This window comes from Allobosea sp. 05L423 (genome assembly GCF_056397745.1).
This window is the reverse complement of sequence record NZ_JBFTOA010000009.1, coordinates 112045-167575: the sequence shown is the minus strand read 5'-3', so window position 1 is coordinate 167575 and position 55531 is coordinate 112045. Positions and strand designations below refer to the sequence as shown.

Annotated in this window: 52 protein-coding genes and 5 pseudogenes (1 of these 57 cut by a window edge); 24 read left to right on the top strand and 33 right to left on the bottom strand. The window is 64.9% G+C overall.

What is annotated here, in order from left to right; genetic code table 11:
• The 4 genes and pseudogenes from AC1DNE_RS19825 to pcaQ form a co-directional block, all read right to left on the bottom strand.
• A protein-coding gene (locus AC1DNE_RS19825) for an arylsulfatase (protein WP_476766740.1) crosses the window boundary here: on the bottom strand, positions 1–785 show its beginning. It extends 1600 nt beyond the left edge of the window; 785 of the gene's 2385 nt are visible here — the first part of the coding sequence; it begins with the start codon at positions 783–785; its stop codon lies beyond the left edge, outside the window.
• Positions 769–1334, bottom strand: a pseudogene (locus AC1DNE_RS19820) (formylglycine-generating enzyme family protein). The gene AC1DNE_RS19825 and the pseudogene AC1DNE_RS19820 overlap by 17 nt, the downstream one beginning before the upstream one ends.
• Positions 1335–1857: 523 nt before the next feature.
• Positions 1858–2590: pseudogene (locus tag AC1DNE_RS19815) on the bottom strand (IS3 family transposase); the annotation flags it as partial.
• Between the two features lie 84 nt (positions 2591–2674).
• On the bottom strand, positions 2675–3631 hold the full coding sequence (gene pcaQ / locus AC1DNE_RS19810; RefSeq protein ID WP_441472680.1) for a pca operon transcription factor PcaQ: 957 nt from the start codon (positions 3629–3631) through the stop codon (positions 2675–2677).
• 190 nt (positions 3632–3821) lie between these two features.
• On the opposite strand from pcaQ, the gene pcaC reads away from it, so the two are divergent.
• The 3 genes from pcaC to pcaG all read left to right on the top strand — a co-directional run bounded on the left by pcaC (position 3822) and on the right by pcaG (position 5717).
• Positions 3822–4217: a 4-carboxymuconolactone decarboxylase gene (gene pcaC, locus AC1DNE_RS19805; RefSeq protein WP_441472681.1), complete on the top strand. Its 396-nt coding sequence runs from the start codon at positions 3822–3824 to the stop codon at positions 4215–4217.
• A 130-nt stretch (positions 4218–4347) separates the two neighbouring features.
• Positions 4348–5091, top strand: coding sequence for a protocatechuate 3,4-dioxygenase subunit beta (pcaH, locus tag AC1DNE_RS19800; RefSeq protein ID WP_441472682.1), 744 nt, complete (start codon positions 4348–4350; stop codon positions 5089–5091).
• Positions 5091–5717 (top strand): protocatechuate 3,4-dioxygenase subunit alpha, encoded by a 627-nt coding sequence (pcaG, locus tag AC1DNE_RS19795; RefSeq protein WP_441472683.1) that lies wholly within the window; start codon positions 5091–5093, stop codon positions 5715–5717. The genes pcaH and pcaG overlap by 1 nt, the downstream gene beginning before the upstream one ends.
• Positions 5718–5873: 156 nt before the next feature.
• Here pcaG and AC1DNE_RS19790 read toward each other — a convergent pair whose 3' ends face one another.
• Entirely contained in the window at positions 5874–6380 is a 507-nt protein-coding gene (locus AC1DNE_RS19790; protein ID WP_441472684.1) for a MarR family winged helix-turn-helix transcriptional regulator, read from the bottom strand.
• Between the two features lie 156 nt (positions 6381–6536).
• Here AC1DNE_RS19790 and AC1DNE_RS19785 point away from each other — a divergent pair, with 156 nt between their 5' ends.
• Entirely contained in the window at positions 6537–7412 is an 876-nt protein-coding gene (locus AC1DNE_RS19785; RefSeq protein ID WP_441472685.1) for a fumarylacetoacetate hydrolase family protein, read from the top strand.
• A 17-nt stretch (positions 7413–7429) separates the two neighbouring features.
• Here AC1DNE_RS19785 and AC1DNE_RS19780 read toward each other — a convergent pair whose 3' ends face one another.
• On the bottom strand, positions 7430–8422 hold the full coding sequence (locus tag AC1DNE_RS19780) for an ABC transporter substrate-binding protein (RefSeq protein WP_441472686.1): 993 nt from the start codon (positions 8420–8422) through the stop codon (positions 7430–7432).
• Positions 8423–8450: 28 nt separating this feature from the next.
• Entirely contained in the window at positions 8451–9488 is a 1038-nt protein-coding gene (locus AC1DNE_RS19775; protein WP_476766741.1) for a Gfo/Idh/MocA family protein, read from the bottom strand.
• A gap of 236 nt (positions 9489–9724) precedes the next feature.
• Here AC1DNE_RS19775 and AC1DNE_RS19770 point away from each other — a divergent pair, with 236 nt between their 5' ends.
• The 7 genes from AC1DNE_RS19770 to AC1DNE_RS19740 all read left to right on the top strand — a co-directional run bounded on the left by AC1DNE_RS19770 (position 9725) and on the right by AC1DNE_RS19740 (position 16510).
• A complete protein-coding gene (locus tag AC1DNE_RS19770; RefSeq protein ID WP_441472688.1) occupies positions 9725–10777 on the top strand; it encodes a cupin domain-containing protein in 1053 nt (350 codons plus the stop codon).
• A 34-nt stretch (positions 10778–10811) separates the two neighbouring features.
• Entirely contained in the window at positions 10812–12077 is a 1266-nt protein-coding gene (locus AC1DNE_RS19765) for a flavin-dependent oxidoreductase (RefSeq protein WP_441472689.1), read from the top strand.
• A gap of 46 nt (positions 12078–12123) precedes the next feature.
• Positions 12124–12849 carry a hypothetical protein gene (locus AC1DNE_RS19760; protein ID WP_441472690.1) on the top strand — a complete coding sequence of 242 codons (726 nt, stop codon included), beginning with the start codon at positions 12124–12126 and terminating at the stop codon, positions 12847–12849.
• A gap of 104 nt (positions 12850–12953) precedes the next feature.
• Positions 12954–13877 (top strand): Bug family tripartite tricarboxylate transporter substrate binding protein, encoded by a 924-nt coding sequence (locus AC1DNE_RS19755; RefSeq protein ID WP_441472691.1) that lies wholly within the window; start codon positions 12954–12956, stop codon positions 13875–13877.
• Positions 13878–13938: 61 nt separating this feature from the next.
• Complete coding sequence (locus tag AC1DNE_RS19750) at positions 13939–14382, top strand: tripartite tricarboxylate transporter TctB family protein (RefSeq protein WP_441472692.1); 444 nt, start codon at positions 13939–13941, stop codon at positions 14380–14382.
• A gap of 11 nt (positions 14383–14393) precedes the next feature.
• On the top strand, positions 14394–15893 hold the full coding sequence (locus AC1DNE_RS19745; protein ID WP_441472693.1) for a tripartite tricarboxylate transporter permease: 1500 nt from the start codon (positions 14394–14396) through the stop codon (positions 15891–15893).
• Between the two features lie 278 nt (positions 15894–16171).
• On the top strand, positions 16172–16510 hold the full coding sequence (locus AC1DNE_RS19740; protein WP_476766742.1) for a hypothetical protein: 339 nt from the start codon (positions 16172–16174) through the stop codon (positions 16508–16510).
• A gap of 139 nt (positions 16511–16649) precedes the next feature.
• On the opposite strand, the gene AC1DNE_RS19735 is transcribed toward AC1DNE_RS19740, so the two are convergent.
• The gene (locus tag AC1DNE_RS19735; protein WP_476766743.1) at positions 16650–17252 is read right to left on the bottom strand and encodes a GlcG/HbpS family heme-binding protein; all 603 of its coding nucleotides are present in this window, start codon (positions 17250–17252) and stop codon (positions 16650–16652) included.
• A 50-nt stretch (positions 17253–17302) separates the two neighbouring features.
• Between AC1DNE_RS19735 and AC1DNE_RS19730 the strand changes: the two genes are divergently transcribed.
• Positions 17303–18208 (top strand): LysR substrate-binding domain-containing protein, encoded by a 906-nt coding sequence (locus AC1DNE_RS19730; RefSeq protein ID WP_441472696.1) that lies wholly within the window; start codon positions 17303–17305, stop codon positions 18206–18208.
• A gap of 150 nt (positions 18209–18358) precedes the next feature.
• On the opposite strand, the gene AC1DNE_RS19725 is transcribed toward AC1DNE_RS19730, so the two are convergent.
• The 8 genes from AC1DNE_RS19725 to AC1DNE_RS19690 form a co-directional block, all read right to left on the bottom strand.
• The gene (locus AC1DNE_RS19725) at positions 18359–19249 is read right to left on the bottom strand and encodes a type 2 periplasmic-binding domain-containing protein (RefSeq protein ID WP_441472697.1); all 891 of its coding nucleotides are present in this window, start codon (positions 19247–19249) and stop codon (positions 18359–18361) included.
• Between the two features lie 79 nt (positions 19250–19328).
• Positions 19329–20414: an ABC transporter ATP-binding protein gene (locus AC1DNE_RS19720; RefSeq protein WP_441472698.1), complete on the bottom strand. Its 1086-nt coding sequence runs from the start codon at positions 20412–20414 to the stop codon at positions 19329–19331.
• The gene (locus AC1DNE_RS19715; RefSeq protein WP_476841161.1) at positions 20407–22164 is read right to left on the bottom strand and encodes an ABC transporter permease; all 1758 of its coding nucleotides are present in this window, start codon (positions 22162–22164) and stop codon (positions 20407–20409) included. Before AC1DNE_RS19715 ends, AC1DNE_RS19720 begins: the two co-directional genes overlap by 8 nt.
• A gap of 28 nt (positions 22165–22192) precedes the next feature.
• The gene (locus tag AC1DNE_RS19710; protein WP_476766744.1) at positions 22193–23254 is read right to left on the bottom strand and encodes an ABC transporter substrate-binding protein; all 1062 of its coding nucleotides are present in this window, start codon (positions 23252–23254) and stop codon (positions 22193–22195) included.
• Between the two features lie 101 nt (positions 23255–23355).
• Positions 23356–24054, bottom strand: a complete 699-nt coding sequence (locus AC1DNE_RS19705; RefSeq protein WP_476766745.1) for a 4-carboxy-4-hydroxy-2-oxoadipate aldolase/oxaloacetate decarboxylase — start codon at positions 24052–24054, stop codon at positions 23356–23358.
• Complete coding sequence (locus tag AC1DNE_RS19700) at positions 24051–24773, bottom strand: PIG-L deacetylase family protein (RefSeq protein ID WP_476766746.1); 723 nt, start codon at positions 24771–24773, stop codon at positions 24051–24053. The genes AC1DNE_RS19705 and AC1DNE_RS19700 overlap by 4 nt, the downstream gene beginning before the upstream one ends.
• The gene (locus tag AC1DNE_RS19695; protein ID WP_476766747.1) at positions 24770–26026 is read right to left on the bottom strand and encodes a CaiB/BaiF CoA transferase family protein; all 1257 of its coding nucleotides are present in this window, start codon (positions 26024–26026) and stop codon (positions 24770–24772) included. The genes AC1DNE_RS19700 and AC1DNE_RS19695 overlap by 4 nt, the downstream gene beginning before the upstream one ends.
• Positions 26026–26982, bottom strand: coding sequence for a hydroxymethylglutaryl-CoA lyase (locus AC1DNE_RS19690; protein WP_476766748.1), 957 nt, complete (start codon positions 26980–26982; stop codon positions 26026–26028). The genes AC1DNE_RS19695 and AC1DNE_RS19690 overlap by 1 nt, the downstream gene beginning before the upstream one ends.
• Positions 26983–27138: 156 nt before the next feature.
• On the opposite strand from AC1DNE_RS19690, the gene AC1DNE_RS19685 reads away from it, so the two are divergent.
• The gene (locus tag AC1DNE_RS19685; protein WP_476766749.1) at positions 27139–28071 is read left to right on the top strand and encodes a LysR substrate-binding domain-containing protein; all 933 of its coding nucleotides are present in this window, start codon (positions 27139–27141) and stop codon (positions 28069–28071) included.
• A gap of 107 nt (positions 28072–28178) precedes the next feature.
• On the opposite strand, the gene xylA is transcribed toward AC1DNE_RS19685, so the two are convergent.
• From xylA to AC1DNE_RS19635, 10 genes and pseudogenes are all read right to left on the bottom strand, one after another.
• Positions 28179–29486, bottom strand: coding sequence for a xylose isomerase (xylA, locus tag AC1DNE_RS19680; RefSeq protein ID WP_476766750.1), 1308 nt, complete (start codon positions 29484–29486; stop codon positions 28179–28181).
• Positions 29483–30949 (bottom strand): xylulokinase, encoded by a 1467-nt coding sequence (gene xylB / locus AC1DNE_RS19675; protein WP_441472707.1) that lies wholly within the window; start codon positions 30947–30949, stop codon positions 29483–29485. The genes xylA and xylB overlap by 4 nt, the downstream gene beginning before the upstream one ends.
• Entirely contained in the window at positions 30949–32130 is a 1182-nt protein-coding gene (locus tag AC1DNE_RS19670) for a Gfo/Idh/MocA family protein (protein ID WP_441472708.1), read from the bottom strand. The genes xylB and AC1DNE_RS19670 overlap by 1 nt, the downstream gene beginning before the upstream one ends.
• Positions 32130–33185, bottom strand: coding sequence for a sugar phosphate isomerase/epimerase family protein (locus AC1DNE_RS19665; RefSeq protein ID WP_441472709.1), 1056 nt, complete (start codon positions 33183–33185; stop codon positions 32130–32132). Before AC1DNE_RS19665 ends, AC1DNE_RS19670 begins: the two co-directional genes overlap by 1 nt.
• A 91-nt stretch (positions 33186–33276) precedes the next feature.
• Positions 33277–33465, bottom strand: a pseudogene (locus tag AC1DNE_RS19660) (gfo/Idh/MocA family oxidoreductase); the annotation flags it as partial.
• A 1-nt stretch (position 33466) separates the two neighbouring features.
• Positions 33467–33742, bottom strand: a pseudogene (locus AC1DNE_RS19655) (ATP-binding cassette domain-containing protein); the annotation flags it as partial.
• A gap of 98 nt (positions 33743–33840) precedes the next feature.
• On the bottom strand, positions 33841–34878 hold the full coding sequence (locus AC1DNE_RS19650) for a LacI family DNA-binding transcriptional regulator (RefSeq protein ID WP_441472710.1): 1038 nt from the start codon (positions 34876–34878) through the stop codon (positions 33841–33843).
• Positions 34879–35236: 358 nt separating this feature from the next.
• Entirely contained in the window at positions 35237–35422 is a 186-nt protein-coding gene (locus tag AC1DNE_RS19645) for a hypothetical protein (protein WP_441472711.1), read from the bottom strand.
• A gap of 8 nt (positions 35423–35430) precedes the next feature.
• A complete protein-coding gene (locus AC1DNE_RS19640; RefSeq protein ID WP_441472712.1) occupies positions 35431–37188 on the bottom strand; it encodes a PHA/PHB synthase family protein in 1758 nt (585 codons plus the stop codon).
• Positions 37178–37792, bottom strand: coding sequence for a TetR family transcriptional regulator (locus tag AC1DNE_RS19635; RefSeq protein ID WP_441472713.1), 615 nt, complete (start codon positions 37790–37792; stop codon positions 37178–37180). Before AC1DNE_RS19635 ends, AC1DNE_RS19640 begins: the two co-directional genes overlap by 11 nt.
• 243 nt (positions 37793–38035) lie before the next feature.
• On the opposite strand from AC1DNE_RS19635, the gene AC1DNE_RS19630 reads away from it, so the two are divergent.
• Positions 38036–38248 (top strand): hypothetical protein, encoded by a 213-nt coding sequence (locus AC1DNE_RS19630; protein WP_441472714.1) that lies wholly within the window; start codon positions 38036–38038, stop codon positions 38246–38248.
• Positions 38249–38395: 147 nt separating this feature from the next.
• Here the strand turns inward: AC1DNE_RS19630 and hydA are convergent, their stop codons facing one another.
• The 6 genes from hydA to AC1DNE_RS19600 form a co-directional block, all read right to left on the bottom strand.
• A complete protein-coding gene (hydA, locus tag AC1DNE_RS19625) occupies positions 38396–39877 on the bottom strand; it encodes a dihydropyrimidinase (RefSeq protein WP_441472715.1) in 1482 nt (493 codons plus the stop codon).
• A gap of 15 nt (positions 39878–39892) precedes the next feature.
• Positions 39893–40552: an aspartate/glutamate racemase family protein gene (locus AC1DNE_RS19620; protein WP_441472716.1), complete on the bottom strand. Its 660-nt coding sequence runs from the start codon at positions 40550–40552 to the stop codon at positions 39893–39895.
• A 54-nt stretch (positions 40553–40606) separates the two neighbouring features.
• Positions 40607–41908, bottom strand: a complete 1302-nt coding sequence (locus AC1DNE_RS19615) for a Zn-dependent hydrolase (protein WP_441472717.1) — start codon at positions 41906–41908, stop codon at positions 40607–40609.
• A gap of 199 nt (positions 41909–42107) precedes the next feature.
• On the bottom strand, positions 42108–43013 hold the full coding sequence (locus AC1DNE_RS19610) for a LysR family transcriptional regulator (RefSeq protein WP_441472718.1): 906 nt from the start codon (positions 43011–43013) through the stop codon (positions 42108–42110).
• 45 nt (positions 43014–43058) lie between these two features.
• Positions 43059–43664 carry an amidohydrolase family protein gene (locus tag AC1DNE_RS19605; RefSeq protein WP_441472719.1) on the bottom strand — a complete coding sequence of 202 codons (606 nt, stop codon included), beginning with the start codon at positions 43662–43664 and terminating at the stop codon, positions 43059–43061.
• A 158-nt stretch (positions 43665–43822) separates the two neighbouring features.
• Positions 43823–44611, bottom strand: coding sequence for a polysaccharide deacetylase family protein (locus tag AC1DNE_RS19600; protein WP_476766752.1), 789 nt, complete (start codon positions 44609–44611; stop codon positions 43823–43825).
• Between AC1DNE_RS19600 and AC1DNE_RS19595 the strand changes: the two are divergent.
• Positions 44605–44778, top strand: a pseudogene (locus AC1DNE_RS19595) (amino acid ABC transporter substrate-binding protein); the annotation flags it as partial. The gene AC1DNE_RS19600 and the pseudogene AC1DNE_RS19595 overlap by 7 nt on opposite strands.
• 88 nt (positions 44779–44866) lie before the next feature.
• On the opposite strand, the gene AC1DNE_RS19590 reads toward AC1DNE_RS19595, so the two are convergent.
• Positions 44867–45406 (bottom strand): MarR family winged helix-turn-helix transcriptional regulator, encoded by a 540-nt coding sequence (locus AC1DNE_RS19590; protein ID WP_476766753.1) that lies wholly within the window; start codon positions 45404–45406, stop codon positions 44867–44869.
• 225 nt (positions 45407–45631) lie between these two features.
• Between AC1DNE_RS19590 and AC1DNE_RS19585 the strand changes: the two genes are divergently transcribed.
• The 9 genes from AC1DNE_RS19585 (at position 45632) to AC1DNE_RS19545 (ending at position 55420) form a co-directional block, all read left to right on the top strand.
• Positions 45632–46657, top strand: coding sequence for an ABC transporter substrate-binding protein (locus AC1DNE_RS19585; RefSeq protein WP_476766754.1), 1026 nt, complete (start codon positions 45632–45634; stop codon positions 46655–46657).
• A gap of 28 nt (positions 46658–46685) precedes the next feature.
• Positions 46686–47765: an ABC transporter ATP-binding protein gene (locus AC1DNE_RS19580; protein WP_476766755.1), complete on the top strand. Its 1080-nt coding sequence runs from the start codon at positions 46686–46688 to the stop codon at positions 47763–47765.
• Positions 47762–48613, top strand: coding sequence for an ABC transporter permease (locus AC1DNE_RS19575; protein WP_476766756.1), 852 nt, complete (start codon positions 47762–47764; stop codon positions 48611–48613). The genes AC1DNE_RS19580 and AC1DNE_RS19575 overlap by 4 nt, the downstream gene beginning before the upstream one ends.
• A complete protein-coding gene (locus tag AC1DNE_RS19570; protein ID WP_476766757.1) occupies positions 48610–49407 on the top strand; it encodes an ABC transporter permease in 798 nt (265 codons plus the stop codon). Before AC1DNE_RS19575 ends, AC1DNE_RS19570 begins: the two co-directional genes overlap by 4 nt.
• A gap of 166 nt (positions 49408–49573) precedes the next feature.
• Positions 49574–50407, top strand: a complete 834-nt coding sequence (locus AC1DNE_RS19565; RefSeq protein WP_476766758.1) for a polysaccharide deacetylase family protein — start codon at positions 49574–49576, stop codon at positions 50405–50407.
• A complete protein-coding gene (locus AC1DNE_RS19560; RefSeq protein WP_476766759.1) occupies positions 50404–51165 on the top strand; it encodes an SDR family NAD(P)-dependent oxidoreductase in 762 nt (253 codons plus the stop codon). The genes AC1DNE_RS19565 and AC1DNE_RS19560 overlap by 4 nt, the downstream gene beginning before the upstream one ends.
• A 169-nt stretch (positions 51166–51334) precedes the next feature.
• Positions 51335–52087 carry an SDR family NAD(P)-dependent oxidoreductase gene (locus AC1DNE_RS19555; protein ID WP_476766760.1) on the top strand — a complete coding sequence of 251 codons (753 nt, stop codon included), beginning with the start codon at positions 51335–51337 and terminating at the stop codon, positions 52085–52087.
• A gap of 8 nt (positions 52088–52095) precedes the next feature.
• Positions 52096–53529 carry an amidase gene (locus AC1DNE_RS19550; RefSeq protein ID WP_476766761.1) on the top strand — a complete coding sequence of 478 codons (1434 nt, stop codon included), beginning with the start codon at positions 52096–52098 and terminating at the stop codon, positions 53527–53529.
• Positions 53530–53887: 358 nt separating this feature from the next.
• Positions 53888–55420, top strand: a complete 1533-nt coding sequence (locus AC1DNE_RS19545; protein WP_476766762.1) for a CYTH and CHAD domain-containing protein — start codon at positions 53888–53890, stop codon at positions 55418–55420.
• The last annotated feature ends 111 nt before the right edge of the window (positions 55421–55531 follow it).

Below are 55531 nucleotides of genomic sequence, written 5' to 3'. Positions count from 1 at the left end.
GCCCAATACATGAAGAAGGGCCGATCCGGCGTCAGCGCGTGGACCTGCTTCATCCATGAGACAGCCTTGTCGGTCATGTCTTCCGTGAAGTGATATTCCTTCTTCCCTTCGGACGGATTCAGCCGGACCGTGTTTTCGACGACCGCAGGCTCCCATTGCGAGGATTCTCCGGCAAGGAAGCCGTAGAAGTAATCGAAGCCGATCCCCTGACCTGCCGGCCAGTTGGTATAGGGGCCGACCGCCGTGGTCTCGTTGGCGGGCGTGTTGTGCCATTTTCCGAAAGCGCTCGTCGCGTAGCCATAATAGCCGAGGACCTTCGCCGCGGTTGCCGATGTGCGCGGAATCCGGCCGGAATAGCCATCCCAGTCGTTCGCCAGTTCGGCGATCTGGCCGTAGCCGACGCGATGGTGATTGCGCCCGGTCAGCAGCGCCGCTCGGGTGGGTGAGCACATCGCTGCATTGTGGAAGCGGTTGTAGCTGATCCCGTCTCCGGCAACCCGGCTCAGCGTGCGTGTATCGATCACGCCGCCGAAGGTGCTCGGAAGCGCCGGACCGACGTCGTCTAGCATGATCACGACGATGTTCGGCGCGTTGGCCGGGAGATGCGACTTCGCCGGCAGGGGGCTGTAGGTCGATTCTGCGATCGTCGGCCCGGCCTTGCTCCCCGAGGGTGTTGGCGGAAACGGCAGCGATTCCTGGGCGACCACGGGCGATCCCAGCATCAGCAGCGTCGTGCTGACGCCCAACCAGCGCGCTCTGAATGGGTGACTAGGCGGCCGTTTCATTCGCTTCTCCGTTCCGGACAACACATCTGAACCCGACATGGCTGGTCGACGTATCGATCGCCTCGGCATGTCCTGCTGCGGGTCGATAGCGGCGGCAGTCGTTCGGAGCGCACAGATGCGATCCGCCCTTCAAAACCTTCCGCGGGATTTTTATGTTGGGGAGACAGGGATCGTAGCTGGCAGACTCCAGCCCTCCGCGAGGGTTCCTGGGTATGCAGCAGGCTTTCGTCGCCCCCGCCTCGTGCTTCGGGACGAACCAGTCGTCCGTCCACTCCCAAGCATCGCCGATCATGCCGTAGAGACCGTATCCGTTGGGCGGAAAGGCTCTGACGGGCGACGTGCGGGCGTATGCGCATAGTCCCGCTGGTCGGGCACGAACTCGGCAAATGTGCGATGCCCGATCGCCGCCACGAACTCGGCAAACTGTGCGTTGGTGACAGGGGTCTCGTCGATGAAGAAGCCCTCGACGCTGACACGATGGGCCGGCTTTTCTTCGGGGCAGCGATGATCCGAGCCCATCCAGAAGATTCCGGCTCGCACGAAGATCATGCCATCTCGCGCACGCTCCGATGACACATCCGTCTGAGCCGTCTCTGCCTGCATAGCCAGCCTTCCCGTCAACCTACATCAAGAACGCCAGCACACTCGTGAGCAGACCGGACGACGCCGTCACTGCCCGGATAGAGCTGCGGCCTCGGCTGGGCGCGCATCGGTCGCTGCAGACACGATCGCGGCCCGATCGGCAGGCGAATTCCGTTGCGCGCATTTCATGCATGGGCAGCCCGCCCGTCTTGCCATTTCACGCCAGTCGCAACCGGCTACGCTCCGCCTCCGCCGGTCGCGAATCCCCCCGACGTTCGGCCCTGTGAAAAGCGTCGATCCGGTGATCGCGGCGAGGTCCGATGGCTGATATCCCTTTGACGCGCGGCCAGTTCCTGCTGCCCTTCGTCAGCATCCTCGACGATATCGGCGCTCCGACGGAGACGCTTCTGGAGAGGTCGCGGCTGCCATCGTCCCTGGCCGAAAAGAGCGATCTCTGCCTGCCGCTCCTGCCGGCGCTGCGCTTCGTCGAGGCCGCCGAGAGAAGCCGGGGGATCGAGGATAAACGCACATGTCCCGGCACGCCGCGCAGGATGAAGAGGTCCGAGAGGACGTCGATGACATCGCTCGACCTGAGCCTGCGATCGATGCGGAACGCCAGGCATTCCCGGGTGAACTCGTCGATCACGCCTGCGAAAACGCGAAGCGCTTGTCGCGAGCATGCGAAACTTCCGGCCATTGTGCGTGCGATCCTCGACAAAGTCGGACGACCAGACATGCATTGGCCGCGGCCGCACACAGGATCCGTCGTTCAGCCAGAGGCGCCCCTTCTTCGGCTGCTTCTGAGGCGCTTTGAGCCCTTCTCGCCGCCAGATCCGCTCGACGCGCTTGACGTTCACCGCCCAGCCCGCCGCGTGCAGCAGGGCTGCGACCCGCTGATAGCCGTAGCGCCCCTATGAGGTGGCGAGCGCGACGAGCAGCCTCCGCGAGGATAGGTTTCTCAAGCGTCAGGTCCGAGACGGGCTTGCGCAGCCGCTCGTTCTCCTTCTCGAGGTCCTTCAATCGCTTCAACTGGTCGCTCTTCAGGCTGCCGTACTCCTTGCGCTAGCGGTCGTCAGTATGGCCCGGGTCGCTTGTGCTATCGGGCACCCCCGGGACAACAGCCTATCGACCTGCCCAAGCTTCGCGACGATCGCTTCCGGCTTGTGCTTCCTCTGCGCCGTCGCGGCATCTGGTCCTGTCCTGGAAAACCATCGAGGCCACATGCCATTCTTGGGGCATCCGGAGCCGCGAGAAGGGCGGATGTCGTGCCGAAAAAAACGGCGGTGCATTGAGCGAGCCTGGGCCACTCAACGGGGCAAGCCAATCCTTGCCCGCTCTGCGACGACGTCTCGCAACGCTGCCATGACAGACTGGGCCGGAAAGGAAGGCTCCGTATCCGTGCGGATCGTCAATCCTACGGGTCCGTTCGTGTCGTCGGTATCGACTGGCAGGACCGCGAGGGTTCCGCTTGCGGCATCCTCCGCAACAACGCCCTCGGAAATGACCCAGATCGCATCTGTCCCGAGAAGGTAATTGCGGGCGAAGGCGTCGGAGACGGTCTCGATGACGCCGCCCGAAGGGTTGATCGTGCGGGCAATGAAATAGCGTTCGACGATCGGGTGAATGACGGAGCCCGGGGGAGGGACTAGCAGCTGGTAATGTCCGACATTCGCGATGTCGAACTGCTCATCTGCCAGCAACGGATGCCCGGGGCGAACCGCCAAGGCAATGCGCTCTGAATAGAGATACTCGAATGCCAGGCCACGCATCGCTTCGGGGGAGGCCATTCGCCCGACCACGAGGTCGATGTCGCCGAGACGCAGTTGCGAGATCAGGACATCGTTCGATCCCGTGACGATGCGAAGCCTCAGGTTTGGGAGATGTCGCGACAGCTTCGCCAATGCTGCAGGCAGAATCCGTGCAGACACGGTCGGCAGCGCGCCGAGCGTGAACGCGGCTTGCTCTCCGCCGGCACCCTGGGCGACGGTCCGGATGCCTTGCTTCAATGCAACCAGGCTCGACGTTGCGTAGCGCAGGAAGATGTCGCCGATTGGCGTGAGCACCATCGAACGGCGTTTCGGCTCGAACAAGGCGGCGCCAAGAGCATCTTCCAGTTCATGGATCGTTTTCGAGACGGCCGGCTGGCTCAAGCCCAGAACGGAGGCCGCCTTCACGGCGCTTTTCAGGCGGGCGACCTCGATAAAGCAGGAAAGGTGGCGAAGCTTGACGCGCCCATCGAGCTGAAGCGATCGACTCTGGCTCATTACAATAACCTATGGGTTATCCAAGGATTTAAAAATGCCATTTAACATAATCAATCAAATGACGCATGATACTGAGACTGTCCAAACGCAATCAGCTTCGGGCTCGTCGATGATCGTGGCCGCGTCCCGCCGATTGCGTTGCCGGCACGTTCGCTGAAGCTTGTTTCCGAGCATTTGAAGGAGCACGTCCATGCCTGACGGGCCAAACAGGTTTGCCAAGGGCATGGCGACCCGTCGATCTGTTCTCGGCGATCGATATGTCGATGCTGCGGTGGCAGGCACGGATGCGTTTACAGCCGATTTTCAGGCTCTGATCACCGAAGCTGCGTGGGGCACCGTTTGGTCGCGCGACACGATCAGCAAGCGCGAACGTTCGATGCTGACGATCGCCTTGCTGGCCGCCCTCGGCCATCACGACGAGGTCGCGATGCATGTCAGGGCGACACGCAATACCGGCGCCAGCGTTGAGGACATCAAGGAAGCGCTGCTGCATGTCGCGATCTATGCCGGCGTGCCGGCAGCCAACCATGCTTTCAAGATCGCAAGGGCGACGCTCGCCGAGATGGCCGAAGAAGCTGCGAGATGAACCGCGCCGGGTCTTGCCTTCGGGCTCGAAACGGCGGTCCCTGAATTGAGCAGGATCAAGATAAGCGAGCGGGAATTGTCGCAGGATGACGACGTGCTGCGGCAGCAGCTCATAGGGAGGGGGCGCTCGGATGCGCAATGAGAATTCGACCTATCAGGGAGGTTCCTTCTACCAAAGGGACCGCAGTTGGCATCCGCCGGCTTTCACCCCGGAATACAAGACCTCGGTGTTGCGGTCGCCCAAGCATGCTCTGCTCTCGCTCGGCAATACCCTCTCCGAGATGACCGGGCCGGTCTTCGGTCACAATATGCTTGGGCCGCTCGATAACGACCTGATCCTCAACTACGTCCAGACTGGTGAGCCGATCGGGCCTCGCATCATCGTGCACGGCCAGGTTCTGGATGAAGATGCGCGTCCCGTGCGCGGCGCGCTGGTCGAGTTCTGGCAGGCCAATGCCGGCGGCCGCTACCGCCATAAGAAGGAAAGCTACCTAGCCGCGATCGATCAGAATTTCGGGGGATGCGGGCGCACGATTACGGATGACGAAGGGCGCTATTGGCTCCGAACCATCAAGCCCGGCCCTTATCCCTGGCCGAACGGCGTCAACGACTGGCGCCCCGCACATATCCACTTCTCGATCTTCGGCCACGCCTTTGCCCAGCGCCTTATCACCCAAATGTACTTCGAAGGCGACCCGATGATCTGGCAGTGCCCAATCGTGATGGGGATTCCGAGCCGGGAAGCCGTCGAACAGCTGGTTGCGGCGCTTGACCGGCAGGCGACGCTGCCGATGGATACCATGGCTTACAAGTTCGACATCGTTCTGCGCGGACGGCGCTCGACGCTGTTCGAGAACCGGATGGAGGGCAACTGATGGTTCAGCCGTTTCGCCGCCTGAAGGAAAGCCCCTCGCAGACCGCCGGCCCTTACGTTCAGATCGGAGCGACTCCGAATTTTTGCGGTATTGAAGGGGTCTTCCCGCACGATCTCGGCTCGCAGCAACTTTCGCCCAAAGCGAGGGGGCAGCGTATCGTCGTCACCGGGCGCGTGCTCGATGGATCGGGGACTCCGGTCAAGGATGCCCTCATCGAGATTTGGCAGGCCGATGCGCAGGGTATTTATGCTGGGCCTGGGGAGCGCAGAGGTGAAGCCGATCCCGAATTTCCCGGCTGGTTTCGCCAGCCCGTCGATGGCGCGACGGGCGTTTATCGCTTCGAGACGATCAAGCCCGGCATCGTGCCCTATTTCGATGGCCGCCCGATGGCGCCGCACATCACCTTCTGGATCGTAGCGCGCGGCATCAATATCGGTCTGCATACCCGGCTCTATTTCGGCGACGAGGACGAGGCTAACGCCGCCGACCCGATCCTCGCACGCATCGAGCATCGTTTCCGGGTGCCGACATTGATTGCGACTCTCGATGATGCAGATGCCGTCCCGACTTACAGGTTCGATATTTGCCTTCAGGGAGAGAACGAGACCGTTTTCTTCGACATCTGAGCCGGCCGCCATTGCCCGGTGCCTCAGCGAGCAGAGATGGAATGAGCGAGGCGGAGGGCAGGCCACCTTGCTCCACACGCTCTGGCAAGCACGGCAGCGCTCCCTAGGAGGGATTTGCCATGGCCCTGCGCACCATGGGGCGCGCTGATGCTCGTGCTATCGTGCCTGCGTCGGCGGCTCTGGCCGCCGCATGACGGAGCTGTAGAGCTCGTCGTCGAGTGGCGCTCGGCTATAGACGTTGTTCACGCGCACGACCTGGCTGAGCATCTCCAGGAACTTCTCCCGCTCCTCATGGGGGAGGGGCGCCAGGATGCGCTTCTCGCAGCGGTCTATGAGGGGAATGACCTTCTTGAGGGTCGCCTTGCCTTCCGGGGTGGCATTGAGCAGCTGTTTGCGCCGGTCGGTTTCGGAGCGTTGACGGGTAATGAGGCCCTTCTCTTCCAGCCGGTCCAATACCTTGACGAGCGTGGTCCGGTCGAATGCGATCATGCTCGATAGCGTCGCCTGATCGATGCCGGGCACTTCGGCGATGATGTCGAGGGCAGCGTACTGCACCGTGGTCAAGCCCAGCTCCTTCGTCTCCTCCAGAAAGATGGCGACCGCGATCTGGTTGAGGCGCCGGATCAGGTGCCCCGCCCGGGAGTAGAAGACTTCAAGCGACATGTTTGCCTCAGCCCCATCGGCTCGGTGGGCAATCCTTGCCCCGTTTGCATCTCAACCGATAGCAGACGCAGTTCGGGCCGGGCAATGATATTTAGGTCGTGTACATATAATTCGTATGCATATACAATTTCATTGCGCCAAGGACCCTCCGTGCCTATGGCGGTGGAGGAAACGAACATGAAAATCTGCCGTTTCAATGAGGGGCGCATCGGCCTGGTGAGGGACGATGCCATCCATGACATCACCGCCGAGGCAGCGGCCCTGATGGCTCAGGTCGAGGGTGTAGGCGACCCGCTCATCCGCTGCCTGGATGCGCTTGCAAGGGAGATCGCGCCCAAGGCCGACCAGTTTCCCGTGCTGCGGCTCCAGGATGTCGCGCTTCGCGCGCCGGTTGCCGTGCCCGGCAAGATTGTGGCCGCTCCCGTGAACTACCAGGCCCATATCTTCGAGATGCAGGCATCGAACATCTCGCCTGGTCACAACATCCCCGATATCGCGCGCGCCGGGCTCTTCCTGAAGGCGACGTCTTCGCTGGTGGGGGCGGGCGATGGCATTGCCATACGCTTCCCCCAGCGCCGGACCGATCATGAGATCGAGCTTGTCGTGATCATCGGCGCAACGGCCTCAAATGTCACAGAAGAGCGGGCGCTGGATCATGTTGCCGGCTATTGCATGGGGCTCGACATCACGCTGCGCGGAACGGAGGACCGCAGTTTCCGCAAATCCATCGACAGCTACTCGGTTCTGGGCCCCTGGCTGACGACGCGTGACGAGATTGCCGATCCAGATGCCTTGACCATCACCCTTCAGAACAACGGCGACCATCGCCAGACGGCGGAAACGTCGGATCTCCTGTTCGGCGTCCGTCGGTTGATCGCCTTCGCATCGAGCTTCTATACGCTGTACCCGGGCGATGTCCTCTATACCGGTACCCCCCAGGGCGTCGGTCCGATCGTCCCCGGAGACCGCTTGCTCGCCAGCTGCCCGGAGCTCGGGACCATGAGCGTGGCTGTTCGCGCCTTTGCTGCTTGAGCGCGGCGCGCCGCGTGTCAGATGCGGTAGGCCTCTGCCGTTGCAGGATGAAACAATTCCTCGACTGTCACGCGGCGCGCCGAAAGTCCCTGGCGGTGATGGTGGTCCAGGAAATTCTCGAGCACGTGCCGGTTCGCCGCGACGCCATAGGACCAGAAATCGCTGCCGAGAAGATCGCGCGCCGCTTGCAACTGCTCTTCGACGAAGGGCAGGGTGATTTTGGTGGCCGAAGTGTCTGAAAGCTGGCCAAGGGCCACTGCCTTCGACTGTTCAAACGCCTTGAGGCAGGCGGCCGGCAGCCAATCGTGATGCTCCACGATATCGCGGCGGATTCCGAGCAGGTGCATGATCGGAAAGATTCGGGTGCGGCGATAGAAATCCGACGCAGCGGCGACGGGATCGGCGAACAGCCGGGCGACATTCGGGTGGCCGCGGTCGAAGCAGGATGGTGCGCGCGGGCCGATGAAGGCATCGATCTCGCCGGCTTCGAGCATCGCATTGAGCGATTTGCCCTCTGGCGCGGCATCGATTCTGATCTCGGGCGGCAGCTCGATCTTGATCTTCTCCGGACGGCCCGACGTTTCGATGCCACCGCGTATCCAGTGGATGTCGGCCGGCTTCACGCCGTAGTCGTCCTCCAGCAAGGCACGCGCCCAAACGCAGGCCGAGAGCTGGTATTCCGGCAGCCCGATCCTGCGCCCTTTCAGATCCTCGGGCGCGGCGATGCCGCGGTCGGTGCGGATGTAGATCGAGGTATGACGAAAGGCGCGCGACAGGAACGCCGGCACGGCGACATAGGGACTCTCGCCCCGTGAAACTTTCACGACATAGCTCGAAAACGACATCTCGCTGATGTCGAACTCGGCATGTCGGAAGGCCCGAAAGAAGATCTCTTCTGGCGACAGCGTCATGAAGACGGGGTCTACCCCATCGATCTGCACGCGGCCGTCGATCAGGGGCCGATTTCGGTCGTAATCTCCGATCGCGACGGAGAGTCTGAGTTTTGCCATAACGTTCCTCCGGGATTTTGTGCGCTGGTCAGGCGAGCGGGCGGGCAAGCCGGTAGGCGTCGTCGATGAGCTTGACCGAGCGCCAGCAGTCTCGCACCGAGACCAGCGGTGGTTTGCCCGCTTGCCAACGCGCAAGTGCGTCCTCGAGGGCCGTGTAGGAGGGGTTGCGCGGGGGCATGCCGTCCAAGCTCTCCTCGGAATCGCCCAGCACGAGCCGCATCGCTCCGTCCTTCGACATCAGCAGCGCGTTGCGGCCGCAGATTTTCCACTCGCCATCAGCGCCATCGAGAAAGCGGTCGCGGCTGGGAAGCGCCGACGCGCCTTCCGCCGTGCGGCGCGGATAGGCGTTTCCGGTTTCAAGCGTACCGAGGATGCCGCTCGTCGAGCGGAACGTCACCGAGGCATAATCCTCGACCTTCTCGCCAAGGGCGCGGTTGCTGAGCTGGGCGGATTCGATCTCAAACTCTTCGCCGAGCAGGTCGAGAAAGACATCGAACCCGTGAGTCGCGAGGTTTCGCAGGCAGCCGCCGCCCGATTGAGCCGGGTCGAGCATCCATGACGAGTTCCACCGTCGGTAGCGCTCGGACGAAAAGCGGTTCATGCGCACATAGACGTGGGAGAGCGGGCCGAACGCGCCGGCATCCAGCAATGCGCGTGCTTTCGAGTGAAACGGCGCGAAACGCTGGACCATGGGAACGGTGGCGAAAACGCCATTGGCCTCGGTCTTGTCCGCGATGCGCTCGACTTCGATGGCATTGAGGCCCATTGGCTTTTCCATGAGGAACGGAATCCGCTCCTCGGCGAGAAACAGGGCCACCGCGGCCATGTCGCAATGGCGTCCCAGCGCGAGCACGAAGTCCGGCCGCGTCTCCGCGATCATCGCCTTGTAGTCGGCGAATACGGGGGCGCCTCCGATCTCGCCGGCGCGATGTGCGGCGATTGACTGATCGGCATCCTGGACGCCGACAATGCTCACGCCTGGCATCGCCGCGAACTGGCGCAGATAGGCCGGGTCGTAGATGGCGTGCCAATGGCTCACCCCAATGGCAGCAATGCGAGTTGTCATCCGTTCCTCCATATGCGCCGATTTGCGCTTATTAATGGGATGTGTACCAATCACTTTTCATCAGCGCAAGCCCATGGATTTTCCGCTATGGGTTATTTTGCCTTTTGATTTCAGCGTATTGGGACGAAATTGGCACGCGGACACAGGACTCTTGACATATAGGATGTATGCTGATGATCTGTGAGCAACATCAAGAGTCGACGAGCGGCCTGGTTCAGATTTTGGAGGATCTTCGGATGGCACATGAAGCTGAAGCGAAGCGCGACGCACGAGAGACGGCGATCGGTGACGCGGCCGATCTCGTCGCGACGCTCGAAGCGTCGAATGTTCAGCCGCTTTGGGACCGCTACAAGCGGCTGAACACGCGCGAGCCGCAATATTACGAGCCGATGATCTGGCACTGGGAGATGATGGAGAAGTTTGCCGACCGCGCGGCGAACGAGATCAGCATGGAGGAGGCCGAGCGCCGCGCCCTGCTGCTGACGCATCCCGCATTTCCCGGCACGGTTTTCACCACTCCCACGCTCGCCGGCGGCGTGCAGATTCTCGAACCCGGCGAGGCCGCTCCGGCCCATCGCCACACGCTTGCTGCGCTCAGGCTCGCGATGATCGGCGACGAGGCGGTGACCGTCGTCGACGGCAAGCCGTGCCCGATGAAGCCCGGCGACCTGATCCTGACGCCGGCCTGGAGCTGGCACGAGCATCATCACAACGGCAAGAACCGCGCGGTCTGGTTCGACGGTCTCGATTACCCGCTCGCGCGCCAGCTCGGCACTGTATTCTTCGAGGTCGGCCCCGGCCCGGTGCCGGAGCGCGGTCTTGCCCATATGGATGACGGCTCGCTCGCCGAAGGCGGCATCCTGCCCGAAGGTGACGGCAAATGCGTGCCGTATTCGCCGCTCTACCGCTATGCGTGGGAGCGGGTCTCCAAGGCGCTTGACGCAATGACGCCCTTTGCCGACGGCTCGCGCAAGATCCGCTATCTCAATCCAGTCGATGGCGGCCCGGTGATGCCAACGATCGACTGCTTCGCCCAGCGTCTTGAGCCCGGCCGCAAGACGACGGCCATGCGCACCACGGCCACGGCGATCGTCGTGGTCATCGAGGGCGAGGGCGAGAGCAAAATCGGCGACAAGACGTTCCACTGGAAGCAGCACGACTGCTTCACCCTGCCGCGCTGGCTCTGGATCGAGCATCTCGCGACGCAGGGCCCGGCCACCTTGTTCCTGATGACGGATCGTGAACTCACCTCGCGCATCGGCCATCTGCGCGAGGAAACGCGTGACTGAGCCCTTGGGCCGGCGCTGCCAAGGAGATGGATGCATGACCGACACCACGCCTGAAGTCCTGATCATCGGCGCCGGCATCGGCGGGCTGACCTTTGCGCTCGCGCTGCACAGAGCCGGCATCTCATGCCGGCTCTATGAGGCGGCGCCGGAGTTCAAGCCGCTGGGCGTCGGGCTCAATCTGCTCCCGCATGCGATCCGCGATCTGGCGGAGCTCGGCCTGCTCGATCAGCTCCTGGCCAAAGGCATCGCGACGCGCGAATACTGCTTTTACACCAAGCATGGCCAGCTCGTTTACGAAGAGCCGCGCGGCCGGCAGGCCGGCTACGACGTCCCGCAGGTGTCGATCCATCGAGCCGATCTGCATGACGTTCTCGTGGGCGCCGTCCGCGAACGGCTTGGGGACGATGCGATCGTGATGGGCCGCAAATGCGTCGCGGTCGACCAGGATGACGACAGCGCCATCATCAGCTTTCTGGACGGATCCACGGGCCAGCCGCTGCCGCCGGTGCGGGCTCCGATCGCGGTGGCCTGCGATGGCGTTCACTCGGCCGCTCGCAAGCAGTTTCACCCGGAGGAAGCAAAACCACGCTACCAGGGCACGACGCAATATCGCGGCGCAACCCGGTGGACGCCGTTCAAGACTGGCGCCAGCATGGCCTATGTCGGCACTTACGAAACCGGAAAGCTGATCACCTATCCGGTGCGCGACAATATCGACGGCAAGGGCGGCCAGCTGATCAACTGGGTCATCGAGGTCGCCCGTGACGACGAGCCGACCCGTGACTGGAACCGCCAGAGCCGGGCCGAGGAGTTCATCGACGGCTTCGAGCATGCGACGTTCGACTGGCTCGACATTCCCGCGATGCTGCGTGGTGCCGACGTCATCCTCGAGTATCCGATGCTCGATCAGGACCCGCTGTCATTCTGGACTGTGGGCCGGATCACGCTGCTCGGGGATGCAGCGCATCCGATGATGCCGCGTGGTTCCAATGGCGCCGCTCAAGCGATCATCGATGCCAACACGCTCGCAGAACTCCTGGAGAAGCGTTCCGACCGGCTGGAAGCCCTGAAGGAATACGAAGCGATCCGCCTCGGAGCCACGTCGAAGGTCGTGCTCGCCAATCGCGAGGTCGCGCCCGACGCAATCCTGCGCGTCATCGAGGAGCGCACGGGCGGCAAGCGGTTCGATAGAATCGAGGACGTGATTTCACATGACGAACTGGTCGCGTGGCAGGAGCGCTATCGCAAGGTCGCAGGATTCAGCACCGAGGATATGAAGAAGCCGCGGCAGCTGGTTTAGACGCGCAAGGCGCGACAAGACGCCGGCGAGTTGGAGGAACGATCCCATGTCCTGGTTGGGCAATGCCGCCGTGGCGATCTGGTGCGACCTGGAGCCGGGCACGGAGGCCGCACATGACGTCTGGCATTCGCAGGAACATGTCCCGGAACGTCTCGGAGTACCGGGCTTCCTGCGTGCGCGGCGTGGAATTTCCGCTGCCGCGGGCTCTGGCCAGCGCTTCGTGCTCTACGAGATCGACACGCTGCAGACCCTGACGTCCCCCGCCTATCTCCAGTGCCTCAACAATCCGTCCGCCTGGACGACGCGCACCATGCCGACCGTGCGCAAGCTCAGCCGCACCGCCTGTCGCGTGTCGGCGAGCCTCGGTACAGGCGCGGGGAGCTTCCTGCTCACAGGCAGATTTGCGGGGCGGGAAGGGATAGAGGCGGACATTGCTCGGCTCGCCGAACGGCTGCCTGCCATCGCCAGCCTGCCCGGCATTTCAGGAGCACATCTGCTCGCATGCGAGGCTGCCGGCACGCGCATGGATACCGCCGAGCAAAGGCTGCGGCGGGGGGCGGATGATCAAGCCGATTGGATCCTGGTCGTTGAGGCCTATGATCGCGCGGCCCTGGACATGGTGCAGGCGGGGGAGACCCGCGCAGCAGCACCGCACGCTGGAGAAGCCGGCAGCAAAGCTGCCTTCAGCCGCTTCGAGATCAGCTTCGTCATGGTGCCCGGCGATCTGCCGGTCAGCGAGGTAATCAAGGAGGCGGCCGTAAGTCACGCCTGAACGGTTCGCCTGCAGTTCAAGAATCGGCAAAAGCCGCCAATCCTCGGGAGGGTATAATGAAGATCAATCGACGCGCTGCGCTTATCGCGGCCGGATGCGCACTCATGCCAGGCTGGGCTGCCAGCCAGTCGTTTCCGTCTCGTCCCATAATCGTCATCGTGCCGTTTCCGCCGGGCGGCATTGCAGATCAGACGATCCGGCTCGCGGCCGAGAGGGTATCGCTCAGCATTGGCCAGCCCGTGATCGTCGACAACAAGCCGGGCGGGGGCGGGCAGGTGGGGGCGGCGGCCGTCAAGTCAGCGGCGCACGACGGCCATACGCTGTTCCTCGCCAATGTCGGCACCCACGCGATCAACGCTTCGCTGTACAAGAAGCTGTCATATGATCCGGTCGCGGACTTCACGCCGGTGGTCCAGATGTTCTCCTTCCCGCACCTTCTCGCGGTGCCGGTCAACAGCCCCTACAAATCCGTCGCGGACCTTGTGGCGAAGGCCAAGGCGGATCCCGGCAAGGTGACCTTCGCGTCTCAGGGCGTCGGCTCGGGAGGACATCTGCTCGGCGAGATGTTCAAGTCCGGGAACAAGATCGACATCGTGCACGTGCCTTACAGGGGAACGGCGCAAGCCATGCCGGATCTGGTAGCCGGCCGTGTCACCTTTATGTTCGACGGGATTCCGGGAGCCGGGCCGCAGGTTCTGGACGGCAAGCTGCGCGCGCTCGCCATCACCGATTTCAAGCGCTCTCCCTTGATGCCCGACGTGCCCACCGTGGCGGAAGCGGGCTATCCGGGCTTGGAACTCAATGCCTGGTTCGGTCTGGTCGCGCCGACGGGAACACCCGAGCCGGTTGTGGCCAGGCTCAGGGAAGAGTTCTCCAAGGCGATGAACGATCCGTCCGTCTCCGAGAAGATCGGCAAGTTCGGCGTGAACATCGAAACCGGTACGCCGAGCGAGTTTGCGGCCTTCATGGCGGCGGAAACCAAACGCCTCGGCGTGATCGTCAGGGAATCCGGCGCGCAGGCCGAGTAGCCGCGACGCGGGTCCGGGGAGATTCGGGCACGTCTCGCAGCAAGCTCTTGGAGTGTGAAACATGCGGATAGCAATCACGCAAAGCTGCGTCGCCGGCCTGCTTTTCGCGTTGTTCGGCGTGGCAGGGCTTTGGTTCATTCGTGATCTCGGCGTCGGCTCGGCGCTGCGCATGGGGCCAGGGTATCTGCCCAAGCTCATGTGTTGGCTCCTGATCGCATCCGGGGCGATTATCGCGGCAAACGGCCTTGTCAGGGGCAGCCCCACAATCGGGCGCCTTCAGCTTCGGCCGGCTGCCTGCATCGTCGGCAGCATCGTCGCCTTCGCCCTGCTGATCGATCGCGCGGGCCTCGTTTCTGCGACTTTCGCGGGTGTCACCATCGGCGCGCTGGGCGGGCACGAGTTCCGTCTGCGCGAGGCACTGCTTCTGTCCACCGGTCTGGCGGCGTTGTTTTCGCTCGTGTTCGTCTACGTGCTCGGTCTGCCAATCAAGATCTTCCCGTTCTGAAGGGCGTGGCGATGGAAATCTTCGATAATCTGGTGCTTGGGCTCGGCGTCGCGATGACGCTGGAGAACCTCCTGTTCTGCTTCATCGGAGCGCTGCTCGGCACGTTGATCGGCGTACTGCCTGGCATCGGTCCGGTCGCGACCATGGCGATGCTCCTGCCCATTACCTTCTACCTGTCGCCGACCGCCGCCCTGATCATGCTGGCGGGAATCTATTACGGCGCGCAGTACGGCGGATCGACCACGGCCATCCTGGTGAATATTCCGGGAGAGGCGACCTCCGTCGTCACTGCGCTCGATGGCCATGCGATGGCGCGCAACGGGAGGGCCGGCGCGGCGTTGGCGGTCGCGGCGCTCGGTTCCTTCTTTGCCGGCACGGTGTCGACGCTGCTGATCGCTATCGCCAGTCCGCCGCTGGCGCGGGTCGCCCTGGAGTTCGGGCCGGCCGAGTACTTTTCGCTGATGATCCTGGGCCTTGTCGGCGCTGTCGTCCTTGCCCAGGGCTCTATCCTCAACGCCATCGCGATGACGATCCTCGGATTGCTGCTCGGACTGGTCGGCACTGACCTCAATACCGGCGACCCCCGCATGACTTTCGGCGTGCCGGAGCTCATGGACGGCATCGGCTTCATGCCGATTGCGATGGGCATGTTCGCTGTCGCCGAGATCATCATCAATCTCGAAAAGAAGCAGAGTGCGACGCCGAGCAGCGTCATTGGCAGCCTGATGCCGACGAAGGAGGAGTTCCGGGCCTCTGTCGGGCCGGTTCTCCGGGGCACGGCGCTCGGTTCGGCGCTCGGCGTGCTTCCCGGTGGCGGAGCGCTGCTCGCTTCCTTTGCTGCCTACTCGCTTGAAAAGAAACTGGCCAAGGACCCTTCACGTTTTGGCAAGGGGGCGATCGAGGGGGTGGCGTCGCCCGAATCGGCGAATAACGCCGGAGCGCAGACGTCCTTCATCCCGATGTTGACGCTGGGGATTCCGTCCAATCCGGTCATGGCGATGATGCTCGGCGCGCTGATGATCCACGGCATCGCGCCGGGGCCTGGAGTGATGACGAGCCAGCCCGCGCTGTTTTGGGGCCTCATCGCCTCGATGTGGGTCGGCAATCTGATGTTGCTCGTCATCAATCTGCCGCTGGTCGGCATTTGGGTCAGGCTGGTGAGGGTGCCCTACCGGCTGCTCTTTCCATCGATCCTGCTGCTCTGCGCGGTCGGCGTCTACGGCGTGAACAATTCGGCCTTCGAGGCGGGCTTGACCGCGCTGTTCGGCATCCTCGGTTACGTCTTCCACAAGCTCGGCTGCGAGCCGGCACCGCTGTTGCTTGGCTTCATCCTCGGACCGATGATGGAGGAGAACCTGCGGCGCGCGCTCATCCTCTCGGCAGGCGATCCCGTCGTGTTCCTCACCCAGCCGATCAGCCTGGTGCTCCTGCTGATTGCGGCGGTCCTGCTCGCCCTTGTGATCCTGCCAAACTTCCGGACAGGCCGGGAGAAGGTGTTCCAGGACGCCTGACAGTCCTGGCTGCGGCCTGTGCAGGCCAGTCGAGCGCTCGATGTTCCCCGTCTGCCGCGATGTGCAACGATCTCTCTGGGCGTGTGGCGGCTCCGCGACATGCCCCTGCCATCGTGACGGTTACCGATCGTCCGCGCCGGCTCCCCTGCATAGGCGAGCACTGCGGTTCGGCGGGCATGACATGCTGATCGGAGGGCCGCTCGTAGCCGGCTGCTGGCGGCTTGGTCGCCGGTGTCCATCGCTGCGTTCGCAGCGCGGGCCTCTCCGGCGGAACTGTCGTGATTGAGGCTGCGGGCAGCGACATCGATGTCGCTACCCCAGTCGATTCCGACACGACATGCAGGATCCCCGTGCTACGAACCGCTCGGCTCATGCGGGCGTCCGGTGTTCGCATCATGTCGGTGATACCGGATGCCAGCCGTTCCACCGGCGAAGGCATGTTGCCGACTTCGGGCATTCCGGGATGCCCGACGCCGTCGAGCATGACGAGGATGCTCGTCACCTATCGGCATCGAGGCGGGGCCGTCGATGCGCCGGCGAAAATCCCGGAGGTGTTCGAAGATGACGGGCAGCCCTTTCCATTTGAGGAAGGCGGCCAGGGGCCGGCGCTTCGATGACCGCGCCGGCCGGGTGCGAGATTACCCCGCAGACGATGACAAGGAGCCGTTGACTGCGCACTTTGTCGATGTCGTCCGCTGCTCTGGCCGTAATGGATCGCGCGAGATCGGGGCGGAGGTGCGGGGCCCCGTCGAATGGTTATTTCAGGGCGGCCAAGCCGGCAGCGGCAATCTTGCCGTCTTCGTCAGACTGCGCGCCCGATACGCCGATTGCTCCAATCGTAACGCCGTCCTTGACGATGACGAGGCCGCCTTCGAGCGGAACGATGCCGCGCAAGGCGAGTAGCCGGACACCCAGCCCGCCCTTGGCCAATGCGTCTTCCGAACCCTTGGTGTTGCCGCGATAGAGGCAAGCGGAGCGCGCCTTATCCTCTGCGACAGCGATGCCTCCGAGGTTGGCATTGTCGATCCGATGCAAGGCAACAAGATTGCAGCCGGAATCGACGATCGCCACCGACACCAGCCAGCTATTCTTTTTGGCTTCTGCCTCGGCTCCGGAGATCATTACCTTGGCCTGTTCGAGGGAGATTGGCGCTCCATAGGGTGCGCGCTGCGCTTGGGCCGCACAGGGAACAGCCAGCGCGAGGGCTAGGGACGCAGCGAGGGTGAACTTCATTGTAGGCTCCTGGACGGAAGGTCGGATAACGAAGAGCGCGCGCTCACTGCCGCTCCGCTCGGTCGACCAGGATTTGTCCGCTCCTGACCGCAACTCGACGGTACTGAGGGGCGGAATCGCCGACAATCGTCGGAACTGGAACGCATTGTTCCAAATATGGGTGGATGAGGGTGTGAATGCTTGATCTCAACGACCTGTATTTCTTCGCGCAAGTCGTCGACCATAAGGGCTTCACGACTGCCTCGCGGGCGCTGGGTGTACCGAAATCGAATCTCAGCAGGCGTATTCTCAGGCTCGAAGAGGCTCTCGGGGTTAGGCTGATCAATCGCGGCTCGCGCCATTTCGTGGTGACGCAGATCGGCGCCGAATTCTATCAGCGCTGTCGCGCAGTTGTGATCGAGGCCGAGGAAGCGCAACAGGTCGTCACGAGGAGGCTGGCTGAACCCGCTGGCCGGGTGAGGTTCAGTTGCCCCACACTGCTCGCGCAACATGTGATCGCGGGGCTCCTGCCGCGCTTCATGCGCGATCATCCCAAGGTTGAAATCGTGGAGCGCCTTGTCGGCGTCGATTCAGATCTGATTGACGAGGGTTTCGATCTGGCACTCCGGGCGCATGGCGAAGCGTTGCCGAGCTCCGAACTGATCCAGCGGGTCGTCTGCGAAATTCAACTCATTCTTGTTGCAAGCCCGGCTTTCCTGACGCGGACCGGCCGACCGCGGGAACCGGAAGACCTGGAGGGCCGGGATGGGTTGGCCCGCAACGTGCTCTTCGAGGGACAGTCGTGGCGCCTCGAGCATCGCGATGGGCGCATTGCGACGGTCGGCTATCGCCCGGTCTTCTTCAGCAATGATTGGCTGACGCTTCGCGAAATCGCCGGCCAAGACTTTGGCGTCGCAGCAATCCCGGCTTATGCCTGCCGCGAAGCGATCGCGAGCGGATTGCTCGAACGCGTACTTCCCGACTGGCGCGCAGATCGCGCCACGCTCTCCATCCTGACACCGTCGCGTCGCGGCACTCTGCCGGCGGTGCGCGCGTTCTTGGATTTTCTGCTGAAGAACATACCCGCGGAGATCACGGTGTGATCGCGCTACGGCGTCGTCCTGCCCCCGGAAATCGATCCGGGCCGCGTGCCATTTCTCGGGCATCCTGAGCCGCAAGAAGGACGGATGTCGTGCCGCGGCCCCGATTTACGGACAGGCGGACCGCCTTTGACCATCGCCAGGCCATTATTCTCAAATCAATTTCATAACGTCCTTATAGAGACTGTCGACCGCGCAGCGTTCAGACGTAATTCCCTGTCGAAGGCAGTATGCCATCATCTTTTCAAGGGATGATTGCATTGTTGCGGCTCCATTGATGTTCGGCGTGTCCGGGTCTCCCGGAGCGGCATCTGCGCTTCGTGCCAGTAGCCTCAGGATCTCCCGAACCGCGTCAGGCTCCTCCGCGACGAGCTGGTCGGATACGACCGCGACATGGTTGATCTGGTAATAGCCGAAGCGCTGATGCCAGGCCTCGGGATCGCGAGGCAGGCCATCGTCGATGACGGGGTTGAGCCCGGCACGTTCGTTGGGCACGAGGAGCGCGGCATCGAGCTCTCCCGTCAGCAGCATCTCTCGAAGTCCGGGTGTGGCCGGAGCGCGCCGGACCGTCGCCGGAGGATTGGCCGAGGGCAGATGCGGCTCCTCGACCGTGACCCATTCGATGGCGTCCGCCGGGACGTCCCAAAGTTCATCAAGCAGGCCGCGGACCCAGGCCGGGCTGGTTTGCGCATAGGCTCTGACGCCGATGCGCTTGCCGGCGAGCTGCGTGGGAGAAAGGTTCCCCCGGCGCTGGTCGTGGACGAGGGCGGGGTGCTGAACGCGGTGGTTGAGCGTGACCGGCAGCAGGCTGAGAGGCAAACCGGCCTCATACGCCTGCAGGAAGGTCACCAGGGCGAGTTCGCCGAATGCGAAACCGGGGTCGTTGAGGAATTGCTTGAAGCCGTCCTGGATCGGCCGGGCCTCGACATAGGAAATGTCGAACAGGTCGGAGCGCAGCGCGCCGCTCTTGAGCGCCTTGGTGCGCGGCGTGTCATCCAACAGCGCTTTCAGCACGGGCCGCGACCGCGATGATGTGGAGATCATGATTGTCTGGACTCCCGTTTGAACGCTGGGTTGCTAGGTCGAGCTGCGCGCGTGCACGAGGCTGGTTTCGCGATCGATCCTATGCCGCGAACAACACGGCTCCGTCCGAGGGGACCCAGAGATAAACTTTCGAGGACGTGACGTCGGCGTGCGATTCCACCTTCGCGATCGATCCGGCGACCTCGAGCTCGTATTGGAAGCGGGCGCCCAGATAGCTGCAGGACAGCACGCGCGCCGACAGAACTGCACCATCCTCGTCCGGTCGCTGTTCCTTCGATTGCAGCAACCGCATCCTGTCCGGGCGAACCGAAATGCGAACCGAACTTTCGAGCGGCAGATTCCTGTGGCTCTTCAGGCGCAGGAACTGGTCCTCGCCGATGCTTACGACGTTGCCGTTGGCGGTGTCGTTCCCGACGATCCGGCCCGGGAAGAAGCTGCTGGTGCCGATGAAGTCTGCCACGAACGGGTCGGCGGGGCTGGCGTAGATCTCCTGCGGGGTGCCGATCTGGACGATGCGGCCCTTGTTCATGACCACGATCCGGTCGCTGAGCGCCAGCGCCTCGCTCTGGTCATGGGTGACATAGATCGTGGTCAGCCGAACCTGATCCTTGAGTTGGCCGAGCCAGACGCGAGCGCGTTCGCGCAGCTTGGCGTCAAGATTGGAGAGCGGTTCGTCGAGGAGCAGGACGTCCGGCTTGTAGACCAGCGTGCGGGCGAGGGCGACGCGCTGCTGCTGTCCGCCGGAAAGCTCATGCGGATAGCGATCGGCATAGCTTTCCATTTCCACGAGGGAGAGCGCCTGGGAAACCCGCTGATCCCGCTCGGCGCCCCTGACTCTCCTGAGCTTGAGCGGAAAGGCGACATTGTCGCGCACGCTCATATGGGGCCACAACGCATAGGACTGGAAGACGAGCCCAAAATTGCGCTGCTCCGCCGGCAGGGAAAAGCCGTTCTGCCCATCGAACAGCACAGTCTCGCTGGTGCTGATCGAGCCGTCCGTTGGCTGGTCGAGTCCCGCAACCGCTGCAAGGGTCGTCGACTTGCCGCAGCCCGATGGGCCGAGAAGGGTCACGAACTCGCCATCGGCGATGTGAAGATTGAAGTCGCTGAGGGCCGTGACGTCGCCGAAGCGCTTGGTCAGTCCTTGGATGATGAGCTCAGTCATAAAGCTTGACCTTGAAGAGCGTCCGCGCAGCGAAGATGAACAGCACTGTCAGCAGGATCTGGACCGTCGCCAGAGCCGACAATGTGCCCATCTCGCCGAGGACCCAGTATTGCAGGAGCRTCGTTCCGATGACCTCGCTGCCGGGCGCGATCAGGAAGATGGCGATCGAGTATTCTTTCAGGAAATGGATGAAGAGGATCGCGAAGCCCGAGAATATCGCCGGCTTGATGAGGCGCAGGATGATCGCCCGGACCGCCGTCAGCCAGTCCGCGCCGACGACGCGGGCAGCGCGGTCCAGGTCCGGGCCGATCTGCAGGAGGGCAGGCGAGAGGCTCGCGAAGGCAGTGGGGATATAGCGCATCGTATAGGCCACCATCAGGACGACGATGCTGTTGCGGAGCCAGCCGAGCGGCGGGATGAAGACCATCGCATAGAAGAAGCCGATGCCGGCGATCAGGCCCGGGATCGCGCGCGGGAACAGTGCGACATATTCAAGCGCGCGCCGGAATTGGAAGTCGGAGCGGTGAACGACGAGGGTCAAGGCGGCGATGAAGGCAATCGCGACAGCGCTGCCGACGATCGCGATGACGAGGGTATTGCCGATTGCCCGGAGATTGGCCTCCGATGAGAAGACCGCGCCGAAATTGTCGAGCGTCAGGACGTCCGCGAGCGGTACGAGCGGGCTGAGGAAGCGCGTAAAGGCGCGCAGCACGAGCACCCCGAGGGGAAGCACGATGAACAGAGTCGTGTAGGTGAAGAGGAAGCCGAAGGCGATCCAGCGCATCGCGCCGAGATCGAAGAGCCGCTTGCGCGATGCCTTGCCGCCGACGGTGACGTAACGGCGCGCATTGCGCAGCATCCGTCCTTGCAGGAAGACGAGGATGGACACGATGATCAGGAGAAGCGTCGCGGCCGTCGCAACCAGGCCGTAGTTCGGGCGCGGGGCCGCCACTCCCTGCGAATAGAGATAGGTCGTCAGAAGCGTGATGCCGCCCGGCTCGCCGAAGATGAGGGGGATCGACAGCATCTCCAGGGAGCTGGTGAAGCTGAGCACGCTCCCATAGAGGATCGCCGGCGTGAGCAGCGGCAAGGTGATCGAGACAAGCGTGCGCACCGCACCCGCGCCGCAGCTGCGTGCTGCGTCTTCGAGGGCGGGATCGGCGAGCTTGGTAGAGCCCAGGCAATAGAGCGCCGCCAGCGGTGATTGCGAGATGCCGGCGACGAGCGCCATGCCGCCCAGCGAATACAGGTTCCAAGGCTGCTCGCCGACAATCCCCTGCACCCACAGGGTGATGTAACCGGCCGGTCCGTACATCAGGAACCATCCGAACGACAGGATGAGATGGGAGATGAACAAGGGCCAAAGCAGCATGCTGCCGAAGAGGCGCCTCCCCGGCACGTTCGTGCGGCCGATCAGGACGGCGCTGACGACGCCCAAGAACTGCGACACGACCGTCGAAATGAAGGCGAAGACCAGCGTGTTGTAGATGATCGTGCCGAAGCCTTCCGAGCCGAACAGGTCAAAGTAGTTCTTGATGCTGAGCTGCGCCTGATCGTCGTAGAGCGGCCGGTCCAGCACGGACTGGTACAACAGCGGCAGGATCGGCCCTGCGACCAGGACCAGCGCCATGACGGCGATGACATATTGCAGGATGACGCTGCGCGCGGGGTGGTTCGCCAGTCCCGATGCGAGTCCGGTCCGGCGCTGCATCGCGCGTGCGTCGAACACGGGGATGTCTAGGTGGCTCATGACGGTTCCATTCGTTTCGTACCGTCGGTCAAGCGCGGTTGGCTTCGCGCCATTTCCGCACGAAGGATTCGTGATCGCTCACCAGACCGCGGTCGTAGTTGACCAGGATCGTATTTCCCGAGCCGATTTCCCTTTCGATCTGCGAGAAGGTCTCGGCGCCGCCGACGCTCTCTGACGTGACAGACGGTCTGACGGGCGTGCGCGAGCCTGCCGCCAGCGCCCTCTGCCCGGTCTCCGACAGCATGAAGTCGAGGAGCAGCTTCGCCGAATTTGGACGGGCCGACTTGATGGGAATGCCGAGGCCGCGGAAGACCATCGGCGTGCCATCGCTGATGTAGCTCATGCCGACAATGCGCGCGCGTGCCGGATCGCGGACCGCGGTGCGGGCGGCCGACGATCCGCAGAAATAGGCCAGGACGTATTCGCCGGTGGTCACTTTCTCGACCATCGGACCAGCCGAGCGTTCGAACCGCGTCTCCGGCCCGAGCGTGCGGTACCAGTCCCAGACCTTGTCGCCATGATGCTTGGCGAAAAAGTAGTGGGCATTGTAGCCGTAGGACGTCAGGTTGGCGCTGTAGCTCGTCAGCTTGCGGCGAAAGATGCCCGGGTTGGCCTTCACCTTCTCGACAAGGTCGGCGAAACTGGTCGGCCAGAGCTTCTCGGGCAGAAGCGCCTTGTTCCAGAGGAAGACGAGCGGGTCGAGCGCGGCGGTATAGAGCCCCGGGCTCGGCAGACTCCAGACCGGATAGGCACTGGCCTCCGGCGACGCGTAAGCCAGGATCTGCTTGCGATCGATCATGTCGATCCAGGCGTCGGGCGCCACGGTGACGATGAGATCCGCCGTGCGGCTCCCGGTCGCGGATTCCGCGAAGTAGCGCTCCATCGCCTCGTTGGCGTTGATGTCCAATGTCTGGACGGAGATCCAGGGATACGCCGCCTTGAAGGCCTCAAGCGTCGGGCGCCATTGGCCCGGCGACATATTCGAATAGGCGATCAGATCCGGCTCGCCACGCGATGCCTCGATGATCTTCGCATAATCAGGCGGATAGTTTGCAGCTGCGCTCTGCGCCGTAGCCCTGGTCGCGGACATGGCCAGTCCGGCTGCACCCATCTGCAAGAAACAACGTCTGTCCATCATTGGTCATCCTCCCATTTTTTTATCGTTGGAGATGTCTAGTCGGATCGGTGAGCTTATCGCTCCTTCGCGGAAACGTATTTCAGGCCTGCCCGCTCGAGTGCAGGTCTCATCGCGTAGATATCGAGGCCCAGTTCACCGGCCGCGAGCCGGGCACGTCTTTCGCTCTCGCCGGCGATACGTTTGCGAGCCGCAATGAGCACCGCTTCTGCGCGCAGACGAGGCAACACCAGGACCCCGTCGTCATCGGCCACGACAACATCGCCGGGCTGTACCTGGGTACCGGCGCAGACCACCGGAACGTTCACCGATCCCAGCGTCGCCTTCACGGTGCCGCGTGCGGAGATCGCGCGGGACCAGACCGGGAACCCCATTTCCGTCAGTGAGCTCACGTCGCGGACGCCGGCGTCGATGACCAGCCCTCTCACGCCGCGAGCCCGAAGGGAGGTCGCAAGCAGATCGCCGAACATCCCGTCGGTATTTGCGACAGTGCAGGCGACCACGAGGATGTCGCCGGGCTCGCATTGCTCGACGGCGACATGCAGCATCCAGTTGTCGCCGGGCTGTGCGAGGACCGTCACCGCGGAGCCGGCGATCGAGGCCCCGGCAAAGATCGGCCTCATCGACGGGTCCATCAAGCCCGGCACACGGCCGGCTGCCTCATGCGACGTGGCGACGCCACACGTGCCGAGTTCGTCGATGACTGCTCCGTCGGCGCGTTCGATATCGGTGACGACGACGCCGAGTTCACTCATGCGAAGGCCTCCACAGCCTCGGGATATGCGGAACTGTAGGCCTCGCCATAGGTCATCGGCCGCCCGGAGTTGCGCCCACCCTGCATGCCGCGATTGAGGGCCACGCGCTCATAGTAGTCCCAAAGATGCCGCTGGGCCGGCAGCGCCTCGAAGGCCTTGCGTTTCACCTCCCAGACGTCGGTGATGTTGAGAATGCGGTCGGGCCGGAAGCCACATTGCTCGGGCTGATGCGGTTCAAAGGCGTAGAGCTGAGGTGCATTGTAGCTGACCGATGGGCCCGGCTTGTGACCGGCCGCCTGCGCCACGATGCGGGCCTCGCGGGCAAAGCGGGCGGCCTCCGGATGGTCGACATTGTAAGGGTCGGCATCTGCGTGCGTGAGCACGAAGGAGGGCTTGAGTTCACGATAGATGTCGATCATTCGATCGAGCATGGCCGAGGTCAGATGCAGCGGGTAATCGCCGGCGTCGAAAAACTCGATCTCGGCGCCGAGAACCGCCGCAGCAGCCTCGGCCTCGACCTGACGCGCGCGTTTACAAGCTTCGAGCGTCATGCCCGGTTGTTTCCATGCGCCCTGACTTTCGCCGCGCTCGCCGAAGGAAAGGCAGACGATCTTCATGCGCACACCTCGGAGGGCATGCAGGGCAATCGCGCCGCCGGCGCGCCATACGAAATCGCCGGGGTGGGCGCTGACCACCAAACCGCTTGCAGGCGCCGTCATATCTCGTTCCCCAATGCTGTGCCGCTTGGATCGGCTGAAGACAAAAGCGAGCTGAGTTCGGCGCCTGCGATCACACCCGCCTGGTTCATGCGGGCGATCTCGTGGGGCGTGTAGCCGATCTCTGCCAGGATCTCGGCGGTATGCTCGCCGAGCTTTGGCGGCTGGCGCTCGATGCCGGGGCGCTCGCCATTGAAACCGACGGGCAGGGCAGGCAGGCCGAAGGTCTCGATATCCCCGGTGAGCTTGGTCACGGCGACGTCGAGCAAGCCTCCGCTGGCGGTCAGATGCGCGTCGGCGAAGAGATCGGTGGGCTTGCCGACGGGCGCGAAGGGGATCGATGCCGCTACGCAGCGTTCCTCGACCATTGCCCGGTCATGTGGGAGGAGGGCTTCCTGAATGCGTGGCAGCAGCCAGCTCCGCTCGGCATTGCGCAGCGCATTGGTCGCCAGGCGCGGATCGCCGGCGAGTTCCTGCAAGCCGAACATCTCGATGAAGCGGCTCCATTGCATATTGCTGGTCACGCCGATGAAGACCTGCTCATCGCCGGCGACGTCGAACACGTTGTAGATGGCCCACGCCCCGTGCCTGATCGGCATCGGGCGGGGATCGTTGCCCGTCGCGGCAAAACCTGCCATGTGCGTCAGCATCAGGAAGGCACCGGTTTCGAACAGGGCACTGCCGATCTTCTGCCCCTTGCCGGTGCGATCGCGCTCCGGCAGTGCTGCCAGGACGGCGGTGACCCCGAAGATTCCGCCCAATATGTCGGTGATCGACGAACCGGCCCGAAGCGGTCGCCCAGGCGGGCCGGTCATATAGGCGAGGCCGGTCTGGAACTGGATGACCTCGTCGAGCGCTGGCCGCTTCTCGTAGGGACCCGCTAGAAAGCCTTTCAAGGCAAGATAGAGCAGACGTGGATTGACGGTTCTCAGGTCTTCGTAGCCGCAGCCCAGCCGCTCCATCGTTCCCGGACCGTAGTTTTCGATGACGACATCCGCGTCGGCGGCGAGGCGATGAACGGTCTTGCGCCCCTCCGCGCTCTTCAGGTCGACCGCGAAGCTGCGCTTGTTGCGGTTGAAGCCCGGAAAGAATCCAGCGCCAAAGCCCGGCAGGCTGCGGGTGTGGTCGCCTTCCGGCGCTGGCTCGATTTTGACGACATCGGCACCGAGATCGGCGAGCAGGAGGCCCGCCGTCGGCCCCATGATCATATGGCTGAATTCGAGGACCTTGAGCCCTCGCAACGGCTTGGCGGACATCAGGCGGAACCTCGCAGCGCATCGAGCGAACCGGCATGGATCAGTTCGCTGGGGAGGGTGTGGCCGACGATGGCCTCGGCCATGCGCCCCACCTCGATCAGGGCATCCAGGTCGACGCCCGTCTCGACGCCGATTTCGTGGCAGAGAAGGACGAGTTCCTCTGTGCTGATGTTGCCGGCCGCGCCCTTCTGGCCCGCAAAGGGGCAGCCGCCGAGTCCTCCGACCGTGGAGTCGAAGAAATCGACACCCATTTTCAGGCCTGCATAGGCGTTTGCTACCGCCAGGCCGCGGGTGTCATGGAGATGCAGCGTGATGCGCTTGTCCGGCCATTTCGATCGAACCTCGCCGACAAGCGCCTCGACGCGCGGCGGCGTCGCCCAGCCCATCGTATCCGACAGGGAAATTCGCTCGATCTCGACACCGGCTTCGGCGGCGACGGCAAAGCCGTCCTTCAGGGTCGCGATTACCCGCTCGCGCGGCACGTCTCCCTGATAATTGCAGCCGAAGGCAGCCATCACGCCGACCCGCCTGACCGGGACACCGCGGGCGATGTGGAGAGCTGTCTGCTTGCGGCTGGCCTCGACCTGTTCAGCGTGGCTGCGATTGAGATTCTTGCGCGTGAAAGCTTCCGAAGCCGTCAGCGAGATCGAGCCGTAGAGCGTGAGCTTGTCACCGGCTGCGAGCGCTCGGTCGAGACCTTTCTCGTTGAACCACAGCGCCGTGTAGCTGACGCCGTCCTTCGGCTTCATCTGGGCGACGACTTGGTCGGCGTCGGCCCAGCCGGGGACGACCCGCGGATTGACGAAAGAGCAGACCTGGATGCGCTTGAGGCCGGTCTCGGCAAGCGCCTCGATCAACCGAACCTTGTCTGCTGTTGCGATCGGACCCGGCTCGATCTGAAAGCCCTCGCGTGGGCCTTCCTCGTGTATCTCGATGGAGGCTGGAAGATCAGCCATAAGCCCGAAAACCTCCCGAATTTCTCAGCGGCCAGAGGCGCCGCCTGTTGATTGCCGCCAATTTGCGTATCGGGAGCGATATCGTCCAATATATTTTGAGGTGCCGTGTGAAAGCTTGTACGTATCACTCGGCTGACGTCATCGAGGCAGGTGTCCATGGAAATTCGGCATGTCCGCTACTTTCTCGCGGTGGCGGAGGAAGCAAGCTTTCGTCGCGCGGCAGAGCGGCTGAACATCAGCCAGCCCCCGCTGAGCAGCCAGATTCGCGACCTTGAGCAAGAGCTCGGAACGACGCTGTTTCATCGTTCCGCGCAGGGCGTCGAGTTGACAATGGCCGGGAAATTCCTGCTGGAGCCCCTCCGGGATCTCCTCGATCGATTCAACAACACTCTCGCCTTGGCAAAATCCGCCGGGCGCGGTGAAGCTGGTCGGCTCCGCATCGGCTTCCTGGCGTCGGTTTCAATGCACGAAATGTTCCCGCGCATCCTGAGAGCGTTCCGCCAGCGCTATCCCGATGTTGTCCTCGACATGGCTCATCTACCGACCGGGACGCAGCTTGAGATGCTGGCGAATGATCAGCTCGATCTCGGTTTTTTGCGCCCGCTAATGCCGAGTTCGCCGTTGCGGAACATACAGATGATCGAGTTATGGCGCGACAGGCTCGAGATTTTCTTCTCGGCCGACCATCCGCTTTCTCGCAGCGATGGCGCGGTCGACCTGGAGGCTCTTGCGGATGAGGCCTTCGTCACGTTCAAGCGGCAGGTCGGCAGCGGCTTGTTCGAGCATACGCTGGCGCTCTGCAAAGGCGCCGGTTTCGTCCCACGGGTGGTGCAGCAGAGCAGTGACGGCGGCGCGTTGCTCGGCTTCGTCGGCGCGGGGCTCGGTGTCGCCATCCTGCCGCGGGTTTACGCCACCAGAGGCTTGCCTGGAGTTGGTCATCGCGAGCTGCGCGCGCGCGATGCGAATACCGGAATCGCCTTGGCGAGGACCTTGAACAAGCCGGCGCCTCTCGCGGAGCGCTTCCTTCGACTCGTCGAAGAGGTTCGTGACGCAGGTTCCGATGATCTAATGAAGCCAATCCCAGGTTGAGCAGTGTCGGAATGGCAGGCGCTGCCTTTCGTCCTGCTGCGCCCCGAATTTAGGCGGCGGCGGAGAATGCCGGGCCGCCTGCCCTGCAATGAACGGCGGCTGTTCTGTCAGGCCAGCCGCGCGACCAGATTTTCCAGCGCTTCCTGCCGGCCGCTCCTCGGCGATGGGCCGGCGCCGCTTGCTTCGGCGCGCGCTGCCAGAGCACTCAAGGCAGTCTCGCCTGCGAGGATCTTCTGTCCTTCGGCGCCGGACCAGCCGGCATAGCGTGCCTCCCGCTGCGCATCGAGCGTCCCGTCCTGCACGATTCTCTCCGCGATCAGCAGCGCGCGCGCCATCGTGTCGATGCCGCCGACATGGGCGTGCAGCAAATCCGCGATGTCGATGCTCTGACGGCGGATCTTGGCGTCGAAGTTGAAGCCGCCATTGCCCAGGCCGCCATGCCTGACGATCTCCAGCATTGCCAGCGAAAGATCCTGGGCGTTGTTGGGGAACTGGTCGGTGTCCCAGCCGTTCTGTGGGTCGCCGCGATTCATGTCGATCGAGCCGAGCAGGCCGAACGCCGCAGCCGTCGCGATCTCATGCTCGAAGGAGTGACCCGCCAGCGTCGCGTGGTTGGCCTCGATGTTGAGCTTCACTTCGCCCAGCAGCTTGTGCCGGGCAAGGAAGCCGTAGACCGTCGCGACGTCGCGATCGTACTGATGCTTGGTCGGCTCCATCGGCTTCGGCTCGATCAGGATCGTGCCCTTGAAGCCGATGCGATGCTTATGCTCGACGACGAGGTTGAGGAAGCGGCCGAGTTGGGCATCCTCGCGGGCGAGATCGGTGTTCAGCAAGGTGTCATAGCCCTCGCGCCCGCCCCAGAGCACGTAGTTTCGGCCGCCGAGCCGCTGCGTCGCCTCCAGCGCATGCTTCACCTGGCCGGCGGCGAAGACGAACACGTCGGGGTCGGGATTCGTGGCCGCGCCGGCCATGTAGCGGGGATGGCTGAACAGGTTGGCGGTGCCCCAGAGCAGCCTGATGCCGGTCCGCTGCATATGCGCCTCGACACGCTCCAGCACGCGGTCGAGCATGGCGTTGCTCTGGCGCAGGCTTTCCCCTTCCGGCGCGACGTCGCGGTCGTGGAAGCAGAAGAACGGCAGGCCGAGGCGTTCGAGGAAGGCGAAGGCCGCGTCGGCCTTGTCGAGAGCGGCCTCGAGCGGGGCACCGGAGAACCAGGGCCGTTCCAGGGTCGGTCCGCCGAAGGGGTCGAGGCCGTTGGCGACAAAGGAATGCCAGTAGGCGACGGCCGGGGACAGCCAGTCTTCCATGCTGCGCCCCAGCACCTGCCGGTTCTTGTCGTAGTAACGCAGGGCGAAGGGATCGCTCGCTTCGGAGCCGACGAAGCGGATGTATGGGAGTTGGTCGAAGACGGTCATGATATGCGTCCCGTATCCGCGAAGAGCTGATGAAGGGTGGGGTAGAGAGAACGATAGATCGCGCGGCGCCGTGCCAGCGCTTCCGCAAGCCCGGGCTCCGGCGCGTACCGCGCGGTCACCGGCGGACGCGCCGCGGCATCCGCTAGGCTGGCATCGCCGGCCGCGACCCGCGCCAGGCGCGCGGCTCCGAGCGCCGGACCGACCTCGCTGCCAGCGACGGTGTGCAGGGGGCGGCCGAGCACGCTCGCCAGGAGCCCCAGCCAGAATGGGCTGCGTGCGCCGCCGCCGATCGCGGTGAGCTCCGCGATCGGCCCGCCGCGCGCCTCGAGCGCGTCGAGTCCGTCGGCGAGGGCGAAGGCAACCCCCTCCAGAACGGCGCGCGTCAGCGCGGCACGGCCGGTTTCGCCGGAAAGACCGAAGAAGACGCCGGCTGCGGCCGGATCGTTATGCGGGGTCCGTTCGCCCGAAAGATAGGGCAGGAAGACCAGCCGCTCCTGCGCCGGCGCGCTTTCCGCCTCGCGCAGCAGGCTGGCTTCGTCGGCGCCGAGCAGCCGGGACAGCCAGGCGAGCGAGGCCGCGGCCGAGAGAATGACGGACATGCGATGCCAAGTCTGCGGCACGCAATGGCAGAAGGCGTGCACCGTCCGCTCCGGATCGGCCACATGGCCGGAATCGCTGACGAAAATGACGCCGGAGGTGCCGAGCGAGAGCAAGGCGTTGCCGGGATGGACGCAGCCGATGCCGAGCGCCCCCGCCGCATTGTCGCCGCCGCCGCCGGCAACGGGGATACCGGCCGGCAGGCCGAGAGCGCGGGCCGCGCCCGGCTGAAGCCTGCCCGAGACCTGCGTGCCTTCGACGAGGCGCGGCATCCGGGTTTCGTCGAGGCCGCAGGCTGCCAGCATCGCCGGTGACCAGCGCCGGGCGGCGGTGTCGAGCCAGAGCGTGCCGGAGGCGTCCGACATGTCCGAGGCGAGCTCCCCCGTCAGCTCGCGCCGCAGCCAGTCCTTGGGCAGGAGCACGGTGGCGATCTGTGCGAATAGCTCGGGCTCGTGCTTTCGTACCCAGAGCAGCTTCGGAGCCGTGAAGCCAGGCATGGCGAGATTGCCCGTGATGGCACGGCTTCTAGGCTCCGACGCTTCCAGCTCGTGGCATTCGGCCGCGCTGCGCCCGTCATTCCAGAGGATGGCCGGGCGCAGCACGCGCCCGGCACGGTCCAACAGCACGGCGCCGTGCATCTGGCCGGCGAGCCCGATCCCGCGCACCCCGGAAAGGTCATGGCTGTGTGCGAGCTCGGCCGTGGCTCGGCAGGTGGCGTCCCACCAGTCAGCCGGTCGCTGCTCGCTCCAGAGCGGCTGCGGCGCGGCGACGGTCAGAGGGGCCGTGGCATGCCCGACGAGACCGCCGTCCTCGCCGGTCAGCACAGCCTTGACGCCGGAAGTCCCCAGGTCGATCCCGATATGCATCAGGCCTCGACGGGCTTCCAGGCCGAGTTCGCAGCGCTGGAGGCGACCGCCGCGGCGATGAAGGCCATGCCACGCAGACCTGCGGCTATGCCCGGCACCAGCATGCTGGCCGGATCGGGAGATCGCTTCTCCAATCGCGCGAAGATCTGCTCCGCTGCGTCGCGATAGAGCTGCGCGAAGCCCTCGAGATAGCCCTCCGGGTGCCCGGCGGGGATGCGGCTGGCATGGGCCGCTGCGGTGCCGGCGCCGGCCCCGGCGCGCCGGATGGTGCGGGGAGGCTCGCCATGGGGGGCGAACAACAGGCGATTGGGCTCTTCCTGCGCCCATTCAAGCCCGGCCTTGTTGCCATAGATCCGCAAGCGCAGTGCGTTCTCGTTGCCCGGCGCGACCTGGGATGACCAGAGCATTCCGCGCGCGCCGCCCGCGAAACGCAGCAGCAACTGCGCGTCGTCGTCCAGCCTCCGGCCGGGGACGAAGCATGTCAGTTGCGCCGCGACAGCCTCGCAGCTGAGGCCGCTGACGAACTCGGCGAGATTGAAGGCGTGGGTCCCCAGATCGCCCAGGCCGCCGGCGGCGCCAGCGCGCGCCGGATCGGTGCGCCAAGCCGCTTGCTTCTGGCCGGTTTCCTCCAGCCGGGTCGTCAGCCAATCCTGCGGATACTCCGCCTGCACGACGCGGATCGTGCCGAGCTCGCCCGACTCCACCATCTCGCGGGCCTGCCGGACCATCGGATAGCCGGTGTAGTTGTGGGTCAGGAAGAACAGGCCGCCGCCTCGGGCCGTCGCCGCAGCGATGGCTGCGGCATCCTCGTTGCGATGGGCCAGAGGCTTGTCGCAGATGACATGGATGCCTCGCTCAGCGAACGCGCAGGCTGGCCCGGCATGCATGTGGTTTGGCGTGACGATAGCGACGACGTCGATGCCATCCAGCCGCGAAGCTTCCCGCTCGGCCATCTCGGCGTAGTCTGCGTAGCTGCGCTCGGGAGCTATGTGGAGTTCGGCTGCGCTCGCTGCAGCCCGGGCCGGGTCCGACGAAAGCGCCCCCGCCACGAGTTCGTAGCGGTCGTCCAGCCGGGCGGCGATGCGATGCACTGCTCCGATGAAAGCGCCCTGGCCGCCACCCACCATCCCGAGGCGCAGCCGGCGGCGCACCGTACCGTTGCTCTTGCCTTCGATTGCCATCAGCCGATCCCCAGCAGCAAGCGGTTGGCGGCCTCGTCGACGCCGCTGGCCGCGAAGTCGTCGAACGCTCGTTCCACGGCCTTGATCAGGTGGCTGGCGATGAACGGGGCCCCTTCGGCTGCGCCTTGCTCGGAATCCTTGATGCAGCACTCCCATTCGAGCACGGCCCAGCCGTCGAAGCCGTATTGGGTCAGCTTCGAAAAGATCCCGCCGAAATCGACCTGACCATCGCCCAGGGAGCGGAAGCGCCCGGCACGCTGTGCCCAGGGCTGGAAGCCGGAATAGACGCCTTGCCGGCCACTCGGATTGAACTCGGCGTCCTTCACGTGGAACATCCGGATCCGCTCGCGATAGATGTCGATGAAGGCGAGATAGTCGAGCTGCTGCAGCAGGAAGTGGCTGGGATCGTAGAGGATGTTGCAGCGCGGGTGGTTGCCGACCTGCTCGAGGAACATCTCGAAGGTGATACCGTCGTGCAGATCCTCGCCGGGATGGATCTCGTAACAGAGATCGACCCCGGCCTTGTCGAAGGCGTCGAGGATTGGGCGCCAACGCTTCGCCAGTTCGGCGAACGCCGTCTCGACCAGCCCCGCCGGGCGCTGAGGCCAGGGATAGACGAAGGGCCAGGCCAGCCCTCCTGAGAAGGTGGCATGGGCGGTCAGCCCGAGATTGTGCGAAGCCTGCGCTGCGAGCAGCAGTTGTTCGACCGCCCATGCTTGTCGGGCCTTCGGATTGCCGCGCACTGCCGGCGCGGCGAAGCCGTCGAAGGCGAGGTCATAGGCGGGATGGACAGCCACGAGCTGGCCCTGGAGATGGGTCGACAGCTCGGTCAGCTCGACGCCCGCCTCGGTTAGGACGCCCTTGACCTCGTCGCAGTAGGTCTTGCTTTCGGCCGCCTTGCGCAAGTCGAAAAGCCTGGCGTCCCAGCTTGGGATCTGGACGCCCTTGTAGCCGTGCCCCGCCGCCCAGCGGGCGATGCCGGGTAGGCTGTTGAATGGCGCCCCGTCGCCCGCGAACTGGGCAAGGAAGATGGCTGGCCCCTTGATCGTCTTCATCCTTGATCCTCCCGTGATGTCAGCGGGCGCCCGGAAAGCGCTTCAGATGGGATTGGCGACGAAAGCGCTGCCGCGGCACTGCTTGAGGTAGGCCGCGCACCACCTCGGCGCGGATGTCGTCGGCGCCGTCCCAGAGCAGGGTGCCGAGCGACCCGGTGATGCGCCAGGCGCTTTCCCAACTCGTGCGCAGCCCTTCGGCACACCAGCTGCCGCGGTAGTTGAAGATCACGCCGCCGGCCATCTCGAACACGGCGATGGCGGCGACGTCATGGGCATACCAGTACGGTCATATGCGGGTAGAGCGCGTAGGACTGGAAGACCATTGCGACGTCGCGATGCATAGGTGCGACGTCGTTGACCTTCTCTTCGCCGATGAAAATCTCGCCGCCGGAAACATCCTCGAGCCCGGCGACCATGCGCAGCAAGGTCGACTTGCCGCAGCCGGACGGCCCGACGAGTGTGATGAATTCCTTGTCAGCGACATCGAGATCGACGTCCTGGAGGATACGGAGCGATCCGAAGTCCTTGCGGACTGCGCGCATCGTGACGGAGGCCATGTCAGCCCCTCGCTGAAGCGGGGGCGTGTTCTGCTACGTCGAAAGCCATCCCTCTGTCCTCACTTGGTGTTTTCCGTCCCTGGAAACCGCGTGCCTGTTCACGGCATGTTGTCGCGGATGAAGATGTCGATGCGGATCCGCTCCTGATCCGGCATCAACGGTTCCTTCAGGCAATGCGCGAGAAGCACCCGCGCTGCCGATCGGATTTCGTGGCCGGCATCCTGGTTGATGCAGGCATCCATGGTGCCGCGCACGAGGAAGCGGCGCGTATGCGGGGTGAGCTCGTGCCCGATAAAGATCACCTCGGCGGCGCGGCCGCTTGCCTCCAATGCTGCGGCTACGCCCCGATTGCCGGCCCCCATGTTGTAGAGACCGACAAGGTCCGGCATCTGCAGAAATTCTTCGGCGATTGCCCGGTTGCGCTCGTTGTCGTCGCGTCCTTCTTGCGGAGGTTGCGCACATAGTTCCGGATATTCGCTTTCCAGCACCTGCGTGAAACCGAAGCGGCGCTCCGCGTGATCGCGCAGCGCCAGCGAGCCGGCGATCAGGCCGATGCGGCCCGTGCGGCGGGCGGCAAAGCGTCCCATCAGGGTTGCGGCGGTGCGGCCGGCGGCGGCATTGTCGATGCCGATATAGCGAAGACGATTGGCCGTCGGTGCGTCCGAGACCAGCGTGACCACCGCTTTGCCGGCCGCTGCGAGATCGTCCAGCGCGGCACGGACGCGGGGATGGTCCAGCGCGATGGTCGCGATGCCGTCATAGCGTTCGCCCAGGCTCTCCAGCAGCGTGGCAAGGATGTCTGGATCAAAGACGTCGGCTTCCCGCACATCCACGAAGGCACGCTGGCTTTCCAGCCATTTCGCGGTCTCGGCCAGCTGGCTCGACAACAGCTCCACGAAGCTCGTCCGGCTCGCGGGCAGCACGAAGCAGAAGCGCAGCGATTTGCTGCCGCGAGCGAGCCGCACGGCAGCCGGGTCAGGGCGATAGTTCAGCTTGCTGATAGCGGCCTCGACGCGCCCGATCGTGCGGTCGTGCACGCCAGGGCGGCCGTTGATGACGCGATCCACCGTGGCGAGCGAAACGCCCGCCTCTTGGGCAACGTCTTCCAGGGTCACGCGATCGAAAGAGGAATTCATGCCGGCAGCATGACCTCAGATATTGAGGTGCGCAAATCATTTTTTGAAGTGTCGCGGGTCTCGCAGATATATGTGTCGTTGCCGGCGAGGCCCCGGTGCACGGATCATGTCGAGGAGGGAGGGGAAATCGGCTGTTTCGATCGCGTTGCGCAAACGCAAGTCGATGGGTTGGAAATGCGCTGGCGATCTTACGATCGATGTCATTCTGTTTATGTTATAAAAAATTGAATTAATTATCATTTTTAATGATGATGCGCGCCCCGTTGGGCGCCGTCCGCGTACAGGACTGCGAATGCCGCGGTCTTGAGAACTCCCATGCTGACAGCGGCGATGACCCGCTCCGGATCCGAGCCGGAGCCTACCGACAAAACGTCGGGATGCCGTCGACCAGCGCGCCGCTGATCTGCCCCCGGGAGGCCATGACGGTGAGGGAGACAGCCGCGAGGAGATCGATGTCGTCGCGGCCGACAATCCGCGCCAGCGCAGCGTTGTCGCCGATGGCGAGCTCGTCGGAGGTCCGGTTCCTGGGAAGAGGCTGCTCCATTCGCGGACTCACCGTTGCAGGACGTAGCTGCCGGGGGCGTCGGCGAGAGGCGCATATCCCGTCGCCGGGGCGCCCATGGCGGGGGCGGGTACGCGCTCGGAGGTGGAGCGAGCCGCAAGCCATTCCAGCCAGGCGGTCCACCACGACCCTTCCCTGAGCTCGGCCGCGGGCAACCACTCGTCCGGGCCGCTCAGGACGTCGCCGTGATGGCGCGTCGCGATGCGGAAGCGACGGTTCGGCCGCCCCGGTTCGCTGACGATGCCGGCATTGTGGCCCCCGCTCGTCAGCACGAAGGTGACTTCGACATCCGTCAGCAGGTGGATCTTGTAGACCGAGCGCCATGGCGCGACGTGGTCGCGCTCCGTCCCCACGCAGAAGATAGGCGCGCGGATATTCTGGAGCACAGCCGGCCGGCCCGCGACCAGGAAGCGGCCGCTCGCCAGCTCGTTGTCGAGATAGAGGCGCCGCAGGTATTCCGCATGCATGCGATAGGGCATGCGGGTCGAATCCGCGTTCCAGGCCGTGATGTCGAACATCGGGCTGCGCTCGCCCATCAGGTAGTCGTGGACGACTCGCGACCAGACGAGATCGTTGGAACGCAGCAGCTGGAAGGCCCCGGCCATCTGGTCGGCGGAGAGATAGCCGCGGTTCCACATCATGCTCTCGAGGAAGTGCAACTGGCTCGGATCGATGAAGAGCGCGAGCTCGCCGGGCTCGGTGAAGTCGGTCTGGGCGGCGAGCAGCGTCAGCGAGGCCAGCCTGTCGTCGCCGGAGCGCGCCATCGCGGCGGCGGCGATCGACAGCAGGGTTCCGCCGAGGCAATAGCCGGCCGCGTGGATCTTGCGTTCCGGGACGATGGCGCCGACCGCGTCGAGCGCGGCCATCAGGCTCTCGCGGTAATCCTCCATGGCGAGGTCGCGATCCTCCGCCGTGGGATTGCGCCAGGAGACGCAGAAGACGGTGTGACCGTTCTCGACCAAAAAGCGGACCAGCGAATTCCCCGGCGACAGATCGAGGATGTAGTACTTCATGATCCAGGCGGGCACGATCAGGATCGGCTCGGCTACGACGCTCTCCGTCGCCGGCGCGTACTGGATCAGCTCGATCAGCTCGTCGCGGAAGACGACCTTGCCCGGCGTCACCGCAACATCGCGCCCGACGACGAAGTTCTCGGTGCCCACGGGCGGCTGGCCGCTCGCCTGCCGCCCGACATCCTCGATCCAGTGGCGGAAGCCCTGGACGAAATTGGCGCCGCCCGTCTCCATCGCCTTCGCCATCACCTGGGGATTGGTGAAAGGCAGGTTGGAGGGCGAGAACATGTCGAGCATCTGGCGGGCGGCGAAGGACACCACGTCTTGATGATGCGGCGTGACCCCCGGAACCTCGTGGGTGGCGTTGTGCCACCATTGCTGGCCGAGCAGGAATGCCTGAGCCCAGTAGGAATAGGGCGGCCGATGCCAGCTCTCGTCGCTGAACCGGTTATCGCCCGGCAAAGGCTCGATGCAGGCGGGCGCGTCCGGCTGCATGAGGGCCGTCGCCACATGGGCGGCGAGTCGGCTCGCCTTTCTGCCGGCCTTGTAGGTCAGCTCCATGCGCTTGCCTGGTGCCGCCGCGAGATGCAGCATCCAGTCGAAATACGCGAGCGCCAAGGCGGCGGGCGAAAGCCCCCCGGTCAGTTGCGCGCCGAGCGCCTCCCGCATCCGGTCGATCGAGTGGAAGGCTTCGAGGCCTAGGGAATCGGCGGCTGGCGTGACGTCAGGCTTCATGCCGAGCTTCCCCAGAAGACGCCAGAGCGCCGCATTTTTCACCGCCCTCGAGACACAGCCGGAGAATTTGCTCCAGCAGGCTTCGCAGCCTGTCCCGGCCGCTGCGATCAAGGCGGCCGATGGAGAGAATATCATCGAAGACTGCCAAACCGCCGAAGCATGCGAGAATCATCGCCACACGCTCCGGCTGTGCTGGTCCTAGTTTTTCGGTGAGGTGGGTCGAAAAGCGAAGGCGCACGAAATCGCGCAGAACGGGCCCCGCGCGCTCATGGCCGAGCGAGCGCACGACAATATCCATGGGATCGATGAGCCCGAGCTTCGGGTCGAGACGTGGCGCAAAGAACAACGCCGCGAGGCTGACTGCTGGATCCGGTGCATCGAGCGCCTCGTCGAAGCGGCTGTCGAAGGCAGCTTCGAGCGTGCTTGCAAATAATTCCTCTTTCGATCCGAATGAACGATGGACCAGCGCGACGTCGACTCCGGCGCTGCCGGCAATGTCGCGAAGCTTCGTACCTTCGTAGGAATGCTGCGAGAAATGCAGCATTGCGGCCTGCAAGATCCGCTCGCGCGTCCGCTGCGCAGATCGCTTCTTCGTTTCGGCCATCATCGCAGAAGCCCTAACCATTGCGCGAAGAATTCTACCAAAAGAATACCAACCGTCGTTGACTCAAATCAAGGTATCGCGAATGAAGGTGCGATCGCACGACGCGCTGGCCCCAATCTTGCGCTTCTATCGCCCGCTACGACTGTGCCGGCCCGAATTGAAACAGTGTGTATCGCGTGGGGCCATTATGAGTTCAAAGCCCGATCGTCTGCCTCTCATGAAGTGCCGCCATTCGAGCTGGCCATGAACATGACGCAGCATATCAACCCAAATCACGACCAGTGCGTCATCTTTCTCAAATGCGCCTTGCTTTGCGTTACCGAGAAAAATCCTGAAGACGAGCGTCTACGAAAGGCGATTGAGCTCGTCTTGGACGCTGCAAGCCATGTTGAGAGCGTGCCGTCTCCTTCAAATGTCGTCCAGTTCTGCCGAAGGGATGCGCGCCTCAACGACTGAACACTTCGCGCGCTTGCGTCGCGTGGGGTACGACACGCGGATGCGGCCGGTGCCGGGGTTGGACCAGTGCGCTCCGGGCCATGCAACCCTGAGCGCATTCCAGCTCAAAACGCCGGCCGCCGAAAATTGCGGCCGGCATGCTGCGTGTCAGTCGAGCAATACCGCGCCGAAATTCGAGCGCGGGTCCATATCGGCGACAAGGCGTCCGGTCGGCTCCGTCGCCCAGCCGCCCTCGCGGCGCAGCCAGCGACCGGTGCCGGGCTTCCCGTGCAGCGCGCCGTCAGCCACGACCTCCGCGCCCCTGACGAGGACACGCTCCGGCCAGCCGGTGACGCTGCGGCCGGCGAAGGGCGTGAAGCCGGTGCGGTCGTGCATCGCCTCGTCGGTGATGGTCACCGCTTTCTGCGGGTCCCAGATCGCGATGTCGGCGTCGTAGCCGGGGAGCAGGGCGCCCTTGCCGGGGAGGTTGTAGATCTTGGCCGGCGCCGTCGCCGTCAGGTCGACGAAGGCCTCGAGCCCGCGCCCGGCGAATTCCGGCCGCCCCTTCGATACCAGCGCGTCGAAAAGCAGGGGCAATCGCGTCTCCAGGCCCGGCAGGCCGTTGGCGATCTGCTTGAAGTTCGGGTTCGGGCCGGCCGAGAGCTTGCCGGTCTCGTCGAAGCGATAGGGCGCGTGGTCGGAGGAAACCGTCTGGATGTCGCCGAGCGCCAGCGCCTGCCAGAGCGCATCCTGATCCGCCTGCTCGCGCGGCGGCGGCGAGCACATCCATTTCGCGCCTTCCAGGCCGGGCTTGTCGAGATCGTGCCGGGTCAGGAAGAGATATTGCGGGCAGGTCTCTGAGAAGACCTTGAGGCCGCGACCGCGCGCATCGCGGATCGTTTGCGCTCCCTCGGCGGTCGAGACGTGGAAGATCATGACGGCCACGTCGAGCAATTCGGCGGCCGTGATCAGCCGGTTGAAGGCCTCGGCCTCCGAGCCGCGGGGATGGCTGATCGCGTGGTATTTCGGTGCGACATAGCCCTTCTCGACGAGCTTCCTGCCCATCCAGGAGATCATGCCGTGGTTCTCGGCGTGTACGCAGACCAGCGCGCGGTTCTGCCTGGCGGTCAGCAGCAAATCGAGCAGCGGCTCGTCGTCGACCTTGATCAGGTCATAGGTCATGAAGACCTTGATCGAGCCATGGCCCTCACGGATCAGCGCCGGCAGATCCTGCTGGACCGTCTTGGCGTCGGGATTGGCGACGATGAGATGGAAGGCGTAGTCGATCAGCGCGCCGCGCCGGGCGAGGGCCGAATAATCATCGACGACCTTGCGGAGATCGAGGCCGCGATGCTGGGCGGCGAAGGAGATCAGCGTCGTGTTGCCGCCGAAGGCCGCCGAAGCCGTGGCGCTCTCGAAGGTGTCGGCATTGAGCAGCCCGCCGGCCGAGACCTGCTCGACATGGGCATGGGTGTCGATGCCGCCCGGCAGGACGAGCTTGCCGCTGGCGTCGATTTCGCGGGTGCCCGGCGCGAGGCCCTGGCCGAGCGCGGCGATCTTGCCGTCCTTGATCGCGACATCGGAACGGAAGCTGCCGGTCGCGGAGCCGACCGTGCCGCCGCGAATGACCAGATCGTAGTTAGCCGTCATATGTCCTCGTCCTTCTCAGCGCACCATAATGGTGCCGATCGCCATGGCGACCGCAGCTTGCGTCGGGTCGATCACCGGTATGCCCAGCGCATCCTCCAGCGGCCGGCGATGACGCGCCATGCCGGCACAGCCCATCACGATGGCGCCGGCGCCGTCCTCGTCCCGGAGTTCGAGTCCGACCGTGATCATCCGCTGCAGCGTGCCCTCGCCGGATGCGCTTTCAGCTACAGACATTTCGAGCGGTCGCTCGCCGGCAAGCCTGTCCATCAGCTCCATCTGGCGGAGATAGCGGATATGGCGCGGGATGGAGCGCGACTTGATCGCGATGACGCCGAAGCGGTCCGCCCGCGTCAAGGCGGTGAGCACGCCGCATTCGGCGATGCCGAAGACCGGGCTCGCTGTACCCTCGCGGGCGACATGGAGGCCGGGGTCCGAATAGCAGGCGATGACGAAGGCGTCGACGCCGTTGGCAGTCTCGATCCGGCGGCGCAGGGGGAGGGCGACGCTCTCGACATGCTCCTGCGTCTCGATGCCGATCGGGCCCTCGGTCAGCGTCTCGCAGACCAGCTCCGGTCCCTCGGCGAAGGCGAGGGGCGCAAGCGCCTGCCGCAGCCCTTCGGTGACAGCTTCGTTCGAATTGGGGTTGATGACGAGGATGCGGGGGCGGCGGCTCATCGGCGGAATCCGGAGATGATGGGCAGATCGTTTAGCATGGCATTGCTCACCGGCTCAGGCGACCTCTCTCGCCACCCAGTCGGCCAGGATGGCGCAGGCGGCAAGGAAGTCGTCGATCTCCATTGCCTCCAGCGGATTGTGGCTGCCATGCTCGTTGCGCACGAACAGCATGGCGATCGGCACGCCGGCCGCGGCGAAGGCGGCGGAGTCATGGGAGGCCGGGCTGCCGAGCGGCATGGTCGCGATGCTCTGCCGGGCGGCGGCGGCTTCCAGCCCTGCGGCGATGCCGGGGTCGACCGGTCCGACGGCGGCACTGGCGCGCGTGCCGAGCTCGAAGGTCACGCGCCGGTGCGTCTCGATCTCGCGGATGGCGGCCAGCATCTTCGCCTCGACCCGTTCCAGCACGGCGGCATCGTAGGCGCGCACGTCGAGGCTGAAGGCGAAGCTGCCCGGAACCGTGGTCAGGCCGTGGACGGCCGGATCGGTATGGAAGCGGCCGAGCGTGACCGCCATCGGGAAGCCGGCGGCTTCCTCTTCCTGCCAGAGCCGGTCGAGCCGCATGGCGAATTCGGCGCCGGCCATGGCGGCGTCGCGGCGGAAGCGTCGGGGTGTCCCGACATGGTCGTGCCGCCCCAAGATGCGCGCGTTGGGGTAACGGAAATTGCCCGGTACGCCGGTGCAGATCGCGACCGGCAGGCCTGATTCCACCAGACTGGGCGCCTGCTCGATATGGACTTCGAGGAAGGCGCGGATCGCGGCGGGATCGAGATGGCGCTCACGCCGGCGGATCGCCGCGGAGTTGCCGCCGCAGGCGTCGATGCTTGCGGCGAGCGCGCGGCCATCATCGATGCGTCTGACCTCCAGCGCTCCATCAGGCAGAGTGCCGAGCGCCGAGCGGCTGCCGATATAGGAGACCTGGAACCAGACGCTCTCCTCGGCCCGCACGCCCATTGCCGTGACGTCGCAGCGCGGCTGGATGCCCAGTACGCGCAAGGTCTCGATGACGACGAGCCCGGCGATGACGCCCGCTGCGCCGTCGAAATTGCCGCCATGCGGCACGCTGTCGAGATGAGAGCCCATCAGGATGCGCGGAGCCACGGCGTCGCGGCCGGTCAGGGTGACATAGGTGTTTGCGGCGAAGTCGTGGGTGACAGTGAGCCCCCGCGCCTTGCCGTGCTCCATAAGCAGGCGGTGGCCGAAATCCTCTCCCGCGCCATAGGTGTCGCGGGTGATGCCGGGCTCGTCGCGGCTGCCGGCCGCCAGCCGTTCGAACAGAGCCTCCACCCAGCCGCGCTGCGCGGCAACGGCCGCGGCGATGGCCGTTTCGGCGTGGGGCGTCCTGGCGGTGGCCGTCATGTCGGTCCGGTCGGGTGTGGGCGCAGCCCTGTCACACGCCCGGCCTTGAAGCGGCGATGATCGAGCATGCGCGTCGTCTTATGATATTTGCCGCCGGGAGGCAGCCGGGAAACCTTGGGCCAGCCCGCGCGGCCAGACAATGGCGCTGTCTATGCGGATTTCCGGGGTGACATTCGCGCGTTGAATAGTACGGGCGTGTTCAGCCCTGCCCGAGCTTGGCGGCCGTTTCGGCGGCGATCAGCCTGACCTCGCGCAGGAAGGCGTCGGCTGCGCGCGAGATCGGCCGCTTGCGTGAGCGCACGACCGAAGCCATCACCTCGGAGGCGGGGGAGAAGGGGCGGATGGCCAGGTCGTAATGGCCGCTGAAGACGGGAGAAAGGGGGTCGACCACGGCGACGCCGACACCGTTTTCCGCGAGCACGCAGGCCGTGTTGCAGTAGCGGACCTCGACCGAAAAGCGGAACGGCACATCGGCCTGGGCGAAGGCCCGGCGGACGATGGTGCCCATGCGGGTTCCCTGTTCGAGGGCGATATAGGGCACCTCCCGCAGGTCGTCCGGCGTGATCGTCGGTTTCGAGGCCAGGGGATGGTCGGGGCGCATGACGCAGACCATGCTGCCGGTGAAGAACGTCTCGGCATCGAGCCCGCGATCGTCATCCAGCCCCATGACGAAGCCGAGCTCAGCGGTTCCGTTCTCGACGCTCTCCAGGACATGCTCGAAGCGCCGGACGTCGAAGGACACCCGCACCTTCGGACGCTTGGCGAGGTAGTTGCGCAGCGCCGCGGGCAGGACGCCGTAGCCCAGCGGGGGCGTCGCGATGATGCGGATATGGCCGGCCCGGTTCTCCTTGATGTCCTGCACCCGGGCCTCGAAGGCTGCGTGCAGGGCGAAGATCGGCTCGGAATCCTTGTAGAGCGAACGTGCCTCGGCCGTCGGGAACAGGCGGTTGTTGACGCGCTCGAACAGCGGGAAGCCGACCTGGCTTTCGAGATGCTTGATCGCGTTGCTGACCGCGGGCTGCGACAGCCCCAGCTCCTGCGCGGCGCGAACCGTCGTCTCGCAGCGGACGACGGCCCGCAGAAGCTCGATCTGGCGGAGGTTCATATGATCGCCCCGAATAGAGTGTGCTCACACTATTCGTTCAGCAAATCATAAGCCAGCCTCCGGTCCGTCATTGCGAGCGCGGCGAAGCGATCCAGGGGGACTGGATTCAAGCGTTCGACCCAGTCCCCCTGGATTGTTTGGTTGCTTAGCTCCTCGACCGTGTAGCCGTTGCGGGTGAACCAGCGGCCGTTGCGGTACATCGGCGCCATCACCATGCGCAGCCCGCTCGCCGCCGCGCGGTCTGAGCCAGCCATCGCTCGGGAAGGAGAGGTCGACCAGCGTGGTGACGCCCGACATCAGCAGCTCCGACCAGGCGACGTGGTTGAGATGCGGGATGCCCTCGGCATCGGCGCGGAACAGCCAGAGGAATTCGTAGAGCGAGGAATTGTAGAGCTTCGGCGTGCCGACCTCGTCGGTCATGCCCTTGTTGCCGGGCTCGCTCGACGGGTGGGAGTGGATGTCGACGAGGCCGGGCATGACCATGAAGCCCCTGCCGTCGATCTCGCGCGTAACCTCGCCCGTGTAGCCTTCGCCGAGATGCAGGATGCCGCTCGCGTCGAAGACCACATCGAGATTGCGGCGATAGACATGGTCGTCGGCGGCCGGATCATAGGCGATGACGATGTCGGCGTTGCGGATGCGGGTGGTCATGGCTGGGTTGCCTGCTCGCTGAATTCTCGACCTCGGGTCATCCCGGACAAGCGGCGAAGCCGCGCTGATCCGGGATCCATGCCTGAACCGTTCCGGCATGGATCCCGGGTCTCCGCTTCCCTTCGCCCGGGATGATGGCGGAGCGTCGATGGCTGGATTCAGCCCGCCGCCTTTTCCTGCGCGAGGAAATGCTCGGCGATTTCCTTGCCGGTGGCGATCCAGACGTCGCCATAGCCGCGGGCGCGGGCGAGGAAGTCACGCATGATGCCGATCCGCATCGGGCGCCCCGAAACCTGCGGGTGCATCACCATGGAGACGAGGCCGCCCCATTCGCGCGTCTGGCCGAGTTCGTCGTTCCAGATCGACAGGACATGCTCCTTCGGGAACATCGGGCGTGGGCTGAAGCGCTGCGACAGGCCGTAGAGCCAGTCGTCGAAGGACATGTTGACCGGCAGCTCGACAGGGCCCTTCGAGCCGTCGCGCAGCGTGTGCCGATAGGGGCGGATGTCGTCGCGGAAGGAGGAGGAATAGACGATGCCCTTCTCGCGGAGATAGCCGAGCAGCTCGTCGTAGTTCTCGCCCGAAGGCGCCCGGTACCCGACCGGTGTCACGCCGAGGATGCGCTTGAAGATGTCGAGCGTCTTGTCGATCTCCTCCTTGTCGGCGGCGAAGTCGCCGGGCTCGGGGCGCTTGTGCGAATAGCCGTGATGGCCGACCTCGTGCCCGTCCTTGACGATGGCCTCGCACATTCGGGGATGGACCTCGACCACCCAGCCCGGAATGAAGAAGGTCGCCTTGATCTCGACCGAGCGCAGGTATTCGAGGATCTTGGGGACGCCGACGCGCTCCTCGTAGCCGCCGAAAGAAAGCGTCACCAGCCGGTCGGTGTTCTTGGCGTCGTATTGCAGCCAGGCCGTCTCGGCATCGACGTCGAAGGCCGGGAACACCGCGAGGGCTGGATAACGACTGGGCCTATCGCATCATCAAGACGGCGGGAAATTACGGCGAGGTTTTCGAGCGCAATCTCGGGCAGCAGTCGCCGCTCAAGATCGCGCGCGGACAGAACGCGCTGTGGATGAATGGCGGCCTGCAATACGCGCCGCCGATCCGCTGAGCCGCCTGCATCTGACGGAAGTCTCCGTCGCGCGGGCTGACTCACGGAGCACTTGCTGTGCGAGCGGGGCCGGCTGCTGCCGCCCCGCTCAGCGGTTCGCCAGCATCATCTTGCCGAGGGCGCCCGCCACCAGCGCCTGCTCGCTCGGCGGCAGCATGGCGACGAGGCGTCGCTCCGTCTCGGCATGGTCCCGCATGGCCGGTTCGACCAGAAGGCGGCCTTGTTCGGTGAGTTCGACGATGACGCCGCGGCCGTCGCTCTCATCGGCCATGCGGCGGATATGGCCCGTTTTCTCCAGACGGCGGAGCAGGTTCGAAAGCCCGCCGGAGGTCAGGATCAGCGTATCGAGCAAGGCCTTGGGCGACATGCGGTAGGGCGGGCCCTGCACGCGCAGCGTCGCAAGCACGGCGAAGGCCGGGTATTTCAGCCTATGGCGCGCGAGGCTGCGGTTGATCGCAGTCTGAAACACCTCGTTGAGATGGAGGAGCCGGCCGACGATCCCCTTTCCGGAGCAGTCGATTTCCGGGAATTCGCGCCGCCAGCGCTGCATGCCCGCGCCGACGCGGTCGTTCTGCCAGAGCGCATCGGGCGTCTCGAAAGTCAGGTTTCGCGCTGCCTCGTTGCGCATTCAGATCCTCCAGAACAGCCCTTTCCGACCACGGCGGAGCGCGCGATGCAAGCATGCGACGTCGCGACTGCCAGCTCAAGATATCTTTCATTTATCTTTCTTGAAAGACAAATCGAGCCATGTCATGCTCCCGTCCGGCCGATGGGAGGGGAATTCCGTCGACCGAAGGAAAGCGCGCCGACAGCGGTGCACAGCGCCACCGGCAACAGACGGGAACAAGCAATCATGCGTCAGATGTTTCGTCATGCGACTGCCATCGCCGCCCTCGGCGTCGCACTCGCCTCGAATGCCAAGGCCGAGGAACTTGTCGTGGGCGCCTTCGGCGGTTCCTTCGCCGACAACGTCAAGGCCTGTCACGTCGCGGCCTTCGAGAAGGCGACGGGCGCGACAGTCTCGTTGAAGCTCGGCAACTCCTCGCAATTCGCTGCGGCCTTGCGCGCCACCGCCGGCAAGCCGGACATGGACATCGTCTATATCGACAACTCGCTGGCGGCGCAGACCGCCAACGAGAAGCTCAATGAGACGATCGACCGCAAGAAGCTGAAGAACGCCGCCGATGTGATCCCGACCGCCTGGGGCAAGGACGACAACTACGTCGTCGCCATGGTGAGCGCGACCACGCTCGTCTACAACCCGAAGCTGGTGAAGACGCCGCCGACCTCCTGGCTCGACCTCGCCGACCCGGCCTATGCCGGCAAATACGCTATCGGCGATATCAGCGGCACGGCGGGCCTGCAGTTCCTGCTCGCGCTGAACAAGCTCAAGGGCGGCACCCTCGACAACATCGACCCCGGCATTGCCGCGATCAAGCCGATCGCGAAGGGCTCGGCCGTGCTCTACACCCAGGCCGACCAGCTCCTGTCGCTGTTCGAGCGCGAGGAGATCGCCATCGCGCCCTGGTACCCGGATCGCGCCGGCGTCGCGATCGACAAGGGGCTCTCGCTCGCCGTTGCCTACCCGAAGGAGGGCGCGGTCGGCATCCTGCCGGCGGTGATCATCCCGAAAGGCTCGGCCAAGACCGAGCTCGCCTACAAGTTCCTCGATCAGATCCTTTCGGCCGAGGGTCAGGGCTGCTTCTCGGAGCGTGCCTATATCGGCGCGGTGAACAGCAAGGTTCAGCTCTCGGACAAGCTCAAGAAGATCGTTCCGAATGGCGAGAGCCTGGAGAAGGCCTGGTTCGTCGATCCGGAAGTGATCGCCAAGAACAGCGCGACCTGGACGCGCCGCTGGCAGCGCGAAGTCGCGCGCTGAGCCACGCTTCACCGGGAGAGGATGGGCGATGGGTTCGCTGACCTTCGAGGGGCTGGGAAAGTCCTATGGCGAGGTCGAAGTCGTCAGGGACGCGTCCCTGACGATCGCCGAGGGCGAATTCGTCTCGCTGCTCGGCCCTTCCGGCTGCGGCAAGACCACGATTCTGCGCATGGTTGCGGGGCTGGTCGAGCCGAGCCGCGGGCGCATCCTGATCGGCCGCGACGACGTTACGGCCCTGCCGCCCAACAAGCGCGGGCTCGGCCTCGTCTTCCAGTCCTATGCCCTGTTTCCGCATATGACCGTGTTCGAGAACGTCGCCTTTGGCCTGCGCCGTCGCAAGATCGCCGGCGCCGAGCTCGACAAGCGCGTCAGGGAAGCGCTCGGCATGGTCCGGCTCGCCGCCCTCAGTGAGCGCTATCCACGCCAGCTCTCCGGTGGCCAGCAGCAGCGCGTTGCCATCGCCCGCGCGCTGGCGCCGCATCCGCGCGTGCTGCTCTTCGACGAGCCGCTGTCCAATCTCGATGCGCAATTGCGCGACGAGATGCAGATCGAATTGAAGCGACTGCAGCGCAGTCTCGGCATCACCACGCTCTTCGTCACCCATGATCAGGGCGAGGCGCTATCGATGTCGGACCGCGTCGGCGTGATGGCCAAGGGCGTGATGCAGCAATTCGCGACCCCGGAAGATATCTATCACCGCCCGGCGACCGGCTTCGTCGCGAGCTTCATCGGCAAGCCGAACCGCTTCGCCGGCTCCGTCGCGATGAGGGAGGCGGCTGGCGGGCGTCTTGCCGTTGGCGGCGTCGCGATTCCCGCGGCGCGCATCGACCAGCCGGCCGGCGCGAAGGTCGATGTCGTCATCCGGCAGGAGGCGGTGGCGATTCGCGGCGGCTTGGCCCGGCCCGGCGAGATCGCCGGCGAGGTGGTGCTGCGCTCCTTCAGCGGGGCGCGGGTGCAATACGTCGTTCGCTTGGCCGAGGGCGTCGAGATCGTCGCCGAGACCGCATCGCATGGACCGGAGGCGGCTTTGGCTACAGGCGCGCCCGTCGCGCTCGCCATCGACCCGGCTGCCGTCTTCGCGATGCCGCCCGAAGGCTCCACGCCATGATGTCGCGGCGGCAAGGGCTCCTGCTGATCGCGCCGCTGCTGCTGGTGCTGGCGGGGTTCTTCCTCGTGCCGGTGCTGATGCTGCTGCCGATGAGCTTCGGCGTCTACGAGCCCGGAGCCGGCCTCATCAAAGGTGCCTGGACGCTCGAGAACTACACGCGGATCATCACCGACGAGTATTATCGCGAGGTCGTCTGGCGCACGCTGGGCTTAGGCCTGTCCGTCACGCTGATCTGCCTGCTGCTCGGCTATCCGCTGGCCTATCTGATCGCACGCGGCCCCGAGCGCTGGCGCGTTCCGCTAATCCTGCTCGTCATCTTCCCGATGCTGCTCAATCTCGTGGTGCGCTCCTTCGGCTGGATCGCACTGCTCGCCAATCGCGGCCTCATCAACAATCTGCTGATGCAGCTCGGCCTGATCGGCGCGCCGGTGAAGCTGCTGTTCAACTTCATCGGCCTCTTCATCGGGCTCACGCATATCTACCTGCCCTTCATGGTGCTGATGCTGGTCGCCGCGATCCGCAACGTCCCGCGCGACGTCGAAGCCGCGGCGGCGACCCTCGGCTCCAGCCGCGCCCATGTCTTCATGGCGGTGACGCTGCCGCTCTCGGCGCCCGGCATCCTCGCCGGCTCGATCCTCGTCTTCGTGCTGACCATCAGCGCGCTGGTGACGCCGCGCATGCTGGGCGGGCCGACCTATCAGGTGATGGCGACGCTGATCTACGACGAGTACATGCAGCTTCTCGACTGGCCGAGCGGCTCGGCGCTCTCCTTCGCGCTGACCTTCATGGCGGTGGCGATCATCTGGCTGTCGAGCCGGCTGACCAAACGCTGGGCGGGCATGGCATGAGCGAAGCTGCCGAAAACCGCCCCGGCTGGGGGCTGACGGCCACGGCCTTCGCGGTCGTCGCCTTCCTGCAATTGCCGGTGATCGTCGTCGTGCTGGCGGCGTTCTCGACGACCTCCTACCTGACCATCCCGCCGCAGGGGCTGACGCTCGCCTGGTTCGGCAAGGTGCTGAGCGACCCGGCCTACCTCTCCGCCATCCGCATGAGCCTGATCCTGGCCTGCGGCTCGACGCTGATCTCGCTCTTGCTCGGCGTCGCGGCGGCCTATGCGCTGTTCCGCAAGGTTCTGCCGGGTTCGGAGGCGATCACCTCGTTCCTCATGGCACCGCTCGTGATGCCTGCGGTGGTCGTCGGCGTCGCGCTGCTGCAGTTCTACAGCATGAGCGGCCTGCGCGGTTCGCTCGTCGGCCTGCTGATGGCCCATGTCGTCATCACCGTGCCCTATGTCGTGCGCTCGGCGCTGGCGAGCCTGTCGGGTCTCGACCTTGCCGTCGAGGAGGCCGCGCGCGTGCTCGGCGCGAGCGGTTTCGAGGCCTTCCGCCTCGTCACGCTGCCGCTGATCGCGCCGGGGCTGGTGGCAGGCGCGCTGTTCTCCTTCATCACCTCGCTCGACAACGTGCCGGTCACGATCTTCCTGATCAGCGCCAGCCAGACGACGCTGCCGGTGCTGATCTTCTCCTCGGTGGAAATGGGCATCGATCCCAGTGTCGCCGCCGTCTCGACGCTGCTCATCCTCGCCACCGGCATCGTGCTTCTCCTTGCCGAGCGCCGCTTCGGCTTCCACCGCTTCGTGTGACGGCGATGGATCGACCAAACCGTCATTGCGAGGAGGCGCTGCTGACGAAGCAATCCAGGGGGACTTGGCGAGGCGTCCAACCCAGTCCCCCTGGATTGCTTCGCTGCGCTCGCAATGACGCACCAGCTCCGACCGCCCGCGTTTCCTTTCAATCGGACGTGATCTCATGCCGCTGACCTCCAAGGGTTTCCCGCTCTTCCTGACCTTCGATCTCGACGCCGAGACGATGTGGACCGGTCGCGACCCGGCCTATGCCGACCGGCCGATCCTGATGTCGCAGGGCGCCTATGGCTGGAAGGTCGGCACGGGGCGCGTGCTCGACCTGCTCGACCGCTATGGCATCAAGGCGACCTTCTTCGTGCCGGGCGTCGTCATCGACCAGCGCGAGTGGCTGATGGAGGAGATCCTGAAGCGCGGCCATGAGCTTGCCCACCACAGCTACAGCCACACCTGGATCCTGAACCTCTCGCCCGAAGAGGAGCGCGAGGAGATGGAGAAGGCGTACCAGTCGATCAAGCGCGTCAGCGGACGGGCGCCCCGCGGCTGGCGCTCGCCGGCGGCCGAGATCAGCCCGATCACCATGCCGATGCTGGTCGAATACGGCTTCGACTATTCCTCCAACTTCTTCGACGACGACTCGCCCTATCTCCATACGGTCGAGGGCAAGGAGACGAAGATCGTCGAACTGCCCTTCCGCTGGGTGCTCGATGACGCGCCCTTCTTCCAGTACTCGATCGTGCTGCCCGGCCGCACGATGCAGGCGCCCTCGGCCCTGCTCGAAGCCTGGAAGGGCGAGTTCGACGTGCTCTATGCCGAGGACCGGATGATGATGGTCGGCATGCATCCCGAGATGATCGGCCAGCCCTCGCGCATCAAGGCGCTGGAAGGGCTGATCGAGCACGCGCTGAAGCATCCGAATGTCTGGATCGGCCGCTGCGACGAGATGGTCGACGACATGCGCCCCGGCCTCGAGAAGGCGCGTACGGAGGCCAAGGCATGAGTGGCCCGCTCGCCGGCCGGCGCATCCTGATCACCGGCGCGGCCAAGGGCATCGGCCTTGCCACTGCCGAACGCTTCGTCAAGGAGGGCGCGCATGTGGCAGCCCTCGACCGTGACGCCAGGGCGCTGGCGCAGCTGGCGGAAAGGTTTGAGGCAGACAAGCTTGCGATCTTCGAGGTCGATGTGTCCGATCCCGCTTCAGTCGGCGCGGCCGTCGCCAAAGCTGCTGCAGCGCTCGGCGGCCTCGACGGCGTCGTCAACTCGGCGGGGATCGACCTTATCGCCGATATCGAGGCCATGGCGCTCGCCGACTGGAATCGCATCATTGCGGTCAACCTGACCGGTCCGATGCTGGTGGCGCAGGCTGCCTATCCGCATCTCAAGGCGGCGGGCGGCGGCACCATCGTCAACGTCTCGTCGGGCGCCGGCCTCTCGCCGCTGAAGCATCGCACCGCCTATTGCGCCTCCAAGGCCGGCTTGCAGATGGCGGCCAAGGCGCTCGCCATGGAGGCGGCGGAATTCGGCATCCGCGTCAACACGATCTGCCCCGGCGCGGTCGAGACCGAGCTGTTCCGCACCAGCATCGATGCTGCGCCCGATCCCGCCGCGGCCTATGAGGCCGTGCGCGCCCGCTATGCGCTCCAGCGCGTGGCGTCGCCCGAGGAGATCGCCGCCGCGATCCTGTGGCTGACGAGCGCGGAATCCTCCTATGTCACCGGCACGGCCATCGCGGTCGATGGCGGCCGGACCTTCCATTGATCCCAATGGCCCTCGAAACCGACCTGTCGTCATTGCGAGCGCAGCGAAGCAATCCAGGGGGACGTAGAGCTCTGCCGCTGCTGGATTGCTTCGCTGCGCTCGCAATGACGGCAAATCGGCATCGGTTCATCTCGAGAGCCGTCGGTATGACAGGAACAGGGAGCCGGCCATGACGAGCGGACGCTTCACCGGCAAGGTCGTCGCCATCACCGGTGCGGCACACGGCATCGGTGCGGCAACGGCACGGCGCTTCCTCGACGAAGGCGCGCAGGTCGCCGTGGTCGACCGCGAGGCCGACGGCTTCGCGGAGAGCTTCGCTGGACAGCCGGACGACAGCCTTCTGACCATGGCCGGTGACTGCACCGATGCGGCCGTGCTCGCCGATTTCCATGCCCGCACGGTCGCGGCCTTCGGCCCTGTCGACATCCTCTTCAACAATGTCGGCCAGAGCGGGCGTGAGCGCGCCGCGCCGTTCCACGAGTCGCAGGAAGACGTCTGGCGTTTCGTGCTGGAGGTCTCGCTCTTCACCGCGATGCGGATGAGCCGCCTCGTCGTGCCCTCCATGCGCGAGCGCGGCGGGCGCATCGTCAACATGTCGAGCGACGCGGCGCTCGTCGGCGACGCCGGCCTCACCGATTACGCTGCCGCCAAGATGGGCATCATCGGCTTCACCCGCTCGCTCGCCCGCGAGCTCGCGCCGCATCGCGTCACCGTCAATGCGGTCGCGCCCGGAGCCATCCGCACCCGCGCCCATGACAGGCTGACGCCGGCGGTGATCGAGAAGATCAAGGCGACGACGCCGGCCGGCTTCATCGCCGAGCCGGAGGATGTCGCCGGCTGCGTCGCCTTCCTGGCCAGCGACGATGCCCGCTACGTCACCGGCCAGACGCTGCTGATCGATGGCGGCCGCTGGATGATCTGAGGACAGCCATGACCGATATCGCCGATCTCTCCGCTGTCGATCTCGCTGCCGCGATCCGGGCCAGGACCGTCTCGCCGGTCGAAGCGGTCGAGGCCGCGCTTGCCCGTATCGAGGAGGACGCGGGGCTCAACGCCTTTATGGCCGTCTGCGCCGAGCGGGCTCGCGCCGAGGCGAAGGAGGCGGAAGCGAAGGTGATGCGCGGCGAGCCGCTCGGCGCGCTCCACGGCATCCCGTTCTCGGTCAAGGACCTGACCAATACAGAGGGCGTCGCGACCACGCAGGGTTCGGCCCTCTTTGCCGGCAATGTTCCGAAGGCCGATGCGGTCGCGGTCGCCCGCGCACGGGCCGCTGGCGCCATTCTGATCGGCAAGACGACGACGCCGGAGTTCGGTCACAAGCCCTTCACTGAGGGTCCCTTCTTCGGCCGCACCCTCAATCCGCATAGCCACGCCCATACCTGCGGCGGCTCTTCGGGCGGCGCCGCGGTTGCGGTCGCCGCCGGCATGGGCCAGCTCGCCCTCGGCAGCGATGGCGGCGGCTCGATCCGCATTCCCGCCGCCTGCTGCGGGGTCGTCGGCCTGAAGGCGACTCTGGGTGCCATTCCCAACCTGCAGGCTCCAGATCTCTTCGGCGCCAACTCCTTCGTCGGGCCGATGGCGCGTGATGTCGCCGATACGCGGTTGATGTTCGACGTCCTGCGCGGCCCCGACCGGCGCGACCCCTACGGACAGGCGCCGACCTTCCCGGAGCGCCGGCTCGGCGAAGGCGAGAAGCCGCGCATCGGCTTCCTCCTGCGCTGTGGCAATATCCTCGATCCGGATGTCGAGGCCGCGGTCGTCGCGACCATGAAACGGGCGGAAGCGCTCGGCTGGGTCGTCGAGCCGATCGAGCTCGATCTGGTTTCGCTCGAGCCGCATTTCCTCGTCTTCCTGCGCTCGCTGCTGCTGGCACGGCTTGGCGGCCATGCCGAGAAAACGCCGGAGAAGCTCGATCCGACGCTGCTCGCCACGATTGAGGCCGGCCGCGCCTATAGCGCCGCCGAACTCTGCCAGGCCCAGTTCGCGCGGACCGATTGCTTCGCCAAGGTGCAGGACATCCTCTCGCGCTTCGACCTGATCGCCTCTCCGACCTTGTCGGCACCGGCACTGCCGGTCGGCCTCGATCCGCTCGGCCCGATCGAGATCGCAGGCAAGCCGGCGGGGACGATCCGCGGCGCATGGTACCCCTACACCTTCCCGTTCAACCTTACGGGCCATCCGGCCTTGTCGCTCCCCTGCGGCTTCAGCCGCGACAAGCTGCCGATCGGCCTCCAGCTCGTCGGCCGCTGGCATGAGGATGGCTACCTGCAGGATGTCGCGGCGCGGTTGGAGTGCGTGCTCGACCCCTTCGTCGGTTCGCGGGATCGCGCGGTCGCCGGACCGGCGGTTCGGGGCTCGGCCTGACGATCGCCCCGGCCGGCGCTCGACCGCGTGACGGGGCGATCACATGGGAGAACCGCCGGGGCGGCCTCCGCGTCACCGATGCTCGCGTGCGCGGCTGAGGGCAGTGCTTCCCGCCCCCGTGTGACCTGCCTCGGCTGAGCGCGCGAAGCGGGGCGTTTGGAACGCCCGTCGGAAACCGCACCCAAAAAGCGCGGCGCCCCTTTCGGCCTGCTTTCGTTGCTGGATGGGGACTGGGCTGGCTTGAGTATTGTGCCTTAGGGCCCGTCGCCGATTTGACCTTCCTCATCGTCACGAGCCGGCTGACGCGATAAGCTCCTTCTCCCATTCTTGTCTTGGCTGAGATCGTCGGGGCCAAAGCATGAGCGATCCGAAGGAAGTCGAGCTGAAGCTGGTTTGCGAGCCGTCCGACCTGGCTGCGTTGCGAGAGTGGCCACGTCTTGCCGCTGAGGCACGGAGCACGGATCAATTGGAGTCGGTCTACTTCGACACCTCCGAGCGCCTGCTGCAGGCTTGCGGTTACGTTCTGCGGGTGAGGCAAACCGGTGATGGCCACGTCCAGACGGTGAAGGCAGGTGGTGACGGGCTGATCGAGCGGCGCGAATGGGAGGAGCCGGTCGATGGTCCCGAGCCCGATCGCGATGCCCTGCGCAGGACACCGCTGGCGAAGCTGCTCGGCAGGAAGGCGAAGCTCGCCCCGTTGTTCACCGTTTCGGTCGAACGCGCCACTTGCCTGGTCAGCCAGGGGAGCTCGCAGATCGAGATCGCGCTGGACCAGGGATTTGTGACAAATCCTTGCGCGGAGAATGGTTCGGACGCCGAGGCGATCAGCGAGATCGAGCTCGAGCTGAAGAAGGGAGCAGCCGGAGACCTCTTCACTCTGGCGCGTGAAATCTGCGAGCGCGTGCCCGTGCGTCTCGGCGTCGTGAGCAAGGCTGAGCGCGGATTCGGCTTGATCGATGGGGAAGGCGATCGGGCTCACAGGGCCGAGCCGATCGTCTTGTCGGACGACATGTCGGCTGCTGACGCATTCCGCACCATCGCCCATGGCTGCCTGCGCCAGCTGCGGCTGAACGAGGACGTTCTGCTTGGCCGCCACGATGTCGACGCCTTGCATCAGGCGCGCGTCGCGATCCGCAGACTCCGCTCGGCCATGTCACTGTTCAAGGATCTGCTGGCCGACGATCGGTTCGAGGGCATCAAGGCGCAATTGAAGCGCCTTTCGCAGCCTTTTGGGCGCACCCGCAACCTCGATGTCTTTCTCACGGAAACGCTGCCTGCGGAGATGTCCCGGCATCCTGATCATGCCGAGCTCCTGAGCTTGGAAAAGCATCTCCAGAGCCAGTGTGCCGAAGCCTATCTCGCGGTGGTCTGGACGCTGCGTTCGGAGGAGTGGCGGCGCTTCCTGATCGATCTGGTCGCTTGGATCAACGCCGGGCCGTGGCTGTCCGGGCAGGGCGGCGCCGAGCGCGACCAGCCCGCGCGTCCCTTTGCGTCGGGGGTGCTCGACAAGCGCAGGCGGCAGGTCGAGAAGCGTGGCCGGAACCTCGCGACATTGAGCATCGAGGAGCGGCACCAGCTCCGCATCGCGGCCAAGAAGCTGCGCTATGGTGCCGAGTTCTTCGCCAGCCTCTATGAAGGCAAGAAGGAGCGCAAATTCCAGAAGGCCTTCGCATCGGCCTTTGCGAAACTGCAGAGCAGCCTCGGTGGGCTCAATGACATCGCTGCCGGCCAGCAGATTCTGGAGCGCGTGGTGGGCTCGGATGCTGTTGGTTCCGTCCAGTTCGCCGCAGGTCTGGCGCTGGCCGATGTCGAGGCGAAGGAGCAGAAGCTGCTCGCCTCCGCCGTAGAGGCGCAGGGCGAGCTGATCGCGCTTCAACCGTTCTGGCGCTAAGGAGATATGGACGGCAGATGACCTCCAGCGCATGAGCTTTGGGCATCTCCGCCGCGCATGTGGCTGCGCGGGCGCATTTGTCTCCCCGGTTGAGAGTCGCCCACGCAGGCG

What these genes read in the sequence shown, in the direction of transcription:
- pcaQ (WP_441472680.1), bottom strand. Translation starts at nt 3,631, where the DNA reads ATGAGCCAGAGTCGATCGCTTCAGCTCGATGGGCGCGTCAAGCTTCGC.
- pcaC (WP_441472681.1), top strand. Translation starts at nt 3,822, where the DNA reads ATGCCTGACGGGCCAAACAGGTTTGCCAAGGGCATGGCGACCCGTCGA.
- pcaH (WP_441472682.1), top strand. Translation starts at nt 4,348, where the DNA reads ATGCGCAATGAGAATTCGACCTATCAGGGAGGTTCCTTCTACCAAAGG.
- pcaG (WP_441472683.1), top strand. Translation starts at nt 5,091, where the DNA reads ATGGTTCAGCCGTTTCGCCGCCTGAAGGAAAGCCCCTCGCAGACCGCC.
- AC1DNE_RS19790 (WP_441472684.1), bottom strand. Translation starts at nt 6,380, where the DNA reads ATGTCGCTTGAAGTCTTCTACTCCCGGGCGGGGCACCTGATCCGGCGC.
- AC1DNE_RS19785 (WP_441472685.1), top strand. Translation starts at nt 6,537, where the DNA reads ATGGCGGTGGAGGAAACGAACATGAAAATCTGCCGTTTCAATGAGGGG.
- AC1DNE_RS19780 (WP_441472686.1), bottom strand. Translation starts at nt 8,422, where the DNA reads ATGGCAAAACTCAGACTCTCCGTCGCGATCGGAGATTACGACCGAAAT.
- AC1DNE_RS19775 (WP_476766741.1), bottom strand. Translation starts at nt 9,488, where the DNA reads ATGACAACTCGCATTGCTGCCATTGGGGTGAGCCATTGGCACGCCATC.
- AC1DNE_RS19770 (WP_441472688.1), top strand. Translation starts at nt 9,725, where the DNA reads ATGGCACATGAAGCTGAAGCGAAGCGCGACGCACGAGAGACGGCGATC.
- AC1DNE_RS19765 (WP_441472689.1), top strand. Translation starts at nt 10,812, where the DNA reads ATGACCGACACCACGCCTGAAGTCCTGATCATCGGCGCCGGCATCGGC.
- AC1DNE_RS19760 (WP_441472690.1), top strand. Translation starts at nt 12,124, where the DNA reads ATGTCCTGGTTGGGCAATGCCGCCGTGGCGATCTGGTGCGACCTGGAG.
- AC1DNE_RS19755 (WP_441472691.1), top strand. Translation starts at nt 12,954, where the DNA reads ATGCCAGGCTGGGCTGCCAGCCAGTCGTTTCCGTCTCGTCCCATAATC.
- AC1DNE_RS19750 (WP_441472692.1), top strand. Translation starts at nt 13,939, where the DNA reads ATGCGGATAGCAATCACGCAAAGCTGCGTCGCCGGCCTGCTTTTCGCG.
- AC1DNE_RS19745 (WP_441472693.1), top strand. Translation starts at nt 14,394, where the DNA reads ATGGAAATCTTCGATAATCTGGTGCTTGGGCTCGGCGTCGCGATGACG.
- AC1DNE_RS19730 (WP_441472696.1), top strand. Translation starts at nt 17,303, where the DNA reads ATGCTTGATCTCAACGACCTGTATTTCTTCGCGCAAGTCGTCGACCAT.
- AC1DNE_RS19725 (WP_441472697.1), bottom strand. Translation starts at nt 19,249, where the DNA reads ATGATCTCCACATCATCGCGGTCGCGGCCCGTGCTGAAAGCGCTGTTG.
- AC1DNE_RS19720 (WP_441472698.1), bottom strand. Translation starts at nt 20,414, where the DNA reads ATGACTGAGCTCATCATCCAAGGACTGACCAAGCGCTTCGGCGACGTC.
- AC1DNE_RS19710 (WP_476766744.1), bottom strand. Translation starts at nt 23,254, where the DNA reads ATGTCCGCGACCAGGGCTACGGCGCAGAGCGCAGCTGCAAACTATCCG.
- AC1DNE_RS19705 (WP_476766745.1), bottom strand. Translation starts at nt 24,054, where the DNA reads ATGAGTGAACTCGGCGTCGTCGTCACCGATATCGAACGCGCCGACGGA.
- AC1DNE_RS19700 (WP_476766746.1), bottom strand. Translation starts at nt 24,773, where the DNA reads ATGACGGCGCCTGCAAGCGGTTTGGTGGTCAGCGCCCACCCCGGCGAT.
- AC1DNE_RS19695 (WP_476766747.1), bottom strand. Translation starts at nt 26,026, where the DNA reads ATGTCCGCCAAGCCGTTGCGAGGGCTCAAGGTCCTCGAATTCAGCCAT.
- AC1DNE_RS19690 (WP_476766748.1), bottom strand. Translation starts at nt 26,982, where the DNA reads ATGGCTGATCTTCCAGCCTCCATCGAGATACACGAGGAAGGCCCACGC.
- AC1DNE_RS19685 (WP_476766749.1), top strand. Translation starts at nt 27,139, where the DNA reads ATGGAAATTCGGCATGTCCGCTACTTTCTCGCGGTGGCGGAGGAAGCA.
- xylA (WP_476766750.1), bottom strand. Translation starts at nt 29,486, where the DNA reads ATGACCGTCTTCGACCAACTCCCATACATCCGCTTCGTCGGCTCCGAA.
- xylB (WP_441472707.1), bottom strand. Translation starts at nt 30,949, where the DNA reads ATGCATATCGGGATCGACCTGGGGACTTCCGGCGTCAAGGCTGTGCTG.
- AC1DNE_RS19670 (WP_441472708.1), bottom strand. Translation starts at nt 32,130, where the DNA reads ATGGCAATCGAAGGCAAGAGCAACGGTACGGTGCGCCGCCGGCTGCGC.
- AC1DNE_RS19665 (WP_441472709.1), bottom strand. Translation starts at nt 33,185, where the DNA reads ATGAAGACGATCAAGGGGCCAGCCATCTTCCTTGCCCAGTTCGCGGGC.
- AC1DNE_RS19650 (WP_441472710.1), bottom strand. Translation starts at nt 34,878, where the DNA reads ATGAATTCCTCTTTCGATCGCGTGACCCTGGAAGACGTTGCCCAAGAG.
- AC1DNE_RS19645 (WP_441472711.1), bottom strand. Translation starts at nt 35,422, where the DNA reads ATGGAGCAGCCTCTTCCCAGGAACCGGACCTCCGACGAGCTCGCCATC.
- AC1DNE_RS19640 (WP_441472712.1), bottom strand. Translation starts at nt 37,188, where the DNA reads ATGAAGCCTGACGTCACGCCAGCCGCCGATTCCCTAGGCCTCGAAGCC.
- AC1DNE_RS19635 (WP_441472713.1), bottom strand. Translation starts at nt 37,792, where the DNA reads ATGGCCGAAACGAAGAAGCGATCTGCGCAGCGGACGCGCGAGCGGATC.
- AC1DNE_RS19630 (WP_441472714.1), top strand. Translation starts at nt 38,036, where the DNA reads ATGAACATGACGCAGCATATCAACCCAAATCACGACCAGTGCGTCATC.
- hydA (WP_441472715.1), bottom strand. Translation starts at nt 39,877, where the DNA reads ATGACGGCTAACTACGATCTGGTCATTCGCGGCGGCACGGTCGGCTCC.
- AC1DNE_RS19620 (WP_441472716.1), bottom strand. Translation starts at nt 40,552, where the DNA reads ATGAGCCGCCGCCCCCGCATCCTCGTCATCAACCCCAATTCGAACGAA.
- AC1DNE_RS19615 (WP_441472717.1), bottom strand. Translation starts at nt 41,908, where the DNA reads ATGACGGCCACCGCCAGGACGCCCCACGCCGAAACGGCCATCGCCGCG.
- AC1DNE_RS19610 (WP_441472718.1), bottom strand. Translation starts at nt 43,013, where the DNA reads ATGAACCTCCGCCAGATCGAGCTTCTGCGGGCCGTCGTCCGCTGCGAG.
- AC1DNE_RS19605 (WP_441472719.1), bottom strand. Translation starts at nt 43,664, where the DNA reads ATGACCACCCGCATCCGCAACGCCGACATCGTCATCGCCTATGATCCG.
- AC1DNE_RS19590 (WP_476766753.1), bottom strand. Translation starts at nt 45,406, where the DNA reads ATGCGCAACGAGGCAGCGCGAAACCTGACTTTCGAGACGCCCGATGCG.
- AC1DNE_RS19585 (WP_476766754.1), top strand. Translation starts at nt 45,632, where the DNA reads ATGCGTCAGATGTTTCGTCATGCGACTGCCATCGCCGCCCTCGGCGTC.
- AC1DNE_RS19580 (WP_476766755.1), top strand. Translation starts at nt 46,686, where the DNA reads ATGGGTTCGCTGACCTTCGAGGGGCTGGGAAAGTCCTATGGCGAGGTC.
- AC1DNE_RS19575 (WP_476766756.1), top strand. Translation starts at nt 47,762, where the DNA reads ATGATGTCGCGGCGGCAAGGGCTCCTGCTGATCGCGCCGCTGCTGCTG.
- AC1DNE_RS19570 (WP_476766757.1), top strand. Translation starts at nt 48,610, where the DNA reads ATGAGCGAAGCTGCCGAAAACCGCCCCGGCTGGGGGCTGACGGCCACG.
- AC1DNE_RS19565 (WP_476766758.1), top strand. Translation starts at nt 49,574, where the DNA reads ATGCCGCTGACCTCCAAGGGTTTCCCGCTCTTCCTGACCTTCGATCTC.
- AC1DNE_RS19560 (WP_476766759.1), top strand. Translation starts at nt 50,404, where the DNA reads ATGAGTGGCCCGCTCGCCGGCCGGCGCATCCTGATCACCGGCGCGGCC.
- AC1DNE_RS19555 (WP_476766760.1), top strand. Translation starts at nt 51,335, where the DNA reads ATGACGAGCGGACGCTTCACCGGCAAGGTCGTCGCCATCACCGGTGCG.
- AC1DNE_RS19550 (WP_476766761.1), top strand. Translation starts at nt 52,096, where the DNA reads ATGACCGATATCGCCGATCTCTCCGCTGTCGATCTCGCTGCCGCGATC.
- AC1DNE_RS19545 (WP_476766762.1), top strand. Translation starts at nt 53,888, where the DNA reads ATGAGCGATCCGAAGGAAGTCGAGCTGAAGCTGGTTTGCGAGCCGTCC.